Origin of the sequence: Nocardiopsis sp. NPDC006938, assembly GCF_042869555.1 — a bacterium.
Classification (GTDB): domain Bacteria; phylum Actinomycetota; class Actinomycetes; order Streptosporangiales; family Streptosporangiaceae; genus Nocardiopsis.
Genome location: NZ_JBIAGA010000003.1, coordinates 173,015 through 228,308, shown reverse-complemented (window position 1 = coordinate 228,308; position 55,294 = coordinate 173,015). Strand labels below are relative to the sequence as shown.

56 protein-coding genes (2 of these 56 cut by a window edge) are annotated in these 55,294 nt (G+C 72.2%); 23 read left to right on the top strand and 33 right to left on the bottom strand.

The genetic code is table 11. The features are described 5' to 3' along the window. Both ACFYL4_RS06460 and ACFYL4_RS06455 read right to left on the bottom strand, forming a co-directional pair. Window positions 1-496 carry the start of a MurT ligase domain-containing protein gene (locus ACFYL4_RS06460; RefSeq protein ID WP_387516918.1) on the bottom strand. Its footprint begins 761 nt before the window's first position, so 496 of the gene's 1,257 nt are visible here — the first part of the coding sequence; it begins with the start codon at window positions 494-496; its stop codon lies off the left edge, out of view. Between the two features lie 86 nt (window positions 497-582). Further along, a complete protein-coding gene (locus tag ACFYL4_RS06455; protein ID WP_387516916.1) occupies window positions 583-2,817 on the bottom strand; it encodes a hypothetical protein in 2,235 nt (744 codons plus the stop codon). 476 nt (window positions 2,818-3,293) lie between these two features. On the opposite strand from ACFYL4_RS06455, the gene ACFYL4_RS06450 reads away from it, so the two are divergent. Next, the gene (locus ACFYL4_RS06450; RefSeq protein ID WP_387516914.1) at window positions 3,294-3,797 is read left to right on the top strand and encodes a hypothetical protein; all 504 of its coding nucleotides are present in this window, start codon (window positions 3,294-3,296) and stop codon (window positions 3,795-3,797) included. Between the two features lie 79 nt (window positions 3,798-3,876). Here the strand turns inward: ACFYL4_RS06450 and ACFYL4_RS06445 are convergent, their stop codons facing one another. The 6 genes from ACFYL4_RS06445 to ACFYL4_RS06420 all read right to left on the bottom strand — a co-directional run bounded on the left by ACFYL4_RS06445 (window position 3,877) and on the right by ACFYL4_RS06420 (window position 8,176). Next, window positions 3,877-4,182: a DUF1416 domain-containing protein gene (locus tag ACFYL4_RS06445; protein ID WP_387516912.1), complete on the bottom strand. Its 306-nt coding sequence runs from the start codon at window positions 4,180-4,182 to the stop codon at window positions 3,877-3,879. Further along, entirely contained in the window at window positions 4,179-5,024 is an 846-nt protein-coding gene (locus ACFYL4_RS06440; protein WP_357756641.1) for a sulfurtransferase, read from the bottom strand. The genes ACFYL4_RS06445 and ACFYL4_RS06440 overlap by 4 nt, the downstream gene beginning before the upstream one ends. A gap of 372 nt (window positions 5,025-5,396) precedes the next feature. Next, window positions 5,397-5,483 carry a putative leader peptide gene (locus tag ACFYL4_RS06435; RefSeq protein WP_355267795.1) on the bottom strand — a complete coding sequence of 29 codons (87 nt, stop codon included), beginning with the start codon at window positions 5,481-5,483 and terminating at the stop codon, window positions 5,397-5,399. A gap of 272 nt (window positions 5,484-5,755) precedes the next feature. Next, a complete protein-coding gene (locus tag ACFYL4_RS06430) occupies window positions 5,756-6,079 on the bottom strand; it encodes a thioredoxin family protein (protein WP_357756639.1) in 324 nt (107 codons plus the stop codon). Beyond that, window positions 6,079-6,777 carry a DUF2993 domain-containing protein gene (locus tag ACFYL4_RS06425; protein ID WP_357756635.1) on the bottom strand — a complete coding sequence of 233 codons (699 nt, stop codon included), beginning with the start codon at window positions 6,775-6,777 and terminating at the stop codon, window positions 6,079-6,081. Before ACFYL4_RS06425 ends, ACFYL4_RS06430 begins: the two co-directional genes overlap by 1 nt. A gap of 241 nt (window positions 6,778-7,018) precedes the next feature. Next, window positions 7,019-8,176, bottom strand: coding sequence for a putative quinol monooxygenase (locus ACFYL4_RS06420; protein ID WP_387516909.1), 1,158 nt, complete (start codon window positions 8,174-8,176; stop codon window positions 7,019-7,021). A 241-nt stretch (window positions 8,177-8,417) separates the two neighbouring features. Between ACFYL4_RS06420 and ACFYL4_RS06415 the strand changes: the two genes are divergently transcribed. Next, a complete protein-coding gene (locus ACFYL4_RS06415) occupies window positions 8,418-9,224 on the top strand; it encodes an HAD-IB family hydrolase (protein WP_357756630.1) in 807 nt (268 codons plus the stop codon). A gap of 92 nt (window positions 9,225-9,316) precedes the next feature. On the opposite strand, the gene ACFYL4_RS06410 is transcribed toward ACFYL4_RS06415, so the two are convergent. Beyond that, complete coding sequence (locus tag ACFYL4_RS06410) at window positions 9,317-9,997, bottom strand: hypothetical protein (RefSeq protein WP_387516907.1); 681 nt, start codon at window positions 9,995-9,997, stop codon at window positions 9,317-9,319. Between the two features lie 102 nt (window positions 9,998-10,099). Between ACFYL4_RS06410 and ACFYL4_RS06405 the strand changes: the two genes are divergently transcribed. Further along, window positions 10,100-10,597, top strand: a complete 498-nt coding sequence (locus tag ACFYL4_RS06405) for a MarR family winged helix-turn-helix transcriptional regulator (protein WP_387516905.1) — start codon at window positions 10,100-10,102, stop codon at window positions 10,595-10,597. A 113-nt stretch (window positions 10,598-10,710) separates the two neighbouring features. Here ACFYL4_RS06405 and ACFYL4_RS06400 read toward each other — a convergent pair whose 3' ends face one another. The 7 genes from ACFYL4_RS06400 to ACFYL4_RS06370 all read right to left on the bottom strand — a co-directional run bounded on the left by ACFYL4_RS06400 (window position 10,711) and on the right by ACFYL4_RS06370 (window position 17,018). Then, a complete protein-coding gene (locus ACFYL4_RS06400; protein WP_357756622.1) occupies window positions 10,711-11,661 on the bottom strand; it encodes an NAD-dependent epimerase/dehydratase family protein in 951 nt (316 codons plus the stop codon). A 231-nt stretch (window positions 11,662-11,892) separates the two neighbouring features. Continuing rightward, window positions 11,893-11,991 (bottom strand): 30S ribosomal protein bS22, encoded by a 99-nt coding sequence (locus ACFYL4_RS06395; RefSeq protein ID WP_013155353.1) that lies wholly within the window; start codon window positions 11,989-11,991, stop codon window positions 11,893-11,895. A 220-nt stretch (window positions 11,992-12,211) separates the two neighbouring features. Continuing rightward, complete coding sequence (locus ACFYL4_RS06390) at window positions 12,212-12,847, bottom strand: histidine phosphatase family protein (RefSeq protein WP_357756620.1); 636 nt, start codon at window positions 12,845-12,847, stop codon at window positions 12,212-12,214. 34 nt (window positions 12,848-12,881) lie between these two features. Further along, window positions 12,882-14,183 (bottom strand): glutamate-1-semialdehyde 2,1-aminomutase, encoded by a 1,302-nt coding sequence (gene hemL / locus ACFYL4_RS06385; protein WP_387516901.1) that lies wholly within the window; start codon window positions 14,181-14,183, stop codon window positions 12,882-12,884. A gap of 117 nt (window positions 14,184-14,300) precedes the next feature. After that, window positions 14,301-14,867 carry an RloB family protein gene (locus ACFYL4_RS06380; protein WP_387516899.1) on the bottom strand — a complete coding sequence of 189 codons (567 nt, stop codon included), beginning with the start codon at window positions 14,865-14,867 and terminating at the stop codon, window positions 14,301-14,303. Beyond that, complete coding sequence (locus ACFYL4_RS06375; RefSeq protein ID WP_387516897.1) at window positions 14,864-16,195, bottom strand: ATP/GTP-binding protein; 1,332 nt, start codon at window positions 16,193-16,195, stop codon at window positions 14,864-14,866. The genes ACFYL4_RS06380 and ACFYL4_RS06375 overlap by 4 nt, the downstream gene beginning before the upstream one ends. A 160-nt stretch (window positions 16,196-16,355) precedes the next feature. Continuing rightward, window positions 16,356-17,018 carry a phosphatase PAP2 family protein gene (locus ACFYL4_RS06370; protein WP_357756608.1) on the bottom strand — a complete coding sequence of 221 codons (663 nt, stop codon included), beginning with the start codon at window positions 17,016-17,018 and terminating at the stop codon, window positions 16,356-16,358. Window positions 17,019-17,309: 291 nt separating this feature from the next. On the opposite strand from ACFYL4_RS06370, the gene rraA reads away from it, so the two are divergent. Then, window positions 17,310-17,792: a ribonuclease E activity regulator RraA gene (rraA, locus tag ACFYL4_RS06365; protein ID WP_357756605.1), complete on the top strand. Its 483-nt coding sequence runs from the start codon at window positions 17,310-17,312 to the stop codon at window positions 17,790-17,792. A 151-nt stretch (window positions 17,793-17,943) separates the two neighbouring features. Here rraA and ACFYL4_RS06360 read toward each other — a convergent pair whose 3' ends face one another. Continuing rightward, window positions 17,944-18,663 (bottom strand): hypothetical protein, encoded by a 720-nt coding sequence (locus ACFYL4_RS06360; RefSeq protein WP_387516894.1) that lies wholly within the window; start codon window positions 18,661-18,663, stop codon window positions 17,944-17,946. 204 nt (window positions 18,664-18,867) lie between these two features. Here ACFYL4_RS06360 and ACFYL4_RS06355 point away from each other — a divergent pair, with 204 nt between their 5' ends. Both ACFYL4_RS06355 and ACFYL4_RS06350 read left to right on the top strand, forming a co-directional pair. Further along, complete coding sequence (locus tag ACFYL4_RS06355) at window positions 18,868-20,139, top strand: sensor histidine kinase (RefSeq protein WP_387516892.1); 1,272 nt, start codon at window positions 18,868-18,870, stop codon at window positions 20,137-20,139. Beyond that, window positions 20,136-20,789, top strand: a complete 654-nt coding sequence (locus ACFYL4_RS06350; RefSeq protein ID WP_357756597.1) for a response regulator transcription factor — start codon at window positions 20,136-20,138, stop codon at window positions 20,787-20,789. Before ACFYL4_RS06355 ends, ACFYL4_RS06350 begins: the two co-directional genes overlap by 4 nt. 120 nt (window positions 20,790-20,909) lie before the next feature. Here ACFYL4_RS06350 and ACFYL4_RS06345 read toward each other — a convergent pair whose 3' ends face one another. The 8 genes from ACFYL4_RS06345 to ACFYL4_RS06310 form a co-directional block, all read right to left on the bottom strand. Continuing rightward, a complete protein-coding gene (locus tag ACFYL4_RS06345) occupies window positions 20,910-21,569 on the bottom strand; it encodes a bifunctional DNA primase/polymerase (RefSeq protein ID WP_357756595.1) in 660 nt (219 codons plus the stop codon). A 91-nt stretch (window positions 21,570-21,660) separates the two neighbouring features. Next, window positions 21,661-22,659 (bottom strand): porphobilinogen synthase, encoded by a 999-nt coding sequence (hemB, locus tag ACFYL4_RS06340; protein ID WP_387516889.1) that lies wholly within the window; start codon window positions 22,657-22,659, stop codon window positions 21,661-21,663. Between the two features lie 62 nt (window positions 22,660-22,721). Then, the gene (locus ACFYL4_RS06335) at window positions 22,722-24,413 is read right to left on the bottom strand and encodes a uroporphyrinogen-III synthase (protein ID WP_387516887.1); all 1,692 of its coding nucleotides are present in this window, start codon (window positions 24,411-24,413) and stop codon (window positions 22,722-22,724) included. 178 nt (window positions 24,414-24,591) lie between these two features. Beyond that, window positions 24,592-25,563: a hydroxymethylbilane synthase gene (gene hemC / locus ACFYL4_RS06330; RefSeq protein WP_357756586.1), complete on the bottom strand. Its 972-nt coding sequence runs from the start codon at window positions 25,561-25,563 to the stop codon at window positions 24,592-24,594. Further along, the gene (locus ACFYL4_RS06325) at window positions 25,560-27,071 is read right to left on the bottom strand and encodes a glutamyl-tRNA reductase (RefSeq protein ID WP_387516885.1); all 1,512 of its coding nucleotides are present in this window, start codon (window positions 27,069-27,071) and stop codon (window positions 25,560-25,562) included. The genes hemC and ACFYL4_RS06325 overlap by 4 nt, the downstream gene beginning before the upstream one ends. A gap of 145 nt (window positions 27,072-27,216) precedes the next feature. After that, on the bottom strand, window positions 27,217-27,909 hold the full coding sequence (locus ACFYL4_RS06320) for a redox-sensing transcriptional repressor Rex (RefSeq protein ID WP_387516882.1): 693 nt from the start codon (window positions 27,907-27,909) through the stop codon (window positions 27,217-27,219). Window positions 27,910-28,489: 580 nt separating this feature from the next. Then, the gene (locus ACFYL4_RS06315; protein WP_357756579.1) at window positions 28,490-28,756 is read right to left on the bottom strand and encodes a glutaredoxin family protein; all 267 of its coding nucleotides are present in this window, start codon (window positions 28,754-28,756) and stop codon (window positions 28,490-28,492) included. A 34-nt stretch (window positions 28,757-28,790) separates the two neighbouring features. Continuing rightward, window positions 28,791-29,048, bottom strand: coding sequence for a MoaD/ThiS family protein (locus ACFYL4_RS06310; RefSeq protein WP_357756577.1), 258 nt, complete (start codon window positions 29,046-29,048; stop codon window positions 28,791-28,793). A gap of 109 nt (window positions 29,049-29,157) precedes the next feature. Here ACFYL4_RS06310 and ACFYL4_RS06305 point away from each other — a divergent pair, with 109 nt between their 5' ends. From ACFYL4_RS06305 to ACFYL4_RS06275, 7 genes are all read left to right on the top strand, one after another. Beyond that, on the top strand, window positions 29,158-29,988 hold the full coding sequence (locus ACFYL4_RS06305; protein ID WP_357756575.1) for a response regulator transcription factor: 831 nt from the start codon (window positions 29,158-29,160) through the stop codon (window positions 29,986-29,988). Window positions 29,989-30,340: 352 nt separating this feature from the next. Further along, window positions 30,341-31,360 carry a hypothetical protein gene (locus tag ACFYL4_RS06300; protein WP_387516880.1) on the top strand — a complete coding sequence of 340 codons (1,020 nt, stop codon included), beginning with the start codon at window positions 30,341-30,343 and terminating at the stop codon, window positions 31,358-31,360. Between the two features lie 142 nt (window positions 31,361-31,502). After that, window positions 31,503-32,480, top strand: coding sequence for a mycothiol synthase (mshD, locus tag ACFYL4_RS06295; RefSeq protein ID WP_387516878.1), 978 nt, complete (start codon window positions 31,503-31,505; stop codon window positions 32,478-32,480). Between the two features lie 283 nt (window positions 32,481-32,763). Continuing rightward, window positions 32,764-33,729, top strand: a complete 966-nt coding sequence (gene pstC, locus ACFYL4_RS06290; protein ID WP_357756568.1) for a phosphate ABC transporter permease subunit PstC — start codon at window positions 32,764-32,766, stop codon at window positions 33,727-33,729. After that, on the top strand, window positions 33,726-34,802 hold the full coding sequence (pstA, locus tag ACFYL4_RS06285; protein WP_387516875.1) for a phosphate ABC transporter permease PstA: 1,077 nt from the start codon (window positions 33,726-33,728) through the stop codon (window positions 34,800-34,802). The genes pstC and pstA overlap by 4 nt, the downstream gene beginning before the upstream one ends. Before the next feature lie 14 nt (window positions 34,803-34,816). Further along, window positions 34,817-35,596: a phosphate ABC transporter ATP-binding protein PstB gene (pstB, locus tag ACFYL4_RS06280; RefSeq protein ID WP_357756562.1), complete on the top strand. Its 780-nt coding sequence runs from the start codon at window positions 34,817-34,819 to the stop codon at window positions 35,594-35,596. Beyond that, window positions 35,596-36,561 (top strand): nucleoside hydrolase, encoded by a 966-nt coding sequence (locus ACFYL4_RS06275; RefSeq protein WP_387516873.1) that lies wholly within the window; start codon window positions 35,596-35,598, stop codon window positions 36,559-36,561. Before pstB ends, ACFYL4_RS06275 begins: the two co-directional genes overlap by 1 nt. Here the strand turns inward: ACFYL4_RS06275 and ACFYL4_RS06270 are convergent. From ACFYL4_RS06270 to ACFYL4_RS06260, 3 genes are all read right to left on the bottom strand, one after another. Beyond that, window positions 36,548-36,967, bottom strand: coding sequence for a PaaI family thioesterase (locus ACFYL4_RS06270; RefSeq protein ID WP_357756556.1), 420 nt, complete (start codon window positions 36,965-36,967; stop codon window positions 36,548-36,550). The genes ACFYL4_RS06275 and ACFYL4_RS06270 overlap by 14 nt on opposite strands. 84 nt (window positions 36,968-37,051) lie before the next feature. Continuing rightward, a complete protein-coding gene (locus tag ACFYL4_RS06265) occupies window positions 37,052-37,510 on the bottom strand; it encodes a GreA/GreB family elongation factor (RefSeq protein ID WP_387516871.1) in 459 nt (152 codons plus the stop codon). A 78-nt stretch (window positions 37,511-37,588) separates the two neighbouring features. After that, a complete protein-coding gene (locus tag ACFYL4_RS06260; protein WP_387516869.1) occupies window positions 37,589-38,848 on the bottom strand; it encodes an NAD(P)/FAD-dependent oxidoreductase in 1,260 nt (419 codons plus the stop codon). Window positions 38,849-39,017: 169 nt separating this feature from the next. Between ACFYL4_RS06260 and ACFYL4_RS06255 the strand changes: the two genes are divergently transcribed. After that, the gene (locus ACFYL4_RS06255) at window positions 39,018-40,568 is read left to right on the top strand and encodes a PucR family transcriptional regulator (protein ID WP_387516867.1); all 1,551 of its coding nucleotides are present in this window, start codon (window positions 39,018-39,020) and stop codon (window positions 40,566-40,568) included. A 130-nt stretch (window positions 40,569-40,698) separates the two neighbouring features. On the opposite strand, the gene ACFYL4_RS06250 is transcribed toward ACFYL4_RS06255, so the two are convergent. After that, window positions 40,699-41,316: a DUF47 domain-containing protein gene (locus ACFYL4_RS06250; protein ID WP_357756546.1), complete on the bottom strand. Its 618-nt coding sequence runs from the start codon at window positions 41,314-41,316 to the stop codon at window positions 40,699-40,701. Between the two features lie 639 nt (window positions 41,317-41,955). Between ACFYL4_RS06250 and ACFYL4_RS06245 the strand changes: the two genes are divergently transcribed. The 3 genes from ACFYL4_RS06245 to purM all read left to right on the top strand — a co-directional run bounded on the left by ACFYL4_RS06245 (window position 41,956) and on the right by purM (window position 45,156). Next, on the top strand, window positions 41,956-42,429 hold the full coding sequence (locus ACFYL4_RS06245; RefSeq protein ID WP_387516865.1) for a sterol carrier family protein: 474 nt from the start codon (window positions 41,956-41,958) through the stop codon (window positions 42,427-42,429). 34 nt (window positions 42,430-42,463) lie between these two features. After that, window positions 42,464-43,960 carry an amidophosphoribosyltransferase gene (gene purF / locus ACFYL4_RS06240; protein ID WP_387516863.1) on the top strand — a complete coding sequence of 499 codons (1,497 nt, stop codon included), beginning with the start codon at window positions 42,464-42,466 and terminating at the stop codon, window positions 43,958-43,960. Between the two features lie 131 nt (window positions 43,961-44,091). Beyond that, the gene (gene purM / locus ACFYL4_RS06235; protein ID WP_387516861.1) at window positions 44,092-45,156 is read left to right on the top strand and encodes a phosphoribosylformylglycinamidine cyclo-ligase; all 1,065 of its coding nucleotides are present in this window, start codon (window positions 44,092-44,094) and stop codon (window positions 45,154-45,156) included. 169 nt (window positions 45,157-45,325) lie between these two features. On the opposite strand, the gene ACFYL4_RS06230 is transcribed toward purM, so the two are convergent. After that, window positions 45,326-45,553 (bottom strand): DUF3073 domain-containing protein, encoded by a 228-nt coding sequence (locus tag ACFYL4_RS06230; protein ID WP_357756536.1) that lies wholly within the window; start codon window positions 45,551-45,553, stop codon window positions 45,326-45,328. Window positions 45,554-45,806: 253 nt separating this feature from the next. On the opposite strand from ACFYL4_RS06230, the gene ACFYL4_RS06225 reads away from it, so the two are divergent. Further along, window positions 45,807-46,640: a hypothetical protein gene (locus tag ACFYL4_RS06225; RefSeq protein ID WP_387516859.1), complete on the top strand. Its 834-nt coding sequence runs from the start codon at window positions 45,807-45,809 to the stop codon at window positions 46,638-46,640. Window positions 46,641-47,353: 713 nt separating this feature from the next. Continuing rightward, a complete protein-coding gene (bldC, locus tag ACFYL4_RS06220; protein WP_013155387.1) occupies window positions 47,354-47,557 on the top strand; it encodes a developmental transcriptional regulator BldC in 204 nt (67 codons plus the stop codon). 254 nt (window positions 47,558-47,811) lie between these two features. On the opposite strand, the gene ACFYL4_RS06215 is transcribed toward bldC, so the two are convergent. After that, window positions 47,812-48,996 (bottom strand): hypothetical protein, encoded by a 1,185-nt coding sequence (locus ACFYL4_RS06215; RefSeq protein WP_387516856.1) that lies wholly within the window; start codon window positions 48,994-48,996, stop codon window positions 47,812-47,814. A gap of 485 nt (window positions 48,997-49,481) precedes the next feature. Here ACFYL4_RS06215 and ACFYL4_RS06210 point away from each other — a divergent pair, with 485 nt between their 5' ends. Beyond that, a complete protein-coding gene (locus ACFYL4_RS06210; protein ID WP_387516854.1) occupies window positions 49,482-50,357 on the top strand; it encodes an N-acetylmuramoyl-L-alanine amidase in 876 nt (291 codons plus the stop codon). Window positions 50,358-50,460: 103 nt separating this feature from the next. Here ACFYL4_RS06210 and ACFYL4_RS06205 read toward each other — a convergent pair whose 3' ends face one another. Further along, window positions 50,461-51,681 carry a hypothetical protein gene (locus tag ACFYL4_RS06205; RefSeq protein ID WP_387516852.1) on the bottom strand — a complete coding sequence of 407 codons (1,221 nt, stop codon included), beginning with the start codon at window positions 51,679-51,681 and terminating at the stop codon, window positions 50,461-50,463. 653 nt (window positions 51,682-52,334) lie between these two features. On the opposite strand from ACFYL4_RS06205, the gene ACFYL4_RS06200 reads away from it, so the two are divergent. The 3 genes from ACFYL4_RS06200 to ACFYL4_RS06190 all read left to right on the top strand — a co-directional run bounded on the left by ACFYL4_RS06200 (window position 52,335) and on the right by ACFYL4_RS06190 (window position 54,407). Next, on the top strand, window positions 52,335-53,024 hold the full coding sequence (locus ACFYL4_RS06200) for a DivIVA domain-containing protein (RefSeq protein ID WP_387516850.1): 690 nt from the start codon (window positions 52,335-52,337) through the stop codon (window positions 53,022-53,024). Between the two features lie 105 nt (window positions 53,025-53,129). Further along, the gene (locus ACFYL4_RS06195; RefSeq protein WP_387516848.1) at window positions 53,130-54,062 is read left to right on the top strand and encodes a M48 family metallopeptidase; all 933 of its coding nucleotides are present in this window, start codon (window positions 53,130-53,132) and stop codon (window positions 54,060-54,062) included. 78 nt (window positions 54,063-54,140) lie between these two features. Next, a complete protein-coding gene (locus ACFYL4_RS06190; RefSeq protein ID WP_387516846.1) occupies window positions 54,141-54,407 on the top strand; it encodes a DUF6504 family protein in 267 nt (88 codons plus the stop codon). Window positions 54,408-54,470: 63 nt separating this feature from the next. Here ACFYL4_RS06190 and thrS read toward each other — a convergent pair whose 3' ends face one another. Next, a protein-coding gene (gene thrS / locus ACFYL4_RS06185) for a threonine--tRNA ligase (protein WP_387516844.1) crosses the window boundary here: on the bottom strand, window positions 54,471-55,294 show its 3' portion. It continues 403 nt past the right edge of the window; only the last 824 of its 1,227 coding nucleotides appear in the window; its start codon lies off the right edge, out of view — the gene reads right to left on this strand; its stop codon occupies window positions 54,471-54,473.

The window sequence follows — 55,294 nt, the reverse complement described above, 5'->3', positions numbered from 1 at the left end:
CGTTGGCGATGACGTGGGTGTTGCTCTGCGACAGGGCGGTCCGCCACTTCTTCGCAAGCAGGTTGATCTCGGAGGCGCGGTCCATCTGGTCGCGGCTGAGGTTCATCAGGACCACGAAGGAGGGGTTGGTGGCCTTGAGCACCTGGGGGAGATACTTCTCGTCCACCTCCAGCACACCGTTGACGGCCGACTTGTTGTCGGACAGGGCGGTGATGTGCCCGGTGGGCATGTTCGCGCCGTGCTCGTTGGTCGCCACGTCCCCGAACTCGCGCAGGGCCTGCGCGATGAGCCGGGTGGTGGTCGTCTTGCCGTTGGTGGCGCTGATCAGGGCCAGGCGGCGGCCCTGGGCGAGTTTGGCGAGCAGGTCGGGTTCGACCTTGAGGGCGACGCGCCCACCGATGACGGAGCCGTCTCCGCGTCCGGTGGCCCTGGACAGGCTGGCTGCGCTCCTGCCCAGTACCGAGGCCAGTTGGGCGCGCAAGGGAAGCTCGCTCATCAATTCTCCACGATCGCTAGATCACCCGCACGAACGCGCTTCGGCGGCGGGCGATGTGTCGGGCCAAGCCTATTGTCCACCGAACCTCAGACCCGCCAGTCCAGACGCTCGGGTGGCGGCCCGAGGTTGGGCGGGACCGCGTGGGGCCCCGGGTGGTCGGCGGTGCCGAGCGCTCCGGCGGTGTCGGAGCCACCGTTCGCGCCGGTCGCCCCGGTGGTGACGTCCGGGCCGAGGCCGTCCGGTGTGTCGGTGGTGTTCGGAACGGCACCGTCGGGCGGCTCCGAACCGACCGGACGCTCTCTGCGGCGTCCGCGGAGCCCGGTGCTCCCTCCGGTTCTCCGGCCCGTGGCCGAGGCCCCGGTACCACCACCGTTCCCAACGTTCCCGCTGGTACCGGAGTTCCGAAGCTCGTCCACCGTGGCCAGGGTGGCCGTGGACAGGGTGAGGATACCCGGGTTGGTGTCGGTCAGCACCGGTCCGTCCGGTGTCAGGACCAGGGCCGCCGTCGACGGCAGCCCCCGCAGGGACGCCGCGTCCGGCCCGAGGACTCGCGCGCGCGGGCCCCCCTGCGCGGTGCCCGGCTCCGGCACGTCCATCTCGACGGCCTCGCCGGTGACCCTGCCCCACACGGTGGCCGATCTCACATGCCGGACCAGGTCGAGGGGGGCGATCGCGGCGGCGGCGTCGCGGATCAGCGCTCCGGACTCGGTGTGCGGCGAGGGGAACAGGAGGTCGTCGTCGGGCTCCTCCGTGTCGTCGGGGTCGAGCACCGTGCCGCCCACCGCCGTGCCGATCACCTCGGTGAGCGGGTGCGCCTCCAGGTCGCGCGGGTCGGACCGCGCGGCCCCGACCATCCCCGCGACCGCCTCGGCGACCTGGTCCGCGTCGGCGCCCTGACCCATGAGGACCGGCAGGCAGGTGGTGTCGGAGAGGAGTTCCAGGACGGCGGGGACGGCCGCGCGGAACAGCAGGACCACCTCCACCCCGCCCTCGGCGGCGGAGGCCAGGACCTGTTCCACCTCGTCGGGGGGCAGGATCTCCGCGCCGCAGACGACGACGCTGCGGGTGCGGTCGGGCCGGGCCGGGCGGCGCCCGCCGCCCGCCACGCAGTCGGGAGCCCGGGCCTCCAACAGCTCGCCGAGCGCGGCCACGGCGTACGTGCCGTAGACCCGGGCCGCGGCCTCCCCCGAGGCGCGGTCGGTGGAGATGATCTTCACCTGGGCGTACGCGGTGTCGTCGGCCCTGGTACCCACGGCCTCGAAGGGGCTGAGCCGGTTCTCCAGCGTCCAGGCGCGGGCGCGCACCCCGGGGTCGCCCGCGCAGCGCTCCCGTACCCGCGCGCGCTCGGCCGGGGAGAGCAGGGCCAGGGCGGTGTCGTCCTCGGCGGCGTCGCCCTCCGGGGTGACCAGGGCCCGTAGGCCACCGATGAGCCGGGCCACCCCCACGTCCGGGCCGAGCACCTCCAACAGGCGCAGCAGGAGGGTCTCGTCGGCGTCGGCGTCCTCCGCGCGCCCCGAGGCGGCGGCCACCGCCGAGAGGATGCGCGCCCGCTGCCCGGCGTCCAGGTTGGTGCCCAGGGTCATGCGCGGCAGGTCGGCGGGGAGCACCCACTGGCGGGGGCCCACCGCGCAGCGCCGGGCCAGGCGGACCAGTTCCCTGGCGACGGAGCGTCCGGTGAGGTCGACGACGGTGAGGTCGCCGCCCTCCCGCAGTCGCGAGACGCCGACGGTGGTGAGCAGAGCGGACCAGCCCGCGTCGGTTCCGCCCACCACGAGCACGGCCGAGGTCCGCGGCGGGACCGTCACCCCGTACCAGCGCGGTTGGGCCTCGTAGGCGCGCGCGGCGGCCTGCCACTCGGTGTACCGGCGGGCGTGTTCGCGCTGCTGGTCGTGGAGGGCCCGCTCCCGTGCGGCCCGTTCCTCCTCCAGCCGCGCCCGCGCGCGTTCGAGCCGGGAGGCCATCACCTGCCGGCTCTGGACCAGGGCGACGAGCACCGGGGCCGCGATGGCCGCGCAGGCGCACACCCCGCCCAGGGCCAGACTGCCCGGGAGGATGCGCAGGGTCCACAGCAGCGGGCAGAGCAGGGCGAACAGGCCGAGCCCGCCCAGGGCGAAGTAGAGCGGGCGGTTGGTGAGGGCCTCGCCCTCCATCTGCCCCGCGACCCACTCCCGGCTGAGGGTGCGGGCGTCCGCGGGAGCCGGGCGGCGCGGGGCCGGTCCGGGCGGAGGCAGCACCACCCTGTGCCGCCACCCGAGGTAGGTGCGTCCCGCCTCGCCTCGGGGCGTCGTGGCAGCGGTCGCAGACGACCGTGCTGTGGGCACCGTCCGAACACCTCCTGACCGGCGGAAGGGGCGCCGCCGCGGGTACGGTCACGCCGGTTCCGGCCTGGGGGGCGGAGGGCAGGGCGAAGGGCCGCGCCCGGCGTGCTGGCCACGGTCGGCGACCGACTGCGGCACCAACCGTGATCTTCAGTGAAGCAGGGCCGCCCACCGCTTTCCAGTCCCCGCTCCCCACCTGTGGACAACCGCCCCGGAGCGACCTCCTCGCGGGTGGCTCACGACCAGGTGGGGGCCGCGCGGGCCAGGGCTCCTCGCCCTCCGGTCCAGGTGGCGGGGTTCGTGGACGAACGAGCGCCGACGCCTTCCCCCCAGACACCCACGCGCACACACGAACTCGACATCATGGACACGGTGCCGCCGCGGCCGAACCGCACGGCACCGCCCGGGCCCACATCCCCCACCCCTGACGCGCCCCGCCCGGGTGAGACCCGGGCGCGGGCGGTCGGCGAGGAGCCCCCATGATCGTCCAGACGCACGCGCTCCCCCTGCTCGGGCTACTCCTCCAGAGCGCCGCGCTGGTCCTCTTGGTCCTGGGAGCGATCTGGAGCTTCCGACGCAAGCGGTTCACCTGGAGCGAACGGGCCCTGGCCCGCGAGGAACCCACCAGCGCGGAGCGGCGCCCGGTGCGCGCCCACCTGCGCGACGGCACGGTCGCCCCCGACCCCGCGCTGGCCCACCTCACGGTCAGGGCGGCCGAACACCGCGTGCGCAGGCTCGACAACCCGTGGCTCGTCAGCGGCGCGAGCGTCAACTGCATGGGGATCAGCCTGTTCTCGATCCACTACTCCTACCCGGGCCCGGTCCTGTGGATGGCGTTCGCCCTGTTCCCCGTCGCCCTCTGCGCCCCCTTCGTCCGACAGGTCGCACTCGACCGGGCGCGACGGGCCCTGGAGGCCAACCGGGAGCTGGCCGCGCTCCACGTGGTCGTCCCCGAGGAGCCCGCCGCGCCCCGGGAACGCTGAGGGCGCGCGAACGGCGCGGCGCCGGTGTCGGACCGAGTGACGCGTCCCGACACCGGCGCCGCGCGCGGTGGTACTACCGTCAGGCCTCGACCCGGACGTCGATGACCTTGCCGACCTCGGCCGTCACCCGGTACTCGCCGGTGAAGCCCTGGGAGGCCAGCACCCGCAGCTTCCACTCGCCGTCCGCCGCGAAGAAGCGGAAGGTGCCCTCGTCACCGGTGGCGACCTCGCCGACGAAGTCGTCGGAGGCGTTCAGCAGACGGGCGTAGGCGCCGCGCAGGGGCTGGCCGTCACGGGTCACCGTGCCCTGGATGACCGCCTGGTTGCCCGCGTCGACGTCGCCCAGGGCGACGCCGCCCTCGGGTGCTCCGCAGCTGTCACTCACTTGGCCTCAGCCTCTCCGAGCTCGACCGGGACGCCCACCAGCGAGCCGTACTCGGTCCACGAGCCGTCGTAGTTCTTGACGTTCTCCAGCCCGACGATCTCGTGCAGGGCGAACCACGTGTGCGAGGAGCGCTCGCCGATACGGCAGTAGGCGATGATGTCCTTGTCGAGGTCCACACCGGCGTCGGTGTAGAGCGCGCGCAGCTCCTCGGCGGTCTTGAAGGTGCCGTCCTCGTTGGCGGTCTTGGCCCACGGGATGTTGCGCGCGGTCGGGATGTGGCCCGGACGCTGCGAGGTCTCCTGCGGCAGGTGCGCGGGGGCCAGCAGCTTGCCGGTGAACTCGTCGGGGGAACGGACGTCGACCAGGTCCTTGGTGCCGATGGCGTCGACGACCTCGTCGCGGAAGGCCCGGATGGACGCGTCCTGCTCCTTGGCGCTGTACTCGGTGGCGGCCCGCTGCGGGACCTCCTCGACCAGTTCGCGGGAGTCGAGCTCCCACTTCTTGCGGCCGCCGTCGAGCAGCCGGACGTTGTCGTGGCCGTAGAGCTTGAAGTACCAGTAGGCGTAGGCCGCGAACCAGTTGTTGTTGCCGCCGTACAGGATGACCTGGTCGTCGTTTCCGATGCCCTTGGCGGAGAGCAGCTTCTCGAACCCGGCGCGGTCCACGAAGTCACGGCGGACCGGGTCCTGGAGGTCCGTCCTCCAGTCGATCTTCACGGCGCCGGGGATGTGGCCCTTGTCGTAGGCGGACGTGTCCTCGTCCACCTCGACCAGGACGACGTCGGCGTCGTCCAGGTGAGCCTCCACCCATGCGGCGTCCACGAGGACGTCTGAGCGGCTCATGGGGAACCTCCTGTGTTTCTGTGCGGTGTCGCGTGTGCGGTCGGTGCGTCGCGTTCCGGGGGCGCGGTGCCCGGAATCAGGGGTCTCAGGCGGCCTTCCCCTACCCCGGGGGAGCACCGGCTCAACACCGGGTTCGGGAAGGGATGGGGAAAGGCACTACGCGTGGTCAGGGGCGGGCGCGGCGAGGTCGAGCCGTTCCGGGCAGCGCGGAGGATGACTCCGGGGTCACCGACAGTGGCGGCGGAGCCGGGGCGTCCGTCGGGTCTGGTCGGTTTCCGGGAGGGACGACGGGTGTACGGCGTCGTCAACCACAGCGTGCGCGGAAGGGGCCGGTCGCACGGGGCGAGCGGGGGCTCGAAGGGCCCGTCCGCCCTAGGGACACGGACAGAGCGCGGCAGCGACGCGGCAGAAGTCCACCGCTCGTCGCTTCGTCAGATACGCGCTCGTCAAGGAAGTCACGCCCTAGACGCTACAGCCCGGCGCTCGCTCTTGTCACTGGTGTCCTGGATCACAGGACGATCGTTCCAGAATGTGGGACGAATCGGGCTTCCGGGGCCTGTGGAGCGCCCGGGAGGCGGGCCCATCGCGCCGAGGTCGGCCTCGTGCCGGGAAGCGGGGCGCGCGATCAGCGCGACCAAGGCGACCATGGCGACCGCGTCGGCTCGGCGGTCACGGGGCCGATCGGGACGCCCTCGGCTCCGGGGCGGGGTCGGCTCGCGTCGCGGAGGCCCTCACAGCACGGCTTCGCCGAGGGCGGCGATCACGTCCGCGCGGCGGGGCTGGCCCTCCGCCCGGCGCACCACCCGGCCCCCGGCGTCGAGAACGAACACCGCGGGGGTCGAACGGACCCCCAGTCGGCGCACGAGGTCCAGGCGCGACTCCGCGTCGACCTCCACGTGCGCCACCCCTTCCACCATGCCCGCCACGTCCTCCAGGACGCGACGGGTGGCGCGACAGGGCTGGCAGAAGGCGCTGGAGAACTGCACGAGCGTGGCCCGTGCGCCCAGCCCGGCGCCGAGCACGTCGGAGCCGAGCGTCTGGGCCGCCGGGTCCATCAGACGGCCTCGGAGCCCATCAGCGGGACGTCGGTGCCGGTGCCGGTGATCCGGAGGCCGTTGGACGTGGCCTCCATGTCCTTGGCGGTCAGGCCGAAGGGCAGCTCGGGCACCTGGGCGCTGAAGGTCAGCATGTTCGAGACGAGGTCGTCGATGTTGACCGGTACGTCCCCCACCTCGATGCCGACCGGGGTGACGTGCAGGGTGTCGCCGTCGACCGTGAACTCGCCACCGCTGGAGACCGAGACGCTGCGGCCCATCTCCGGGACGGCCAGCTCACCGTTGATGCGCGGCTCGCCGTTCTCCGTCGTGATGGTCATGCCCTCGGGCAGGTACGGGTTGAAGTAGGCGTAGGGGACCACGAAGGAACCGTCCACCTTGCCCGCGGTCACCGTGGGCTGGTCCATGAGGTCGCTCAACGGCGCCTCGACGTCGGAGGCGGTGGCCTCGATGTTCTCCACCGTCACCCCGCCCATCGTGGCGCTGGCGGCCTCGATGTTGACCTCGGTGTAGGTACCGCTGACCACCTGCGGCAGGAAGGCCCAGCCCTCGATGGACACGTCCGGGTCCTCGGACATCTCCATCTGGTCGGCCAGACGGCCGGCCAGGGTGTTCTGCGCGAACGAACGCGCTCCCACGTCCGCCACGACGACGAGGGCGGCGAGCAGGATCAGGAAGACGACAAGAAACTTGCGCATCGGGCTCCCAGCAACTTTCTTTGGCTCCGGCGCGGCTCTCGGCTGGGTCATCCGGCCGGTCTCGGTCACACGCCATCGGCACCCGACGGGTGCCGGTCATGAAAAACCTGTAGGGAAGGGTACTTCACCCGGGATGGGACGCCGCAGGCCCGTACATGGTTGCGTGGGAGGGCGGTGTCACGGGTGGCACGCGGTCCCGCCGGCCGTGCCGGAGGGACGAGCGGAGGCGTATAACGCCTGGTCAGCGGGGCATCAGCATGGCGGCGAGGCCGTCTGTCGCGGCGGCACCGGAGAGGGAGAGCTCGATCACGTTGGTGGCCACCACGTGCGCGGAGAGGCGCCGTGTGAACTCCATGACGTGCGGCTGCTGCTCGTGCTCCTCCTGGGCCAGCTCGTCCCGGTAGATCGCGTAGACGATGCGCTGGAGGGGGGCGCTGGGCACGGTGTGCGCGGCGAACAGCAGGGTGTCCGGCTCGCGCTTGGAGACCTCGGCCACCACCGCGTTGGCGAGCTGGTCGAACCCGGCGCCCTGGCCGTCGGCGAGCGTGTAGATGGTGATGACGCCCCGGAGCTTGCTCGGCGGGGCGGGCGGGGCCTCGGCGTAGAGGTCGTCGTAGTTCTCGGCGTTACGGCGCTTGCGGCGCACGGGCTGCTCCTGGGGCTCGTCGTCGAGTTCGTCGTCTTCGTCGTCGTACTCGTCGTCGTAGTAGTCGTCGTACTCGTCGTCATAGGCGTCCCGGCGCGGCTTGGCGGCCAGCGCTCCGGCGCCCCACAGGGACGAGACCGCACCGAGGAGCAGGAGCGGGCCGAGGACGCCCAGCCCCGCGCGTCCGACCACGACGGACAGGAGCACGGCGAGCGCGACCAGGCCCAGCACGGCCAGATCGGTTCGACCGGAGCCGCGCAGACCGCGCCGCACGAGGGCGACGATCGCGAGGACGAGGAGGACGACGACGAAGCCCTGCACGCCGTTGACCAGCGTGCGGGGAATGAGGTCGTAGTGGTCTCCCAGGGGAGGGAATGCGGCGTCGAAGCGGCCGCTGATGCGGTCGACGCCGAGCACCACCAGGGGGACGATGGTCAGGGCGGTGACGAAGAGCCGCGTCGTGAAGCGACCGTTGGGCGAACGGACGGCGAACTCCACCGCGCCCCAGGCCGCGAAGAGCGGACCGAGGAGGCTGACACCGATATGCAGGAGTCGGAAGGTGACCTGACCGAAGTCGAAGAGCACCCCGATCACCGCCGCGCTGAGGCCGACCGTCATCGCCAGGGACGCGATCAGCCAGGCGACCGCGGCGACGCCGGGACGGCGTTGGGCATACGCGGTCAGCGCGGCGGTGGCGCTCCAGCCCACCAACGCGCTGATGAATGTCAGTCCTACCGTGACCATCCCGACCATGATGCTGCACGGTCAAGGGTGGATGTGCACCGCGTGCACTTTTTCGGGTACGACGACCATGGAGATCCCGCAGAGTGGAGCCCGAAACCAGGCTCTACACTGTGATCTTCATCACCAGCTTTCACGCCGTCGCCCTGTCGCCGCGCAGCGCCCACGGGGGGCCATAGGCTCGCAGTACGCGGGGAAGCGCCACCCCGGACATCCGGAGGGCTGCCTCCCCCACCACAGCCAGGAGAGAACCGTGTCACACGACGCCGTTTCCCCGAAACCGGTCGGCCCCGGAGCCGCTTTCTTCGACGTGGACAACACACTCATGCGGGGCGCGTCGATCTACCACTTCGCCCGCGGCCTCGCCTCCCGCGACCTGTTCACCACCCGCGACCTCATGCGGTTCGCGTGGGGACAGACGGTGTTCCGGGTGACCGGCAGCGAGCAGCCCGAGCACATCAACGCGGCCCGCGAGGCCGCCCTCGCCTTCGTCGCCGGACACGACGTCGAGGACCTGGTCACCCTGTGCGAGGAGATCTACGACGACACGATGGCCGACCGGATCTGGGAGGGCACCCGCGCCCTCGTACAGGAGCACCTGGACGCGGGCCGCCCGGTGTGGCTCGTCACCGCGACACCGGTGGAACTGGCCCAGATCATCCGCCGCCGCCTCGGACTGACCGGTGCGCTCGGCACCGAGGCCGAGTGCGTGGACGGCGTGTACACCGGGCGGCTCAACGGCGACCTCATGCACGGTCCGGCCAAGGCCGTCGCGGTGCGCGCGCTGGCTCGCCGGGAGGGGTGGGACCTGTCCGCCTGCTCCGCCTACAGCGACTCCTCGAACGACCTGCCCCTGCTGTCGCTGGTCGGGGACCCGCACGCCGTCAACCCGGACGGGGACCTGCGCCGGTACGCCCGTACCCACGAGTGGCCGGTGCACGACTTCCGCAAGCACCGGGCCGCGCTGAAGGTGGCCCTGCCCGCCGCCGTCGCGGGCGCGGTGGCCGGAGCCGTGGCGGTGCGCGCTGTCAGACACCGCAGAGCGCTCGCGCCGCGCTGAGCACGACCGAACCACCCGGAGGCCGCCGCACGGCCGCCCAGGGCCCCGTACGGCCCGCGCACCCGGCCTGGGGCCGTCGTCCGGCACCGGCCTCACCGGCGCCGGTAGAAGACGGGACGGGCCCGCATGCCCTCGGCCCGTAGCGCCGAGCGCACCCGCCGGAAGAAGTCGGGCCTCGTGATCTGGGCGAGCAGGAAGCGCACCGGCCCGCCCGGCAGGCGCACGTGGTTCACGAGCGTCCAGGACGCGTCGTCCAGCGGCTGGAGCAGGGTGGAGTTGTCCACCCCCAACCGGTCGACGTACCAGCGGGCCAGCTCCTCCCAGACGGCCACCGCCCGTTCGGGGTCGGGAGCGGTGAAGTGGTTGAGGAGGAACACCGCCGAGGGGTCGTCGCCGGTCTCCCCGATCCGCCGTGTGTTGCGGGCGGTCATCACGAGTTCGCCGTCCAGCTGGCGGTAGGGGGCGCTGGTCAGCACCCGGGCCACGTCGGCGGGGGTGGCCACGGTGACGAGCAGGACGGCGTCGAAGCGCGGCGCCCCCTCCAACGGGGGCATGAACACGGCCTCGTACACGGTGGTGGACACCACCGACGGCAGATCCTCCAGCTCCTCGGAGAGCACCCGGAACCGGGCCAGGACGCGTTCGCGCTCCCGGTCGCGCCGGACGAAGGGGCCCCGGGAGGGAGGCGCCACACGGGCTCCGACGTACACGTAGCCGTACGGAAGCGGGTCGAGGAAACCGCTCCCGGCGGGCTCCCCGGGGTTCCTGGGCATGGCGGGCCTCTCCTCCGGCAGCCCGGGCGCGGAGGTCCCGGCCCGTGCCCGTACCCTAACCCGAAGCTTCGGATTCACCAACAGTTGGAGAACACACACCACATGATCGACGACACGACCGGAGACGGGACACCGGACACGCCCGACGAACGGGACCGCCAGCTCGTGGCGGAGCTGGGCGTCGTACCGCGGTTGGAGGTCTACTTTCGGCGGGTACGCGCGGAGATGCCCCCCGACGTCGCGGAGGTGTTCTCACGGCACGGACTCACCGCGCGCCACGGCGGAGCGCTCGCGCAGCTGGCCGTGGTCGCGTCGGTCGGCGTGTCCGAACTGGCCCGGCGCATGTCGGTGTCACTGCCCACCGCCAGCGAACTGGCCGGGGACCTCAGACGGGCGGGGCTGGTGGTCGCCCAGGAGGACCCGGACAACCGCAGACGCACCCTGCTGAGCCTGGCCGACAACCACCGGCGCTCCGTGGAGTCGCTGGTGGCGGCACGGGCCGCGCCGCTGCGACGGGCGATGGAGCGGCTGTCCGCACGCGACCGGGAGGGGTTCGCCGCCGGACTGCGCGCCTGGGCGGACGAGTTGGACGAGCGCTGAGGGGGTCGACGCCGCCCCCGGGGCGGCCGACTCGCGCCGCCCCGCCCCCGGCGTGCCGCGCCCGGGCCGTCCGTGGCAGGGAGCTCCGGCCACCTTGGGCCGCGCTCCGGCCGCTAGCGGCCCAGGGTGGCCCGGGCCAGGGCGATGACGTGGATCGGGCGGAGCCCCGCCCCACGGGACCGACCGCCCCGGGGCGCGCCGCGACGCCCGTGCGCGTACGACTCGAAGGCCTCGATGGAGCTGTAGGCCGGGGACCACTCCAGGGCCCGGCTCAGCGGCGCCGGGTCCAGACGGGACGCCTCCAGCCCCGCTCGCACCGCCCGGGCGGCGCTGGAGCTGGCGTAGTCGATCCGGCCGTGCCGGGCCACCCCGCGCAGGACGCGCAGGCCTCGGGCGGGGACCGGCAGACGCTGGCCGCCCACGCGGCGCAGGCAGTGGGAGAGCGGGACCGCGTCGGCCCCGGAGACGTCGAAGAAACCGGTCCGGTCGCTGAGCGCCATGCGCACCAGCGCCTCGGCCCCGTCGTCCTCGTGCAGGAACTGCACGCGCGGATCGCGGCCCATCACGGTGGGCACGACACGGGAGTCCAGATAACGGGTGAGCGGGGTGTCCACCGAAGGGCCGATGAGGTTCGCGAACCTCAGGACGGCCACGGACAGGTCCGGGCGGCGGCGCTGGAGACCGCGCGTGTGCCGCTCGACCTCCGCCGCGTCGTCGGCGTCCAGGGTGGCGCTGGAACGCACCACCAGGCGGCGGACGGTGGATGAGCGCTGGGCGGCGCCCAGGACCCGCATGGTGCCCAGGAGGTTCTCCTCCCGGTTGGGGTCGTCGCCGGCGTCCAGACCGAGGTGCAGGACCAGGTCGGCGCCGGACTCGGCCACGATGCGGTCCAGGCTGCCGTCGTGCAGGTCGACGTGCTGGTACTCGACGCCCGGGGCGCCGTGCGGCACGGGGGCGGAGTCCACGCCGATCACCCGGTCGACACCGGGACCCCGGCTCAGGGTCCGGGCGACCCCGGCCGCGAGGGGGCTGGAGACCCCGGTGACGAGTACGACACGAGCCATGGAGACACGTTCCTTGGAAGGAGACGGTGGTGATCCGGATGGGCCACGGACCGCTCACCTCCCCGAGGAGGCGACCCGGTGACGGTGACCTGTGTTCCACAACAGTCGTGCACCCGGAAAATTCCGCCGCTCCGGCCGGGGCCGGGCAGGGAAAGTGAAGTGTCTCCGCGTCCGGGGCGTGCCAACGGCCCGCCCGCGCCCGCGGAGAGACGACCTACGTCGCGAACGCTCCTACTTCTTGTTGCGACGCGCCACACGCGTGCGCTTGAGCAGCTTGCGGTGCTTCTTCTTCGCCATCCGCTTGCGGCGCTTCTTGATGACGGAACCCATGGGATCACCTTCTCGCTGACGAGTGAGTACGGACATGCCGAACCACTGGTGACGAACACCTGCTGGCTCGGATGCGGTTGCTGGGCTCGCCCGGGCACACGCGCACGGGGCGCGGGTGGCCGGTGCGACCGGGGCGGGCCCCGGGGAGGACGACGGTCACTGGTACACACGTCTACCGCACCCGTGGGCCCAGCTTACCGCTACGGGCAACCCGGCCGGATCACGCCCCGGGAAGAGACGGACCGTCGCCGTAGAGGACGGCGGCCGGTTCGGCGTAGCTGACACTGGCCAGCCGCTGATCCGCGAAGGTCAGCGACGTGACACTGGCGAGGTTACATTCCCGCAGGTCGGGTCGGTGCCACAGCCGCCTGCCCTCGGCGGCGCGACGAGCCATCCAGATCGGCAGCTGGTGGCTGACACACACGGCCTCTCGGCCCCAGGCGGCCCGGCGCACGACCTTGATGACCTCGACCATGCGGTCGACGATGTCCTGGTAGGGCTCGCCCCACGAGGGCCGGAAGGGGTTGTACAGGCGCTTGAGCACCTGGGGGTCCCGCGCCGACTTGGAGGACAGCGACATCCCCTCGAACTTGTTGGCCGCCTCGATCAGGCGGTCGTCGAGGCTGACCGGGAGGTCGAAGGCCTTCTGGAGCGGTACGGCCGTCTCCTGCGTACGGTCCAGCGGTGACGAGTACAGGGCCGCGATGTCGTGGCCCTCGAACCACTCGGCGGCCATCTCGGCCATCCGCTGCCCCCGGTCGCTCAGGTGATAGTCGGGGAGTCTGCCGTACAGGACCTTGTCGGGGTTGAACACCTCTCCGTGCCGGAGCAGGTGGACGACGGTGGTCGTGGTCATCGTGGAGGTACTTCCTTCCGGGGTGCGGGTCGGTTCAGCCCTGGGACTGGGCCCGTGCCGCCGCCCGGGCGGCCGCGGGCAGGGCCCCGACCACCCTGTCCACGGCGGCCTCGTCGTGTGCGGAGGAGAAGAACCACGCTTCGAACGCGGCGGGCGGAAGGTAGACGCCCTGTTCGAGCATGGCGTGGAAGAACGCGGCGAACACCCGGGTGTCCGTGGTGCGGGCGCTGTCGAAGTCGGTGACCTCGGCGTCGGTGAAGAACACCGTGAAGAGGTTGCCGCCGCCCTGGACGCGGTGGGTCACGCCCTCGGCGGCGAGCGCCTTGGAGACCTCCGCCTCGACGCGGGCGGAGACCCGGTCGATGTGCGCGTACACCTCGGGGGTCGCGCCGCGCAGGGTGGCCAGCCCGGCCGCGGTGGCCAGCGGGTTACCGGAGAGGGTGCCCGCCTGGTAGACGGGTCCGTTCGGGGCGAGCCGGTCCATGATCTCGGCGCGGCCGCCGAACGCCGCCGCGGGCAGGCCGCCGCCCATGACCTTGCCGAAGGTCACGAGGTCGGGGGCCACGCCCTCCAGGCCGAACCAGCCGGAGGCGCTGACCCGGAACCCGGTGAGGACCTCGTCCAGGATCAGCAGCGCACCGTGGGCGTGCGCGATCTCCTTGAGGCGGGCGTTGAACCCGGCCCGGGGCGGGACGACACCCATGTTGGCGGGGCAGGCCTCGGCGATCACGCAGGCGATCTCGTCGCCGTGCTCGGCGAAGGCGCGCTCCACGGCCTCGACGTCGTTGTAGGGCAGCACCAGGGTGTCGGCGGCGCTGGCACCGGTGACGCCCGGGGAGTCGGGGAGGGCGAAGGTGGCCAGCCCCGATCCGGCGGCGGCCAGGAGGGCGTCCACGTGGCCGTGGTAGTTACCCGCGAACTTGACGATCTTGCTGCGCCCGGTGAACCCGCGCGCGAGGCGGATCGCGGACATGGTGGCCTCGGTACCGGAGTTGACCAGGCGCACCTTCTCGACGGGGGTGCGCTCGACGATCAGCTCGGCCAGCTCCACCTCGCCGGGGGTCGGGGCACCGTAGGAGGTCCCGGCGTCGACGGCCGCGTGCAGGGCCTCCACCACGCTCGGGGCGGCGTGCCCCAGGACGAGCGGCCCCCACGAGCAGACGAGGTCGACGTACTGGCGCCCGTCGGAGTCCGTGAGGTAGGGGCCTTCGCCCTTGACGAAGAACGGCGGGGTGCCGCCGACCGCCCCGAAGGCGCGGACGGGCGAGTTCACGCCGCCGGGGACGACGTTGGCCGCCCGCTGGAAGAGCTCTGCTGAAGTCTGTTGAGTACCCACCTCACCAGTGTGTCAGCTGTGTCCCGCCCGGCGACCGTGACCCGCCCCGCAACGCACGCGCGCCCCGCGGGGGGCGGGGCCGCGCGTGGCGGGGGCGCGCGTGGCGGGGCGCGCGGTTCACTCCCGCAGGATCACGCGGATGAGGCGGTGCACCCCGGTGCTGGGGTCCCCTCCGGGCGGGAGGAGTTCGGCACGCTCGACGGCGTCCTGGAGGCCGTGCGCGAAGTCCTCGAACCGGGTGCGGCCCTTGCTCCAGGAGGGAAGGAGGGCTTGGAGGGCTTTCTCGGCCTTGGCTCCGGAGCCGAGCGCCGCCCGGTGGTCACCGAGGTGGAGGAGCAGCCAGGTTTCGAAGGTGGGTGTGGAGCAGGCCGTCTCGACACCCTTGCGTGCGGCCTCGCGGCAGAGTTCGGTGACGTCGTCCCCGTCCGTGTCGAAGACCGCCCAGACCCCGGTGTAGTCGCTCCGTTCCGCCTCTACGGCCGTGCGGACCACACGCTCCCTCTGCGGGTGCTTCGCCCGACGAACGTGCACAGCGTGGATCTGGACTCCACGGTGCCCGCGCAACGAGTCGAAGTACCGCTTCTCCGTCTCACCCTCGCAGACGATCAGGAAGATTCTGCGGTTGCGCTTCGCGGCGACCCGACGCCTATCCAGCTCGCTGCGCCGTTTGGCCCGTTTGCTCACCGATGCGCGCCTTCCGGATCAGGGCCCCTCGCCTCGAGGTCCCTCTCGACGAGAGCGTCTCGAAGACTGGACTCATCGAGGTCCGGAACCCCTCCGTAGAGCCCCACCAGATAGCGTCGGGCCCGGTTCTCCTCACCTCTGGGTCTCAAGTCGCTGAGTGGATGGAGAGTGGTTCTTCCACACGCGTCCTTCTCCACGAACCAGACATGATCGCGCAAGAGGACGTGTTCCCCCCGGATCTGCCCCAAGAGCGCGGCATCATGGCTGGTGAAGACGAGCTGCGCGCCGTGAGGGTTCCTGACCGGGTCCTGGAAGAGCGAGATCACCTGTGCCGAGAGATGCGGGTGCAGGCTGGCGTCGAGTTCGTCGACGACCAACACTCCCCCGCCAGCGAGAACGCCCTGGACCTCGTAGCCCAGCGCGGCGAGTGACCTGGTGCCCTGGGACTCTTCATCCCATGTGAAGGGACGGGCGGAGGAGTCACCGTGGTGAAAGAGGAGTTCGGACGAGGGACCGCGCTCGCCACGCTCGACCCTTCCCGTTTCCTCCCTGAGCGATTCCCGACGCTCCTCGGACGCAACCACACGTCCTTCGGCCGTGTGCACGAGCCCTCCGACGTTCTCCGACCACGTCCTGAGTGCGACGGAGTGGACGCCGGTGTCAGCGGAGCGCAGGAGGTCTCCGAGACGCGCCAACTCCTCCAGCGTCACCTGTCGCTCCGTCAACCAGGTGGGACGCCGTGAGCTCCGCTCCGACGCGAAGGTGAGGTCGTCGGAGAACCACCGGTAGATCGGCTCGACGTCCTCGTTCGAGGCACGTGCGGCGACGGTCAGGAAGAGGATGTTGGGGCCGGTGATGTCCTTCACCTGCCGGAGCTTGGCGGGAGCGCTGTCGCCGAACGTGAACTCCGCACCGTCGCGCTCGAAGAGGACGCGCCTGCGGCGCTTGGGATAGGTGTACAGCCACTCCTCGGTCACACGCTCGTCGTCGACGGCGAAGCCGTAGGTGTGGCGCACACCGGAGATCATCAGATCGACGACGAAGACGGAGGGGTCCGTGGCTGCTTCGGTGTCCAACGCGAAGGGCTGCCTGCGGATTGCGCCGCCGGGTTCCGCGTTGTTCATGGACCAGCGAACGGTGTCCCGCATGAAGACCAGCGCGTCGAGCAGGTTGGACTTCCCGGAGGCGTTGGCTCCGAAGATTCCCGCGACGGTGACGGCCTCCCAATCGGCGGATTCGGGGCGGGCGTCGTCATAAACGGGGGTGAGCAGGAGTTGCTGTTCCTCACGGATGGACTTGTGGTTCTCCACGCGGAAACTCAGCAGCATCGGACATCACTCCCCTGTTTCTGGGTGGCCCCACCGCTGGTTCTGCGTGAAAACCACACAGAGGAAGCATGCCACGCCCCCGGGGGTCAGCCAACCCTCGGTCCCGCGAAGCACGCGCGCCCCGCCGGGGGGACGGGGCGCACGTGGCGGGGCAGACGGGTCAGGCGTCGCTGTGGGCGTTCTCACGGACGCGTCCGGCCTCGGGGCCGCGCGCGGGGGCCTCGGCGAGGAGGAGGGGGCGCAGGCGGTCGTTCTCCGCCAGCTTGTCGACGAGCGCGGTCATCGGGCGGGCGGCCAGGAGGGAGACCAGGGTGGCGACGAGGGCGCCGACGACCAGGCCCACGGTGACGTCGTGCGGGTAGTGGGCGCCGACGAGGACCCGGGAGAAGGCCTCCAGGAGGGCGAAGATGACGGCGGCGACGGCGAAGCGGCGCCAGGCGATGATCACGGCGGCGGCCGCGGCACCGGCGATGGCGGCGTGGTTGCTCGGGAAGGACCAGTCGCCGATCGGGTCACAGGTGGCGATCGTGCTCAGGTCCGTCATGGCCTGGCAGGGCCGCAGCTGCTCGAAGAACGACTTGATGGTCAGGCTGACCGTGTAGGCGATGACGGTGGCCACCGGCGCGAAGAGGGCGAGGCCGACCAGGCGGGAGTTGGCGGACCGGGCTCGCCACCAGGCCAGGAGGAACAGGATCGCGAACACGCCGAGGAACAGGTCGGTGCCCCATTCGGCGGCCGTCTGCATCCAGGGGTCGAGTCCTTCGGCGAACTCGATGATGGCGCGCGACCAGGCGGCGCTGACGGCGAAGATCTCGGAGACCATCTCTCTCCAGGGGTCGTACGGGGAGGAGAGCCGCCCTGACGGCAGGGGGAAGTCGGGGCGACGTCCCGGTGACGGAACTCCCACGAGCGGATGACGGGAAGGTCCTTATCCTGTCATCCGTCGGACCCCCCTGGCGCCGTCGAAGGCCCGAAACCGACGAAAGAGACACGGCTGGTCGACCAAAGAGACACGCCGGGCGTTCCGGAGAACACGCCTCCCGGTCAGGGCACCGCCCTGTACCGACGAGTAGCTTGGGGCCGACCACTCGCTCACTCACGGACCGGAGCTGTCATGGCCACGGACTTCACCACGGCGGACCTGATCGACGACCACGGCGACACGCTGAGGAGCTGCTCCACGCAGTTCCGGCAGTTCGGAGGGCACGCGGTGTTCTCGGGACCGATCCGGACCGTCCGCTGCCACGAGGACAACGGTCTGGTCAAACAGGTCCTGAACACCCCCGGTGAGGGCGCCGTCCTGGTGGTGGACGGCAACGGGTCGCCGCGCAGCGCGCTGATGGGCGACATGATCGCCGAGGCCGCCGTACGCAACGGCTGGGCCGGGGTCGTCATCAACGGTGTGGTCCGCGACACGGTCGCCCTGGGCCGGTTGGAACTGGGCGTGAAGGCGCTGGGCTCCAACCCCCGCAAGTCCCTCAAGGACGCCGCCGGGCGCCTGGACGTACCAGTCACCTTCGGCGACGTGACGTTCGTGCCCGGCGAGTGGCTCTACAGCGACCACGACGGCGTCGTCGTCAACGCCACGGAACTCTAGGAGCGCCGCCCCCGCACCCGTGTGGGACCCGCACCCGTGTGGGACCCGCGCCCGCACCCGTGCGGGGACCCCGGCGCCCTCCGTCTCCCCTCGCGGGCACCCGGCGGCGCGGGGCCCCACACGGTCCCCGCGCCCTCCACGGGCCCGCACGTCACACGGGCTCCTCGGGCCCCCTCCAGGACTGGTCGCCCAGGAAGGGCACCGCGCAGCCCAGCAGGATCACCGGCAGCAACAGCATCGGCGCCACGGCAGCCCACTGCGCCCCCGGCGCCAACAGGCCCACGGCCCCCGTGAGCGCGCCGACCGCGGCGACCCCGCCGCCCACCGGCCAGCGCGCCCGCCGCCACCAGCGGGTCGCGGGGGTGTCGCGCCCCTCCCGAGTCCGCACCACCGGCACCAGCAGGCCCAGGCCCACCAGGAACGCCGCCATGATCAGCGCCACCAGGCGGTCGGGGCCCAACGGCAGGTCGCGGCCGGACTCCGAATACAGGATGACCACGTGAACGGCGAGCAGGAACCCGGACAGGAGTGCCAGGTGCAGGTCCAGCAGCCAGCCCGCCGAGCGCCGCGACCAGAACACCGGCAGCCGGAGGGCCCGCTGGAACCCCGACCCGACGCGCGCCCCGACCGTGACCACCGCGACCAGCAACAGGACCACCCCCGGCACCGCCGAGGCGAACAGCCAGCGCGGCGTCATGGTCGGTTCGCCGTCCAACCCGACCTTCCCGCTGGGCACCGTCTGCGGGATCTCACCCCACAACGCCACCGTCACCCCGAGCCCCACCAGGGCTGTCAGGGTGGCGAACGCCGCCCCGACCCAGGGGACGGGCACCGCGCCCCTCGCCTCCGCCGTTCCCGTGTTCGCCGCCATCGCGTTCCCACCCTCCGGTCGCACTCCGCATCGTTCTGGTGGCGACGATAGGAAGACGGGACCGGCGGGCGCATCGACCCCGGGGCACGCGGCGGTCACGGCCCGGGAGGGCCACCGGACGTGCCGGAGGTCATGCCCCGAACGTGCCCGCGACCATGACCCGGGGCCCATGGCGCCGCGCCGCCTCCCCGTTACCCTCGAAGAATGCGGAGCACCGATTCCCTGCCGGACCTCTCCTCGTGGGTCGCCCCCCGCGCGTTTGGACCTCCCCGGGTCCTCAACCTGCTGTTCTGGGCGGCGATCGTCTCCACCGCGCTGACGTACGGTTTCGTGTTCCTCGCGGGCCTGGAGTCCTTCCCCTCCGGCGACCCCCGGATCGACGCCGTGATCACGGTGAGTGTCGGGTGCCTGGCGGCCTCCTGCGCCCTGTGGCCGCTCCTGGCCTGGTCGCCCTCCGCCCCGTGGGGGCGCCGCCTCGGCAGCGTCCTCTTCCTCGCCGTGTCCGTGTTCTCGCTGGCCTCCAACAACTACACCGTGCTCATCCTGGTGTGCCTGGCCACGATGAACGCCATCGCGGTGTTCGGGCTGGCCGGCGCCTGCGGCTACGCCGCCTTCCTCGGCGGCGTGAACCTCGTGATGGTCCTGCTGATCCCCGGCGACCCGCTCCTCATCGGCCTGGTGACGACCGGCAGCGCCCTCTTCCTCGTCCTGGCCTCGGGCCTGGTGTACGTCGCCCTGCTCGTGGCCTCCCAACGGGCCGAGCGCACCCGTGAACTGCTGGCCGAGCTGGAGGCGGCGCACGTCGAACTGCGCCGCCACGCGGACCGGGTGCGGGAGCTGACCGTCTCCGAGGAGCGGGCGCGGATGTCCCGCGAGATGCACGACAGCACCGGCCACTACCTCACCGCGCTGACCATGACGCTCGCCAACGCCGTACGCTTTCGCACCGCGCGCCCCGAGGCGGCCTGGGAAGAGGTGGAACAGGCCCGCGAACTGGCCCGGGACGCCCTCACCGACACCCGCCGATGGGTGCGCGCCCTGCGCCCGCTCCAGTTGGAGGGACGAGCGGGGAGCGCGGCCATGCGGGCGCTGGTGGAGTCCTTCGACGGCGGCGGGGCGCGTGTCGTCTACGCCGATCCCGGGGGCTGGCCGTCCCTGTCGCAGGAGGCCGAACTGGTCTGTTACCGGGCGGTCCAGGAGGGGCTGACCAACGCGATGCGGCACTCGGGCGGCGACCGGGTCGACGTGGAGGTGGGCGCCACCGCCGAGGGAGCCTTCGTGGCGGTGTCCGACAACGGGACCGGAGCCGAGGAGGGGGCCGCGCGGAGCGGGTTCGGCCTGCGCGGCCTGCGCGAGCGGGTGGCGTCGGTGGGGGGCGCGGTCAGCGCGGAGAACCTCCCCGGCGGAGGGTTCCGGCTGAGCGTGACGGTCCCCGCCGACCGCACCGCACCGACCGTGGTCGGGGGCGCCGCGTGAGACCGGTCTCCGTGCTGATCGTGGACGACCAGATCCTCCTCAGGAGCGGGCTGCGCAAGCTCCTGGAGATCGAGGAGGGCGTCGAGGTCGTCGGGGACGCCGCCGACGGAGTCGAGGCCCTGGAGTTCCTCGCCTCGCACCCGCCGCCCGACGTGGCCCTGGTGGACGCCCGTATGCCGCGCATGGACGGGATCGAACTCGTCACCCGTATGCGCGACGAGCACCCCGGTGTACCCGCGGTCATCCTCACGACGTTCGACGACGACGCCCTGGTCTTCGCGGGGCTGCGCGCGGGCGCCCGCGGCCACCTGCTCAAGGACGTCCCGCCCGACGAGCTGGTGCTGGCCCTTCGGCGGGCGGCGCGCGGTGAGACCGTGTTGGGCGGCTCCGCCGCGGACCACCTGGTCGCCGCCCTCGACGCACCCCGGGCCGCGCCCCCGGGCGCCGCGCCGGTACGGCCCTCCCCGCTGTCCGAACGCGAGTGGGAGGTGGCCCGACTGGTGGGCACGGGCGCCACCAACCGGGAGATCTCCCGGGCCCTGTTCGTCACCGAGGGGACGGCGAAGAACCACGTGACGAGCATCCTGCGCAAGCTGGACCTGCGCGACCGCACGGCGCTGGCGTTGTGGGTCGGCGGCCACCGCGACTGAGCCGCCCCGGTCGCACCGTCAGTGCGCGCAGAGTTCCGCCAGCGGTTCCCGGGTGCTCTCGACCGAGGCCAGGGCCCGGGCCAGACCGGGCTCGTCCCCCTCGTCGAGTTCGCGGCGCGGTCAGGCGCCGGGAGCCGCGAACTCCTCGCTGGCGTCGTTGAGGATGTCCAGGACCGCGATCGGGTCCGGCAGGACCACCGCGCCCTCAAGGTCGCGGGGGGCGCGAATCCAGGTGACGCGGCCGCCCGAGGTGAGCGCGGAGGGGGCACCCATGACGAAACTGTCCCGGCAGTGCCAGCGCAGGCCCGGCATGGCCTCGACCGCCTCGGGGACGCAGTCCAGGTGGCACGACCACCACTCGTCCTCGTCCATCGGGGACCGGGTGGCCACGAAGAACAGGTAGCGGGCGTCCTGCGCGGCGACCGGGCCCGCCGGTACGCCCGCGCGGCCCATGCGGGCCAGGGCCATCACCCCGGCCTCACGGGGAACGTCCAGCACGTCGAAGACCCGGCCGGTCGGAAGCACGATGTTCGCCCGGGGGCTGGCCGTCCACCACCGGCGCAGGGTCTCGGGGTCGGTGCTCGCCTCCACGCCCCAGGCCGCGCTGACCGGGTGCGCCGCCGGGTCCGGGCAGCCCATCCGGTCGCACGTACACGCGCGGTCCTCGCCCGGAGAGGTGCCCCGCGCCACCGGCCAGCCCAGCTCGGCGAAGCGCAGGGCCGACTCCACCATGCTGTCGGTGGCGTGGCGTCGTTTACGTCGGTACAACACGTCGGCCATGCGGTACTCCCCGGTCGTGGTCAGTGCGGGCGCGGCCGGGAGGAGGGTGGCCGAACCCCGTCGGCCGCGACCGGGGCGTGGGCCTGGACGCTCAGCGCAGCAGGCGGGCCGCCTCGGTGGCCCAGTACGTGAGGATCTGCTCGGCCCCCGCGCGCCGGTAGGAGGTCAGGGTCTCCAGGATCGCCCGCTCCCGGTCCAGCCAGCCGCGCTCGGCCGCCGCCTCGATCATCGCGTACTCACCACTGACCTGGTAGGCCGACACGGGAACCGGAGAGGACTCCGCGACCTTGGCCACCACGTCGAGGTAGGCCAGGCCCGGTTTGACCATGACCATGTCGGCGCCCTCGGCGACGTCCAGGGCCACCTCGCGCAGGGACTCGCGGACGTTGGCCGGGTCCTGCTGGTAGCCGGAGCGGTCACCGAACCGGGGCGCGCCCTCGGCCGCCTCGCGGAAGGGGCCGTAGAACACGGACGCGTACTTGGCGGCGTAGGCGAGGATCGGCACGTGCGCGAACCCGGCCCGGTCCAGCCCGGCGCGGATCGCCCCGACCTGGCCGTCCATCATGCCGCTGGGCGCGACCACCGCCGCCCCGGCCTCGGCCTGCGCGGCGGCGATGGACGCGTACCGCTCCAGGGTGAGGTCGTTGTTGACGTGCCCGTCCTGCTCCAGGGGGCCGCAGTGGCCGTGGTCGGTGTACTCGCACAGGCAGAGGTCGGCCATCACCACGATGTCGTCGCCGACCTCGGCGGCCAGGTCGCGCAGGGCGACCTGGACCACGCCGTCGGGGTCGTCGGCCTGCGACCCCACGGCGTCCTTGTGCTCGGGGATGCCGAAGAGCATCAGACCGCCCACCCCGGCCTCGACCGCCTCACGAGCCGCCTTGCGCAGGCTGTCCCGGGTGTGCTGCACCTGGCCGGGCATCGAGGAGATCGCCACCGGTTCGGAGAGCCCCTCCTTGACGAACATCGGCAGGACGAGGTTCTCCGGGAGCACCCGGGTCTCCGCCACCAGCCGACGCAGCGCCGGCCCCCGGCGCAGTCGGCGCGGCCGGGCTACGGGGAACTCTGCGTCTTCGCTGGCGGCGGTCATGGGCACTCCCGGGTGGGCTCGTGGGTGGTCGGGAACCGAGGGCACGGTTCGGGGTTGGCTTCTCAGAGCTTGCGGCGGCGTCCGCGGCGCTTCTGGCTCGGCTTGAGGACCGGCTTGCCCGCGTCGATCGCCTCCTGGCGCTTGGCCGCACCGTACTCCGAAAGCGCCTCCGCGAGGGAGGAAACCGAGGCTTTGGGTGCCACCACGTCCACGCGCAGGCCGAACTCGACGGCGGTCTTCTCGGTCTCGGGGCCGATCACGGCGATCGCCGTGGTGTTGTGCGGCTTGCCCGCGATCCCCACGAGGTTGCGCACCGTGGACGAGGACGTGAAGAGCACGGCGTCGAAGCCGCCGCCCTTGATCGCCTCGCGCACGGGCTGGGGCGGGGGCGCGGCGCGCACGGTGCGGTAGGCGGTGACGTCGTCGATCTCCCAGCCGAGGTCGGTGAGCCCGGCGGCGAGGGTCTCGGTGGCGATGTCCGCGCGCGGCAGCAGGACCCGCTCGATGGGGTCGATCTCCGCGTCGTAGGGCGGCCAGACCCCGACCAGCCCCTTGCTGGACTGGGCGTCCGCGGGCGGTTCGAGGTCGGGCTGGATACCGAAGTCGCGGACGGCCTGGGCGGTGCTCTCGCCGACCACGGCGACCTTGACCCCGGCGAAGGCACGGGCGTCCAGACCGTACGACTCCAGGCGTTCCCGGATCGCCCGGACCGCGTTGACGGAGGTGAAGGCGACCCACTGGTAGCGGCCGGTCACCAGGCCGCGTACGGCGCGCTCCATCTGCTGCGGGGTGCGGGGGGGCTCCACCGAGATGGTGGGCACCTCCTCGGGCACCGCGCCGTAGCCGCGCAGCTGGTCGGAGAGGGCCACGGCCTGCTCCTTGGTGCGGGGCACCAGGACGCGCCACCCGAACAGCGGCCGGGTCTCGTACCAGGACTGCTCGGCCTGGCGGGCGACCGGTGCGCCGACGATCATCAGCGCGGGCGCCGTGACGTGGTGGTTCTTGGCGTCCGTGGACTTGAGTTCGGCGACCAGGCGGGCCAGCGTCGAGGTGACGGTGGTCTGCCGCGTGGTACCGCCGGCGCGCACGACGGCGACCGGGGTGGTCGCGGGACGCCCGCCCGCGACGAGCGCCTTGCACACGACGTCGAAGCCGGGGCCGCGGTGTTCGGGCGGCTCCTCCGGCGGGGCGTCGGCACCCAGGATGACCAGGGGCGCGTCGCTGGCGGCGGCCTCCTGCCAGTCGACCCGGCGCTCACCGTGCGGGCGGGCGTGCAGGACGCGCAGCTCGGGTTCGTCGTCGTCGAGCAGGGAGATCCCGCCGAAGGTCGGGACGGAGGTGATCGAGGAGACCCCGGGGGCCACCTCGACCTCGACGCCCGCTTCGAGGCAGGCGGCGACCAGGGCGGCGCCCCGGCAGCCGAAGAAGGGGTCGCCCGAGTACAGGCGCACGACCCTGAGGCCCTCCCGGGCGCGGGTGACGGCGAGCGTGTTGACGTCGCCGCCGCACTCCGCGGCCTCCACCACCGTGACGTCCTCGGAGCAGTGCGCGAGAAGCTCCTGGCGGAAACCGGCGAGCTCCTCGGCGGCGGGCTCGCGGAGGGTGACGACCACGTCGGCCCGGCTCAGCAGGTCGGCGCCGCGCAGGGTCAGCAGGTCGGCCCCTCCCGGTCCGGCACCGACCAGGGCGACGTGACCGGTCGCGCGTTCGCGGGGACGCGGTTCCTCCGGCTGGGGGCTGGCGTTGGCGTTCACGTACTGGCTCCTCGTGTGTGGGTCGCCCGCGCCCCGGGGTGCGGAGTCCGGGGCGGTGACGGGGAGGTGGCGGTGCGGTGGCCCCACCCCCTCCCCTGGGCGACGGGCGGAGTCGGCCCGGGTTCGGCCGTCCGTGGGTCCGTGTGGTGCGGCGCGGACGCGGACCGGAAGGGACCGGTTAGGTGGCGTCCCGCTCGGCGAAGGCCTCGGCGACGATGCGGTCGGCACCCTCGGCGATCATCTGACGGGCCAGGTCTCGGCCGAGCCCGACCGCCGCGTCGAGGTCATCGGGAGAGGCGAGGTCGATCGTGCGCTCACGGCGCACGGCGGTGGCGCCGTCGGTGGAGACCACGGCGGCGCGCAGGCGCAGGCGATCCCCGCCGTACTCGGCGAAGGCGCCCACCGGGGCGGCGCACCCGGCCTCCAGTTCGGAGAGGACGGTGCGTTCGGCGACGACCTCGGCGCGAGTGGCCGGGTGGTCGACGGCGCCCAGGTAGGCGAGGTCGGCTCCGGCGCGTTCGGCGCGGCACTCCACCGCCAGGGCGCCCTGGCCGGGTGCGGGCAGCATCTGCTCGGGCTCGAAGACGTCGGTCACGTCGTCGCGTCGGCCCACCCGGCCCAGACCGGCGTAGGCCAGGACGACGGCGTCGAGCTCACCCGAGGAGACCTTGCCCAGGCGGGTCTCGGCGTTGCCCCGGATGGGGACGTACACGAGGTCGGGGCGGAGCGCGCTGAGCTGGGCGACGCGGCGCGGGGAGCCCGTGCCGACCTTCGCCCCGGCGGGGAGGTCGGCGAACTTGAGGCCGTCGCGGGCGCACAGGGCGTCCCGGGGGTCGTCGCGTTCGGGGATGGCGGCCAGCACCAGGCCCTCGGAGGGCGCGGTGGGCAGGTCCTTGAGCGAGTGCACCGCGAAGTCGATGGACCCGGCGACCAGCTCGTCGCGCAGGGCGTTGACGAACACCCCGGTACCGCCGAGCTGGGTCAGGTGGGCCTTGGTGACGTCGCCGAAGCTCGTGATGAGCTCCAGCTCGATCGCCTGCCCGGTCCGCTCGGTGATGGTGTCGGCGACCCCCTGGGACTGGGTGGTGGCCATGGTGCTGCGGCGGGTGCCGAGCCTCGCGGGTACGGCGGTGGTGCCTTCTGCGGTCATGCCTTCTCCTGTGCGGGCCGCGCGGCGGTGCTGCGGCTTCCGGGACAGGTCTCCCCGTCCGGGTTCTTCGGGATCTGGAGGTCGAGGTCGAACAGCTGGCGCAGAGCGGCCTCGTAGGACTCGCCGTCCGGGGCCGCGGCCAGTTCCTTCACACGCACGGTCGGTCTGTGCAGCAGCTTGTCGGCGACGCGGCGCATGGCCCGGCGGATCTCCTCGCGGGTGCGCTCGTCGAGGTCGTCGGGGAGTCGGCCGTGGAGGCGGGCGAGCTCGGACTCCACCACCTCGCGGGCCTGGGCGCGCAGGGCGACGACGGTGGGGGCCACCTCGTTGGCGCGGCGGATCGCGCGGAACTCGCCGACCTCCTCCTCGACGATCCCGCGTACGAGCGGCAGCACGCTGGAGTGGCCGGAGCCGTGGTCGCCCCCGGAGGCGACCGCCTGGCGGAGGTCCTCGATGTCCACGAGGCGCACCGAGGGCAGGTCGCGCACCCCCGGGTCGATGTCGCGGGGCAGGGCCAGGTCGAGGAAGACCAGGGGGCGGGTGCGTCCCTGGGAGGCCGCGGCCACGGCGTCGGCGGTGAGCACGAGGCCCTGGGCTCCCGTGCAGGAGATGACGAGGTCGACCCCGGCGAGCGCGGAGGCCGCCTCCGCGAAGGGGACGGAGCTGGCGCGCACGGTGTCGTAGGCCTCGTTGAGGCACTCGGCCAGCCGGGCGGCCCGCTCGGGGGTGCGGTTGGCGACGATGACCGTCCCGGCGCCCTGGCGGGCGACGGTGTTGGCGGACAGGGCGCTCATGGAGCCCGCTCCGAGCACCAGGACCCTGGCTCCGGTGAGCGGGCCCGAGGGCAGCGCGGCGTCGAGGGCGCGGGGCGCGGGGCTCTCGTCGGTGTCGGCGGGGCGGGCGCCCCGACCGGACATGGGGCACCCCGCGGGCGGGGTGACCTCGGCGGCGGGCAGCGACGGGTCCGGGGTGACGGCGAGGTCGCGGGTGGCGACGGTGAGACCGAAGCTGACCATGTCGGCCCCGGCGTGGTCCAGGTGGGTCTCGGTGTGGGCGCGCTTGCCGACGCGCAGGGCGCGCTGTCCGAGGTCGTTGAGGACCCGGCCGACCGAACCGGTCTCCTGGCCCTCCTTGAGGGAGTCGCGGACCTGGCCGAGGATCTGCCCCTCGCCGACGACCATGGAGTCGAGTCCGCAGGTGACGGAGAACAGGTGCTGGACGGCGTTGTCCTCGTAGTGGGCGTAGAGGTGCTCGTTGAGTTCGCCGAGGGTCACGCCGGTGTGCCAGGAGAGGAGTTCGGTGATGGCCGCCACCCCGCCCCGGAAGTCCTCGACGTCGGCGTAGACCTCGGTGCGGTTGCAGGTGGAGACCACCATGACCTCGTTGACGGCGTCGGAGCCGACCATCTCACCGACCGCCCTGGTACGCGTCTCGCCGTTCAACGCGACACGTTCGAGCAGCGCCACCGGCGAACTCCGGTGGCTCAACCCCACGGCCAGGACACTCATCCGCACTCCTATGCAGGCACTAGGTCTCTCCATGTTCGGGCACGGGCGCGCGCTCCCGCCGTCAGCCCCCCGAAACGCGGCGCGCGCTCGCTCCTCGCCGCCGCCCGCCCGGTTCTGGAGCCCCTGCCCCAGGACCCGGCCCGTCTCACGTCACTTCCAGCCCCGACCTGTTCACCTGACCGTCTCCGTCGGCCCGGCGCTGCGCGTGGAAGGCGAGGATCTGGAGTTCGATGGACAGGTCGACCTTACGCACATCGACCCCGTCGGGCACATCCAGCACGACGGGGGCGAAGTTGAGGATGCTGGTCACGCCCGCCTCGACGAAGCGGCTGGCGACACCCTGCGCGGAACCGGCCGGTGTGGCGATCACGCCGATCGACACGCCCTTCGTACGCACAACCTCCTCCAGGCTGTCAATATGCCTCACGTCCAGGGACGCGACGGACCGGCCGACCACCTCCGGGTCGGCGTCGAGCAGGGCCGCTATCCGGAACCCGCGGGTGCCGAACCCCCCGTAGTTGGCCAGTGCGCGCCCCAGGTTGCCGATGCCGACGATGGCCACGGACCAGTCCTGGGTGAGACCAAGCTCACGCGAGATCTGGTAGATGAGGTACTCGACCTCGTAGCCCACGCCTCTCGTCCCGTAGGAGCCCAGATGGGAGAGGTCCTTGCGGAGCTTCGCCGAGTTCACCCCGGCGGCCCCGGCCAGCCCCTCGGAGGAGACGGTGGCGGTGCCCCGTTCCTGGAGGGCCTGGAGGGCGCGCAGGTAGACCGGCAACCGGGCGACGGTGGCCTCCGGGATTCCCCTCTCCCGGGGCCGAGGCGGACGAGTTGTCACAGGGTGGCGCTCCTGGGGGCGGTGGATGCGGGCGGGTCGCGGGGTCGTGGCACGGGGCCGGGCGCCGACCGCCGCGCACACGCGCCTTCCCCGCCCTACGGGTCGTGGGAACCCCAGATTACGTGCTTGTGAAAGCACGCACAAAGTGGGGTCGGATGTGACACCCCCCGAACGGGTTCCCATGAATGCACCGCCCGAGGGGCGATCCCGAACACGAGATCACATCAGCCCCATTTCGGGCGCGGGGGCTCCGGGCGCGAGGAGGCGGAGAAGTCGCCGACGCTTCCGGAACACTCCCGAAAAAGGGACGGGAACGCGACGGTCCGGGGCCCGCCGAACCCGAGCGGAAGGGATACGGAAAGCGCGGGAAAGCGACACGGAGGGCGCGGCGAGGCCACGCGCGAACGGTGCGAAAGGGCACCGCCGACCCGCGCCGGGCCCGCCGCGCATCCGCCAGGGTCGCCCCGAGGGGGAGTGGGGAGAGGACCCCGAGAACAAGCCCGGCGCGCATCCGCGCGGGTCGCCCCGCTCCCGCACGCCCCGCCTCCCCGGCCTCCGGACCGGGCCCCGGGAGGCACGCTCAGGAGGAGAGCGCGGACCGCAGCCGCTCCTCGGACACCCGCCAGAAGTCGTGGCGCCGACCGTCGACGAACGTCACCGGGATCTTGTCCCAGTACTCCTCGCGGTCGGCCTCCGAGACCCCGGCCAGATCCTGCTCGGCCCGCTCCACCCCGAGGTCGTCCGTCACCCGGCCGATGACCGACCACGCCTCCTCGCACAGGTGGCACCCGGGCTTGCCGAGCATGACCACGCGGGCCGCCCCCCGCCACTGCTGGGTTTCCGTCATGTTTCGCTCCGATTCCGCCTCGGCACCCACCACCTCACCCGCCCGCGAACGGCGGTAGGACCTCGATCACAGTCCCATCCGTGACCGCTACCTCACCGTGCGGCCTCCGTCCCACGGGAGCCTCGTCCACCAGGAGCGACGAAGCCCCGAGCACGCGCCGGAAACGGTCGTCGGGGTGCAGGAGACACGCCGCCTCGAGAGCGGCGGCGAGGGTGTCGGCATCCACCGTCTCCTCCGCCGTTCCAGCCGCTTCCTTCGCGGAGGCCCAGTACCGGATAGTGCACTTCGCCATCAGTTGATTATCCTTGGTGTTGCTCGGAGGCGACTTATTCGACAGATCTTCACCGGGGGCAATGGCGCCTTCGATCGCCCGACACAAGCGGGCCGACGAGAAGAGACGCATGAGCCATCTGCTGTTACTCACGAACTCGAACGAACCGTCCGACCACGTTCTTCCCGCCCTTGGACTCCTCCTGCACTCGGTGCGGGTGGCCCCCGCCGAAGCCGGAGCCCTACTGGCCTCCGGAGTCGGCGGGAACCCGGGCGCCCCGGTTGACGCCATTCTGGTCGATGCGCGAACCGACCTGGCGGCCGCCCGTAACTTCTGCCGTCTGCTGGACACCACCGGGCTCGACTGTCCGCTGCTGGTCCTGCTCACCGAGGGCGGTGTCGCGGCCCTGACCCCGGACTGGCAGGCCGACGACTTCATCCTGGTCACCGCGGGCCCCGCAGAGGTCGAGGCCCGCCTGCGGCTGGCGGTCGGAGCGGCCGAGGCCGGGTCCGACGACCCGGACGAGATCCGCCGGGGCGACCTCGTGATCGACGAGGCCACCTACATCGCCCGTCTGCGCGGACGCATCCTCGACCTCACCTTCAAGGAGTTCGAGCTCCTCAAGTTCCTGGCACAGCACCCCGGCCGGGTCTTCACCCGGGCGCAGCTGCTCCAGGAGGTCTGGGGCTACGACTACTACGGCGGCACCAGGACGATCGACGTCCACGTGCGGCGCCTGCGCGCCAAGCTGGGCTCGGAGTACGAGTCCCTCATCGGCACCGTCCGCAACGTGGGCTACCGCTTCGTGCCGGACCCCGTCACCAAGAGCGGGGCGACCGGCAAGGGCGGCACCGCACAGCGGTCCGCGCCAGCGGCCGAGGGGACGGCGGAGGCGAAGACGGGAACGGAGGCGGAGACGGCGGAGGCCGTACCCGCCAGCCGCACCGCCGGGTCCTCCTAGCCGATGACCCGGCCCCGGGCCCGCCAGCGCCCGGCGCCGCACCACGGCCTCCCCGGGGCGCCCGCACGGCGGGCGCCCCGGAGCCGTGTCCGGACCCGCCGCGCCCCTCCCCCACGTGCGGGCCCATGCGCCCCGTTCCGCCCTCACGCCCCGTCCCCGGTTCCGAGCGGTCCGGCGCCCGCCGCACCCGCGCACCTGATTGACCCGGCGCGCACCCTCGTGCTCGACGGCCCCACGCCCTAAGATCGGTGGGGCATCCGACGGACGGGCGTCGGCAGGCGTGGCGGAGGCCCGTCGCCGGGTGCGGCCCGAGCCGCTGACGGCGCGCCACCGGAGGAGTGAGATCGCACCGATGCCGACCCCCGCTACCCACGCCCCCCACAGACCCCGCCTGAGCAGTGTCCTCGGTGCGGCCTTCGTCGGTTCCGCGCTGGTCGCCGTGATGTCCCCGGCCCACGCCGACCCGGCCCCGTCCGCCGTCGTCTCCTTCGCCAGCGAGGCCGACACCGTCGAACTGGGCACCGAGGCCCCGCCCAACACGCTCTCGGTGACCAACACCGGCCCCCTCCCCATCTGCCTCATCGACCTGGGCACCGACGCCCCCGAGTTCAGCACGGGCGCTCCGGACGCCACCCTGATCTCCCCGAACGTGACGACCCGCGCCACCGTCACCGGCGCCCCCCGGCAGGACGCCACCGTGACCGCCCTGCTCAGGTACGCGGCCGCCCCCGAGGACGGACGCTGCCAGGACGTCGACGAGGGCGGGGTCCAGGAGGCCGCGTCGAACGCGTGGACGGTCACCGTCACCGAGCCCGTACCCTCGCCCACCCCCACTCCGACGCCGACCGATAGCCCGACCGCGAGCCCGACGCCCACGGAGGAGCCGTCCGAACGGCCGACCCGGACCCCGAGCCCCTCCCCCACGGAGTCGGCCTCCTCCACACCGTCCCCGAGCCCCACTCCGAGCCGGACGCCCACGCCGTCCCCGACCGCCAGCGAGAGCAGCTCACGCGGCGGATCGGGCCACGACCGCGCCCCGGCCCGGACCCCGAACCGGCCGCCGAGTTCCACCGTGGAGACCGCGCCCACCAGCGGCGCCGACATCCCCACGCTCCCCCGCGACGAGGCCGACCTGCCCGACCTCGCCCCGGGCGCGTCCCAGGACCTGGCCGAACTCCCGCTGGTCACGCCCACCGCGAACGAGGACAACGAGACCGAGATCGCGGCCGACCACTCCGACATGGGCCCCTCGATCGCACCGGCGGTCCTACTCGCGGCGTTCCTGCTGGCCCTGCTGCTCGCCACCCCGCTGGCCCCCGCCCGCCGGGTCCGGCTCGGCGGCGGATACCAGGGCAGACGACGCAGGACGTGACACCCCTCCGGCGGTTCCGGGAGCGGGGCGAGGGCCCCGGTCCCGGACCGGCCGGGCTCCCCCGCGCCGCGCCGGGCGTCCCGCTTCCCCTTGGGGGAGTCGGCATGTGGAATTCGGCCGACAGGATCTAGGATTCTGGCTCATGAGTACCCCGCTAGTCACTGACAACCTCGCGCCGGAGCTGGTCGGACCCGTCCTGGCCCTGGCCGACGCGGCCCGCACCGAGGACGGGGCCGTGCCGCTGTCCGAGCACACCGTGCTCCGGATCAGACACGGAGCCCCCGCCGGCAGCAGCCGCTTCCACGTCGTCCAGAGGGACGGCTCCGTCGTGGGGTTCGCGTTCGTGGAACGGGGCGAGGACGAACCCGACTCGGGCGAGGTCGTCGTGCACCCCGCGCACCGGCGCGACGGACACGGCTCCGCGCTCCTGCGCTCGATCCGCGACGACGCGGGCCCCCACGGCGTGCGGGTGTGGGCGCACGGGCGCACCCCCGGTGCGGTCTCGGTGGCGGAGTCCGAGGGCTGGGCGCCGGTCCGGGAACTCCACAAGATGCGCATGCCCCTGCGCGACCTGGGACCCGAGGTTCCCGGCGGCCCCTGGACCGCCCCCGAGATCCCCGAACCCGCCCTGCGGCCCGAGGTCGCCGAGCGGGTGCGCATCCGGCCCTTCGTGGTGGGACAGGACGAGCAGGCGTGGCTGCGGGCCAACGCCCTCGCCTTCGCCGACCACCCCGAACAGGGATCACTCACCCTCGACGACCTCCTCCAGCGCGAGGTGGAGGACTGGTTCGACCCCCGGGGCTTCTTCGTGGCGGCCACCCGCAACGGGACCATCGCCGCCTACCACTGGACCAAGACGCACGCGGACGGCGCCGGGCTCAGCGACGACGAGGCCGTCGGCGAGGTCTACGTGGTGGGCGTCGACCCCGCCTGGCAGGGCACCGGTCTGGGCCGCGCCCTCACCCTGGCCGGACTCGCCCACCTGCGCGACGCCGGGCTGCCCTGGGTGCACCTGTACGTGGACGGTGACAACGAGGCCGCGGTACGCCTCTACGAGTCCCTCGGGTTCTCCATGTGGGACACGGACGTGATGTACGCGCCCGCCGACACCCGCGCCTGACCCACCCCGCGCGGGCCGCCCCCGGGGCCCGGTGACGTGCGGCTTGTCACATTCACCGGCCCAACCCCCACCCGCCACAAGAGTGCGACGCCGCGTTCACCTTCCGTTCATCTTCTCTGGGACAACTGGTCACTTCCTGCGCCTACCTTCGCATTCGGCACGGATCGGCCGTTGCCCGCGCGTCGGCCGTGAGACCACGGCCGGGCCCCGCGCGGTGCGCGTCCGTCCCGCCGGGACGCGGACAGGCGACCAGCCCCGCCCACCTTTCCGAACCGGAGAACCCATGACGACCACGGACGCGCCCAAGGCGGCACCGCCGCCCGCGGGCAAGCGCCGGATCGGCGATGTCGTTTTCGCCGGGCTCGCCCGAGGATCAGGACTGCTGATCCTGCTGATCCTCGCGGGTGTGGCCGCCTTCCTCCTGGTCCAGGCCTGGCCGTCACTGCTGGCCAACACCTCGAACTTCCTGACCGACCAGTCATGGGACGCCAACGTCCGCGAGAACCCGTCGTTCGGTGTGGCCGCGCTGGCCTTCGGCACCGTCATGGCGGCGGCGATCGCGCTCCTGCTGGCCACCCCGGTCGCCATCGGCATCGCGCTGTTCATCGTCTACTACGCGCCCCGACGCCTGGCCACCACGCTCGGCTACCTGGTCGACCTGCTCGCCGCCATCCCCAGCGTGGTCTACGGACTGTGGGGGATGATGGTCCTGGCCCCCAAGCTGGTGCCGGTCTACGAGGGCATGACGACCTACCTCGGCTGGATTCCGCTCTTCGCGGGCCCCGCCTCCACCTCGGCCCGCACGCTGCTCACCGCGGGCATCGTCCTGGCCGTGATGATCCTGCCGATCATCACCGCGATGTCCCGCGACGTGTTCCACCAGGTCCCGCAGGGCCACCGCGAGGCCGCGCTCGCCATGGGCGCCACCCGCTGGGAGATGATCCGCCTCGCCGTCCTGCCCTTCGGCAAGTCCGGGATCGTCGGCGGCGCCATGCTCGGCATGGGACGCGCGCTGGGCGAGACCATGGCGGTCGCCATGATCCTCTCCCCGTCCCTGGCGATCTCCTTCAACCTGCTCCAGAGCGGCAACCAGACCATCGCCGCGCACATCGCCCTCCAGTACCCGGAGGCCACCGGCTACGGCGTGTCCGCGCTGATCGCCGCCGGTCTGGTGCTGTTCGCGATCACCCTGGCCGTCAACATGGGCGCCCGCTACGTCGTGGCCCGGGGCAACAAGGAGTCCGCATGAGCACGACGACGCAGCCCCCCGCCCCCGAGGCGGGCCCGGCCGAGAACGACCTCCGCTCCGGCGCCCTGCCCACCCGCTTCCCGCAGGTCCTGCTGGCCGCCTGCGCGCTGGTGGTCGCGGGCGTCCTGGCGGCCTTCTCCTCCTTCGGCGTGGTCCTGTGGGCGCTGCTCACCGCCGTCTCCTACGTGGTCATCGTCGTGACCGCCTCGGCGCGGATCGAGGGCGGCCGCAAGGCCAAGGACCGCCTGGTCACCTCGCTCGTCTACTCGGCGTTCCTGCTCGCGATGGCGCCGCTGGTGTCGCTGCTGTACACGGTGATCGGCTACGGCCTCGACCGCTTCGACGGCTACTTCCTCACCGTGTCGATGAACGGCGTCCTGCCGAGCATGGACGCGGGCGGCGTCTACCACGCGATCGTCGGCACCCTGGCGATCACCGGTATGGCCACCCTCATCTCGGTGCCGATCGGTGTCCTCACCGCCGTCTACCTGGTCGAGTACGCCCAGGGCCGCCTGAAGAAGGTCATCACGTTCTTCGTGGACGTCATGACCGGTATCCCGTCCATCGTCGCGGGCCTCTTCGTGGTGGCGCTGTGGATGATGCTCTTCGGGCCGGGCAAGACCAACGGCGCGGCGGGCGCGATCTCCCTCGCCGTGCTGATGATCCCGGTCGTGGTCCGTTCCAGCGAGGAGATGCTCCGGCTGGTCCCCCGCGACCTGCGCGAGGCCTCCTACGCCCTGGGCGTGCCCAAGTGGCGCACGATCACCAAGGTGGTGCTCCCCACCTCGGCGGCCGGTCTGACCACCGGAATCATGCTCGCCATCGCGCGTGTTATCGGAGAGACGGCACCGCTGGTCCTCACCGCGGGGTCGTCGGCCGTGTCCATCAACTGGAACCTGTTCGACGGGCAGATGATGAGCCTGCCGGTGTTCATCTACTCGCAGTTCCGCATGGGTGGGGCCGTCAACTACGAGAGGGCCTGGGCCGCCGCGCTGACGCTGGTCCTGACGGTCATGCTGCTGTTCGTCCTGGCCCGCGTGATCGGCCGCCTCTTCGCACCCAAGACCCGCTAAATCGAGGAACACCTGTGGCGAAACGAATCGACGTCTCCGGACTGCACGTCTACTACGGCGACTTCCTCGCGGTCGAGGACGTGTCCATGACCATCGAGCCCCGCTCCGTGACGGCGTTCATCGGCTCCTCCGGCTGCGGCAAGTCGACCTTCCTGCGCACCCTGAACCGGATGCACGAGGTCACCCCGGGCGCCCGCGCCGAGGGCAAGGTCCTCCTGGACGACCTCGACATCTACGGCCGCGAGGTCGACCCGGTGATGGTCCGCAGCGAGATCGGCATGGTCTTCCAGAAGGCCAACCCGTTCCCCACGATGTCGATCTACGACAACGTGATCGCGGGCGCCCGGCTCAACAACAAGCGGATGAGCAAGGCCGAGGCCGACGAGCTGGTCGAGGAGTCGCTGCGCGGCGCCAACCTCTGGGAAGAGGTCAAGGACCGGCTGGCCAAGCCCGGATCGGGCCTGTCCGGCGGCCAGCAGCAGCGCCTGTGCATCGCCCGCGCCACCGCGGTGAAGCCGTCCGTCCTGCTCATGGACGAGCCCTGCTCGGCCCTGGACCCCATCTCGACCCTGGCGATCGAGGACCTCATTCACAAGCTGAAGGAGGACTACACGATCGTCATCGTCACCCACAACATGCAGCAGGCCGCCCGTGTCTCGGACCGGACCGCCTTCTTCAACCTGTCGGCCCCCGGCAAGCCCGGCAAGCTGATCGAGATGGGCGAGACCAACCAGATCTTCACCCGCCCGGAGAAGAAGGAGACCGAGAACTACATCACCGGCCGGTTCGGGTGATGCCCGTGCCCCTGGTGATCGACACCGACACCGCGCAGGACGACTGCGTGGCGCTGCTGGTCGGGCTGCTGGACCCGGCGGCCGACCTGCGGGCGGTGACGATGGTGGCCGGGAACGTGGGGTTCGACCAGCAGGTCCGCAACGCCTTCATGACGCTGAACGCCGCGGGCGGGCGGTTCGACGTGCCCGTGTACCTGGGGTGTCGACGGCCGCTGGTCCGCGAGTGGGTGAGCGCCGAGAACGTGCACGGGGACGGCTCCGGGGGCCTGTCCATGGACCAGGAGGGTCTGGAGCCCCGCGGCGAGCACGCCGTGGACGCGCTGGTCCGGTTGGCCGCCGAGAACCCCGGCGAGCTGTCGGTCGTGGCGATCGGCCCGCTCACCAACATCGCGGCCGCCGTGGTCAAGGACCCCGACTTCGCGCGGAACGTGGGATCGCTGTACGTCATGGGGGGCTCCAACAACGGCCGGGGCAACATCACGGCCGCCGCCGAGTTCAACTTCTACGTGGACCCCGAGGCCGCCAAGGCGGTGTTCGCCGCCGGGTTCGACGTCACCGTGGTCCCGTGGGACCCGCTCACGCTCCGGCAGGCCGTGTTCGGCCAGGACCGGCTCGACCGGATCGCGGCGCTGGACACGCCCCTGTCCCGGTTCTTCACACGGATCTGCGCGGCCACCCTGGAGTTCGACCGCAGGGTGGGCATCGACGGCACCACCCACCCGGACTCGCTGACCGCGGCCCTGCTCCTCCACCCCGAGCTGGTGCGCGCGTCCTCGCGGTACCACGTGGACGTGGAGACCGCCGGTGAGCTCACCCGGGGCTACTCTGCGATGTCCTGGGGGGTGCACGGGCTGGAGCCCAACGCCCGGGTGGTCGAGGAGATCGACGCGGACGGCTTCTTCGAGTACGTGCTGTCGCTGCTGGCCCGCGAGACGGCACCGCCGAGGGAGATCACCGCTCGGTGAGGGTGATGGTGCCCTGCGCGGCCGCCACGACCCGTTCGGCGCCCTCCCCGTCGACCATCACGAGGTCGCAGCGGCACACGGCCCGGCGCCGGGTGGACTCCAGGACGTGCGCGCGGGCGCTGAGCGTCGTGCCCCGGGCCGGGCGCAGGTACTCGATGGCGAAGCCGCTGGTGAGCACGGAGGCCCCCAGGACCGTGCCGCCCGCGAAGGTGAGCGCGTTGTCGGCCGCGTAGGCGAGCACCCCGCCGTGGAGGAAGCCGTTCTGCTGGAGGAGCTCGTCCCGCACGTCGACCTCCAGCACGGCCCTGCCCGGTTCGAAGGCCGTGACCCTGGCCCGGACCAGCCCGCTGAAGGGCTGGGCCGCCAGGACGCGCTGGGCGAGCTCCGGGGTGATCTCCTCGGCCATGGTCTTCCCTCCGACGTCGGTACGACCACCCTAGGCGCTCGCCCGGGGCGGGGCCGGTCCCGATGTGAGCGGCCCCGCCCCGCCTCAGGAAACCTCGGCGGTCTCCGAGCCGTAGGGAACGGCGCGCACCAGGCTCACCCTGAGTGTCCGCCCGTTGGGGGCCGTGTAGGTGCGCTCCTCCCCCTGCTCGGCGCCGAGGATGGCCCGTCCCAGGGGTGACTCCGGCGAGCAGACCGGAACCCCGTCGGAGTCCGCGCGGTCGCGTACTCCCAGGAGGAAGGTCTCGGTGTCGGGGTCGTCGCCGTAGCGGACGGTCACGACCATGCCGGGCTCGGCGATGCCGTCGTCCGGTGGGGCCTCGCCGATGACCGCGTCGCGGAGGATCTCCTGGATGCGGTTGACGCGGACCTCGCGGGCGTCCTTGTCCTCGATCCGGGTGAACCCGTGGGCCTCCTGGGTGGCGGCGTCGGCGGTGCCGGTGAGGACGGCGAGTTCGGCGGTGAGGCGTTGGTGGGTTCCCGGGGTCAGCCAGGTGTTCGTCATGGGTCTCCTTGTACGAAGGCGCCCCGCCGGGGTTCGGCGGGGCGCTGACGGGACCTGCTGGGTGTCGTCGGTCGAACCTCAGCGGGTGGGGTCGAAGGGGAGCAGCGCCGGGGCGGTCGTGCCGGTGGCGACCGTCCTCGCGAGGAGGCGCCCGGTGATCGGCCCGTGGGTGAGTCCCCACATGCCGTGGCCGCCCGCCACGAAGAGCCCGGGGACGTCGGTCTCCCCGATGAGGGGGAGGCCGTCCGAGGTGACGGGTCTGGAGCCGACCCACTCGTCGGTGCGTTTGCCCAGGTTCACGCCGTCCAGGTACGGGGCGGCGGACTCGGTGATCGCCCGGACCCTCTCGTCGCGGAACGGGGCGTCGATGGCCCGGAACTCCATGGTTCCGGCGACGCGCAGACCCTCCCCGTGCGGCGTGCAGGCCACCCGGACCTCGGGCAGGTACACGGGGCCGGGGACGGGCTGGTCCGTGGGGACCATGAAGCTGTAGCCGCGTCCGGCGCGCAACGGCACGTTGACGCCCCAGGGGCGTGCCTGGCGGCCGAGCCAGGCACCGGTGGCGACCACGACGGCGTCGCCGGTCTCGGTCTCGCCGTGCGCGGAGTGCAGCCGGAAGCCGCCGTCGCGGACGGCCTCGACCTTGGTGACCCGGAACTTCTCGACCACGCTTGCGCCGCGTTCGCGCACGGCGTCCGCGAGCGCGTGCGTGTACAGGCCGGGGTTGACGTAACGCTGTCCGTCGATGCGCACGCCCGCGTTCACCTCGCGGGAGGCGAGCGGCAGGCCCGCGCGGGCCGCCTCGCCCTCCAGGGCGGCGTAGGTCAGCGGCAGGCCGGCCTCGCTGGCGGTGTCCAGCTCCATGAGGAGCCGGGCGGCGTTCTTCTTGGAGGTGAACAGCGCGGTGATCGGGGACGACTCGACCTTGGCGGTCACGCCGCCCTCGGTGAGCTCCTCGAAGGCGTCCAGGCAGGCCGAGCTGAGCGGCACGTTGGCGCGCAGGGCCCGTTCCCAGGTGGACTGCCTGCTGTTCAGGGCGAACGACGCCAGGAAGTGCAGGAGGCCGGTGTCGGTGGTGGGCGGGATGGACAACGGAGCCCGGGGGTCGAACAGGGCCTTGACGCCGTTGCCGAGCACGCCCGGCTCGTTCAGCGGGATGGCCAGACCCGGGGAGATCCAGCCCGCGTTGCCCCAGGACGATCCCGAGGCCACCGAGTCGCGGTCGACCACGGTGACTCCGACCCCGTACTTCTGGAGGAACCAGGCGGTCGAGAGACCGACGATCCCGGCCCCGACGACGATGACGGTACGCGGTGCGCCCGCGCCCTTCCCGGACATGGCGTGTTCTCCTGTGCGTGCTGGACGGTGGGTACGGTGCCGCACCCGTCCAGAGTCTCTCCCGTAACCCGGCGGCGCCCATTGTCCTGGTCGAACAATCTCGACGTACGCTCGTGTGGAGTCCGCACAACGCGCGCGGTCCGGGCGGTCCGCCAAGGGAGTGGTTTCGATGGTGTTGCTGGACCGGCTGGTCACCATCCTCGGCACGTACGACACCCGTCTGGTCGGTCCGCGCCCGGCCGCGGACACCATGCTGCGCGGGGTCGCGGTGCACGACCCGGCCGACCCTGGGCCGGAGGAGGCGGACGTCCTGCTGGCCGTGGGGGTCCAGGACCCGCTGCGCGCCGTGGAGCTCGCCGAGCGCTCCCGCGCCCTGGCGGTGGTGGTGCGGGTGGCGAGGGAGGACGGGGTGGACCCGCGCGGTGAGGCCGCCGCCCGCGCCCGTGGTCGCGGTATCGCCCTGCTCTCGGTGGACCCCTCGGTGTCCTGGGGGCAGGTCGCCGGGGTGGTGTTCGGGTTGGTCCTGGAGGGCGGGGAGACCGAGGCGGGGCGCGGTCCCGCCGACCTGCCCGCGCTCGCGGACACGATCGCCGCGCGCGTCGGCGGCCCGGTCACCATCGAGGACCCCCGCCTGCGGGTCCTGGCGTACTCGAACCGGCAGTCCGAGGCCGACCAGGCCCGTTGGGACACGATCCTGGGGCGCGGGGTTCCCGAGGCGCTCCAGCACCATCTGGAGGCCACCGGGGTCATCGCACACCTGGGAGCGTCGGTCGACCCGGTCTACCTCCCGCCCGCGCCGGAGCTCGGTCTGGGCGGCCGTACGGCGGTGGCGGTCCGGGTGGGCCGGGAGTTCCTGGGGTCGCTGTGGGCGGCCTGTGAGGAACCGTTGGACGCCGAGCGCTCGGCGCTGCTGGCGGAGGGCGCACGCACGGTGGCGCTGCACCTGCTGCGGACCCGGGTCAGCGCCGACCTGGAGCGCCAGGTGGAGTCGGACCTGGTCAGCCGTCTCCTGGAGGGGGCGATGGACCCGACCGAGGCGGCCGGGCGCCTCGGGCTGGCCGCCACTCCGCACCGGGTGGTCGCCCTCCAGGCGCACACCCCGGACGAACGCCACTCCGCCACCCTGATGACGTTCGAGCGGGCCACCACGGGGTTCGGCTGGTCGCGCCAGGGGCGGAGCACCGTGTTCGGCAGCACGGTCTACACGGTCCTGCCCTGTGGGGCCGACCCGGCTCCGGCCCGGGCCTGGGTGGCGGAGACCACCCGGGGGCTGCCCCGCCACGTGGTGGTCAACGCGGGGATCGGCGCCCCCGCCGACCTGGCCGGGCTGGCCGCCAGCCGCCGTGAGGCGGACGAGAGCCTCACCCTGCACGCGGCGCACCCCGAAGGGCCGGCTGTGGCCTATGACGAGTCCTGGGGCGACGTGCTCATCCACCGCCTGCGGATGGCGTCGGCGTCCGGCCGCCGTCCCGCCGACGGCCCGGTGGCGGTGCTGACCCGGCACGACGCCGAGCACGGCACGGACCACGCGCGGACCCTGCGCGCCTGGCTCCGCGCACAGGGCGACCCCGTCGCGGCGGCGGAGGAGCTGGGAGTGCACCCCAACACCGTCCGGCACCGGATGCGCAGGATGGCGGAGGTGACCCCGCTCGGCCTGGACCAGCCCGGCATGAGGCTGGCCCTGGCCATCGCGTTGGAGGCCTACGCGCCTCGGTCGTGAGTCGGGGCGGGGGCGGGGCGTCCGAGGGTGCCACGGCCGACCGGGGGTCCACCGGCGCGGGGGCGGGGGCGGGACTGCGACGGGGGTGGGGCGGAGGCTGGCTGGGACGAGGGGTTCGGCCGGGCCCGCGTCAGCCGTTCTTCACCACGATGGTCTCCACGGTGTTGGCCACGTGCTCGAAGGCGTCGGCGGCGGTCTCCAGCTCCTCGATGACGTCCTTTAGCTTGAGCACGGTCAGCGCGTCGTACTCGCCGCTGAAGAGCTTCGCCAGGAGTTTGCGGTAGATGCGGTCGGCCTGGTTCTCGAGCTGGTTGATCTCGATCCAGTAGCGGGTGAGGTCCTTCATGCTCCGCAGCCGGGGCATCGCCTCGGCGGTGAGCTCGGCCGCCCTCTCCAACACCTCGATCTGGTCGATGATGCCCTTGGGCAGCTGCTCCAACCCGTACAGGTTGATGAGGTCGACGGCGGCCTCCATGGAGTCGATGACGTCGTCGAGGTTGGAGGCCAGACGGTAGATGTCCTCCCGGTGGAGGGGAGGCGCCGAGCTCTTGTTGAGCCGACGCATGATCGCGTGGGTGGCGTCGTCGCCGGCGTGCTCGCAGGCACGCATCTTCTCGGTGATGGCCTCACGGTCGGCCCCGTCGCTCATCAGCTCCACCAGCAGGCGGGCTCCGATGACCAGGTTGTTCGCCGAGTCGGTGAACATCTCGTAGTAACTGTCATCACGCGGGCGCAAGCGCAGGCGCACGTCGTTCTCCCGATGGTGCGGTGGTCTTCCTTGGTGGATGTTAAGGGCGCTGACCAGCTGCTTCAGCGCGACAGTGCGGTGTGCGCACGCTCGGACCCCGATCGGGGGAGGCGGGTCCGGGTATGGTCACCCCTCGTTCATCTGTCTGTGTCGACGCGTGGAACGCCACGTGCGCGGGTCCCCTCGCAATCCTCCCAATCTCGGACGACACCGGGACGGTTCGGGACGCTACCGTGTCCCGCTCCCCCTGGCCAGCGGGGCGTTGAGACACGAATCACTCGATCGGCCGGAGACCGACGGACAGTTCCCCCCGAAGCCCCCGATATCAACCTTGGGTCCCTTCGCCCGCAATGACAAGCACCCCGGGCGTTAACCCTTCCTGACGCCTCGGCCGTCAGGTCCGTGACCTCCGCGAACCCGCTCCCGTCAGCGGCTCGCCCTAGGGCGTGTTCCGCGGATCATTCCGGGCTCGCGACCACCAGGCTGCCTCTCGCTGCGCCGACTTCGCTCGGACAGCCAAACCCGGGCTGACCTTCGCTCCTCGTCTTGCGAGAGATTGCCTGGAGGCCGCTCGCGTCGATCGGCGCGAGCGCCGAACCAACCGAAAGCATCCACGGAACACGCCCTAGGATCTCGACCATGCCTACCGCCCTGACCCCGGGTGCCGTGCGCCGACTGCGCTCCACCCTGGACGAACAGCTCTCCGCCCTGGGCGAACCCGCCTTCGAGGGCACCGACGAGGAGGCCGTCGCCGGGGCCGCGCTGGCGGTCCTGCGCGCGCGGGAACCGCTCCGCCCCGCCCTCAAGGCCGCCGTCAGGTGCAGCCTGGCGGTGCTCGCCGACCGGGTGCCGGGACGCAGCCTGGAGGTGCGCGTCCCGCCGTACGGGGCCGTCCAGGTCATCGAGGGGCCCGCGCACACACGGGGCACCCCGCCCGGCGTGGTCGAGACCGACCCCCTCACGTGGCTGCGCCTGGCCGTGGGCGAGGCCGACTGGGACGGCGCGGTGGGCGACCACGGGGTCCGGGCCAGCGGCGTGCGCTCCGACCTGTCCGCACACCTGCCGCTGTGGCCCGGTCACGGGCGTACCGGTGGTCACTCCGGCCCCGAGTGACCACCCGCCGTCGGCCAGCGGCTAAGCTGTGCGTGTGTCGTACTCCGACGGCCGGCTCTCCATGGACCTCGATCCGCTCGAACGCGGCCCGCAGGACGCCTGCGGCGTTTTCGGGGTCTGGGCACCCGGCGAAGAAGTCAGCAAGCTCACCTACTTCGGCCTCTACGCGCTCCAGCACCGCGGGCAGGAATCCGCGGGCATCGCCACGAGCGATGGGGAGCGGATCGTCGTCTACAAGGACATGGGACTCGTCTCCCAGGTCTTCAACGAGGCGACGCTCGACTCCCTGAAGGGCCACCTCGCGATCGGCCACTGCCGTTACTCCACCACCGGTTCACCGGTGTGGGAGAACGCCCAGCCGACCTTCTACACCGCGCGTGAGGGGGGTCTGGCGCTCGGCCACAACGGCAACCTCATCAACACCCCCGAACTGGCCGCGATGCTGCCCGACCAGCGCCGGGGCGCCACCACCGACACCGAGGTGCTCACCAACCTCCTCGCGGCACGGGCCAGGGAGGGCCACTCCCTGGAGGAGGCGGCCCAGGAACTGCTGCCGCTGGTGCGGGGCGCCTTCTCCCTGGTCTTCATGGACGAGGACACCCTCTACGCCGCGCGCGACCCCCAGGGCATCCGCCCGTTCGTGCTCGGCCGCCTCGGCGCGAACTCCGGTTCCGGCGGATGGGTGGTGGCCAGCGAGACGGCCGCCCTCGACATCGTGGGCGCCACCGTGGTCCGCGAGATCGAACCGGGCGAACTCCTCGTGATCAACGGCGACGGGGTCCGTTCCAGCCGCTTCGCCCCGGCCGCCCGCAAGGGCTGCCTGTTCGAGTACGTCTACCTCGCCCGCCCCGACACCACCATCAACGGGCGCAACGTGAACTCCACCCGCGTGGAGGTGGGTCGCCGCCTGGCCCGGGAGCACCCGGTCGAGGCCGACCTCGTGATCCCGGTTCCCGAGTCCGGCACCCCCGCCGCCGTGGGGTACGCGGAGGCGAGCGGCATCCCCTTCGCCCAGGGCCTGGTGAAGAACTCCTACGTGGGCCGCACCTTCATCCAGCCCAGCCAGACCCTGCGCCAGCTCGGTATCCGGCTCAAGCTGAACCCCCTGCGCGAGGTCATCGAGGGCCGCCGACTGGTGGTCGTGGACGACTCGATCGTGCGCGGCAACACCCAACGGGCCCTGGTCCGGATGCTGCGCGACGCGGGCGCCGCCGAGGTGCACGTGCGCATCTCCAGCCCGCCCGTGCTGTGGCCCTGCTACTACGGCATCGACTTCGCCACCCGCGCCGAGCTCATCGCCGCGAACCTGTCAGTGGAGGAGATCGCCGAGTCGGTCAACGCCGACTCACTGGCCTACGTGGACCTGGAGGAGCTCATCGCCGCCTCCGAGCAGCCCAAGGACCAGCTCTGCCGGGCCTGCTTCGACGGGGTGTACCCGTTGGAGGTCGACTCCGACGCGCAGGGCAAGTACCTGCTGGAGAAGGCCTGCGGCACCCCCGAGGGCTCCACCCTGGCCACCAGCCACAAGTGACGCGCGGCGGGCACCGGCCCGCCGCGCCCCGGCGGGGCCTCCCTTCCGGACCCTCCGGCGTGCCCTGGAACGGGCCCCGGGGACCGCGCAGCAGCGCACACCGCACACCACCGAACACGAGGAGAACTCGCGTGGCAGCCGACAGCACAGGGGCGACGGGCGCGTACGCGGCCGCGGGCGTCGACATCGCCGCCGGTGAGCGCGCCGTCGACCTGATGAAGCGTCACGTCGCGCGCACCCGCCGACCCGAGCAGGTCACCGACGCCAGCGGTTTCGCGGGCCTGTTCCGGCTCGACACGGCGAAGTACCGGGACCCGGTCCTGGCCACCTCCACCGACGGCGTGGGCACGAAGGTCATGCTCGCCCAGCAGATGGACCGGCACGACACCATCGGCATCGACCTGGTCGGGATGGTCGTCGACGACCTGGTCGTCAGCGGCGCCGAACCCCTCTTCATGACCGACTACGTCGCGACGGGCGCCGTGGTGCCCGAACGGATCGCGGAGATCGTCGGCGGCATCGCCGAGGGCTGCCACCAGGCCGGGTGCGCGCTCATCGGCGGCGAGACGGCCGAACACCCGGGTGCGATGGCCCCGGAGGAGTACGACCTGGCCGGCGCCGGCACGGGGGTGGTCGAGGGCGACGCGATCCTGGGCCCGGACCGGGTGCGCGAGGGGGACGCCGTCATCGCGATGGCCTCCTCCGGCCCGCACTCCAACGGTTACTCGCTGATCCGCCACATCGTGGACCGGGCCGACCTGGACCTGTTCTCCGAGGTGCCCGAGCTCGGCGGCGTTCTGGGCGAGGTGCTGCTCACGCCGACCCGCGTCTACGCGAAGGACTGCGTGGCGCTGACCGCCGAGGTGGAGGTGCACGCCTACTCGCACATCACCGGCGGAGGGCTGGCGGCCAACCTGTCCCGGTCGCTGCCGGACGACCTGGACGCCGAGCTGGACCGCTCCACCTGGGCCCCGGCCCCGGTGTTCGGCTACCTGGCCGAGAAGGGCGGGGTCGGCCGCGAGGACATGGAGGCCACGTTCAACATGGGCGTGGGCATGGTGGCGGTCGTCGCGGAGGGCGACGCCGACCGTGCGCTGGCCGTTCTCGCCGGGCGCGGCGTGGAGGCCTGGCGCCTGGGCGTGGTGAAGGGCGGCTCCGGGCGGGCCGTACTGAACGGTGAGTACCGGAACGGCTAGACCGCACCGGTCCGTGTCCGAAGGACGCGAATATAGCCGGTGCGAACCACCGAGGTGGTTCGCACCGGCTATATGCACCTGTCCGCGACGGCTCCCAGGGGGAGCCGTGACCGCCACAGGTCAGCGGTTGTTGTCCGAGCGACCCGAAAGACTCGTCCGGCCCCGACGTCTACTTGTCGGAGTCCGAGTACTTGTCGGCAAGATCCGCGTAGCGGTCGATCAGGTCGTCCTGAGGTTCCGTGTAGGAATCGTCCGGACCCGACGGCCCGGAGGGAGACCCCTCGTCCTCAGCGACACCCAGCTCCGACCGCAGCCGCTCAAGGTCGGTCCCACCGGAGCTGTACTTGAGCTTCCGGGCGACCTTCTGCTGCTTGGCCTTGGCTCGGCCGCGCCCCATTGGCTCGACCCCCTCAACGATTGGGTTCCGACGAACCCCAGATCACTTACTAACCCGCACTACCGGGCTGACGGCCGTCAAACGCGACTGACGGCTGGCGCCAGCTTACGTACACATACAACCGTACCTGGTCGGACCCCACCGTGCCTACGCCACCCGGGTGTGACGGGTGTGGTGTGCGCACGCAACACCATCCTGCCTGCCCGTTCTCACGGTGAGTGCCAGACGCAACGATCTGTGCCACGATGCGATCGTGCTGCCCTACACCGCCTATCTGCGCGTCTACCAGCCGATCACGGCCTTCTCCCCTCGTGACCGGCGGCACTGGGAGGGATACGCGGAGTCCGCGGACCGGCCCAAACGCGTGAACGCCCTGGCCGCCGAGCACGCGGAGAGCCTGGGGAGGACCATCGCCACGCCGCCCGTCGTGGCGCCCTCGGAGGAGAGCGGTGACGCGTATCTGCGCCGGGTGAACGAGCGGCTGTACGTCTGCCCGTGGCAGACCCGTCTGCGGTGCTGGCGGGCGTTCGAGGAGTTCGCCGGGTCCATGCCGCGCCCCCAGTTGGAGGCGTTCGTCCCCGCCCGGGAGGCGGACCGGGCCGAGACCGGCTACCGGCAGTGGCGGGCCTCCGGCGCGGAGGCCCGGCCCGGCATCCTGTCGAGCACCTGGACGATCCCGATTCCGTGGTTCGTCGCGTTCGAGCCCCAGGAGCGGTGCCTGGTGCTGTCCGCGGGCCGGACCAGGACCCTGTTGTACCTGACCAGGACCGCGCAGGCCAGGCGTCGCCTGGACCACACGGCGGCGGTCCTGCGGGAGCGCGTCGGGGAGCACGCGGTGTCGGCCGCGGCGGAGCGGCTCACGGAGTGGCTGGCCACGACAGCGCACCCGGAGTCGCTCCTCGAACTGGACTACGGGGGGCTGCCGCACCTGCTGAGCGACGACCACCTGAGCGAGGACCACTCGGTGGGCGAGGTGGCCGAGGCGGTGGAGGCGCTCGCCAAGGGCGACGCGGCCCGGGTGAAGGAGTTGCGGGAGAGGCTGACGAGGCGCTGGAGGTCGGTGCGCGCCCTGGAGCACGCCAACTGACGGTCATGGCACGGTCGAGCTTTCGTGGACACCCTGGGGCCCCTGTCGTCATCCCTAACGGGGCCGGGTCCGGAGCGGGGCGGCGCCACGCCGCACCGCAACCTGGTACACCAGGTTTCTCCGGCACACGAATCCGTCTTTTCGCACGTGACGGAGGCGCGGGAAGCCACTCGAAGGAGACCCGCCACCAAGCACCGTGAAACTGGGCATAACGCCCGATACGGATCGGCGTAGACTGTAGCGAGCCGACCACAGAGAGCACACAGAGTAACCAGGAAGCCCTGCTGCGCCGAGGATGCGCGCAGCCCGACCCCGAAGCCCCGCCGGAGCGGCACCCGGCACGCCACCCCACTCGGCCCCGCCCCGATCCGCGACCGACCAGGGCCTGCACCCTCCTCCCCCAGACCCGTCCTCCGGGTTTCGGTCGGCCCGCCCTAGCACTTCGGGTGCTCCGGATCGAGAAAAACGAGGCCCGAGAACGAAGTTTTGACCGAATACGCCACATGCCACTAAACGTGTCGCTAGAATCACTTAGCGTGACGCGGCCACGGGCGGCTTTCAATGGCCTCCCACGTGCAAAGTTGCTTGGAGTGGTCGCGCAAACACCTCGGGTGATATCAATAGGACCAAGTGGGACTATTGGACATCCGGGCCAAGTGCCAGGAATCAGGCTCAAGGATCGGCACACAGATCCAGGAGGAGAGGCCGTACACATGTCGACTCGCACGCCCGAGGCGGAGCCCCTGTTGACCCCCGCCGAGGTTGCCACCATGTTCCGCGTTGACCCCAAGACCGTGACGCGCTGGGCCAAGGCGGGCAAGCTGACCTCGATCCGCACCTTGGGTGGCCACCGCCGCTACCGCGAGACTGAGGTCCGTGCCCTGCTGGCCGGAATCCCCAGCCAGCGCACGGAGTGATCTCCCCGGTCTGTGCCGATTCCGGGGGGAACGGCCGGACACGCTCCGGCTGACAGGATTTTCCAGGGCGGGCCACCCCGACACGGTGGCCCGCCCTCCCTCACGCCGTGCCCTCACCGCGACGCCGCACCGCGCGGATTCCTCCTCCGCGCCGCCGCACGCCCGCCCCTGGGCGGACCGGTGGCGCGGAGGCGCTCCGACACGGACCGCGCCGCACCCAGCCCGTGACCGGGCCGCCCGCCGGGGCGCCCGGGTCAGTCCTCGATCTGGTCGTCCATGGCCGTGGTGCGCTTGCGCGCCAGGAAGGTGGCCGTGGCCCCGCCGCCGACCGCCACCACCGCCGCGGTGACCAGGGCGGCCAGGGAACTCCCGGTGGTGGCCAGCCGCTGGCTCGCCACCGACGTCTCCCGTTCCCCCTCGCCGCGCTCGCCCTCGCCGGGCGCCTCCGGTGCGATGTGGGTGGAGCCGATCGCCCAGGAGTCGGCCAAGTCCGCGGTGAACCCTTGCCCCAGCTCGGGGTCGCCCACCACGACCGACACCGTGAGGGCCGAACGCACGCCCTCGCCCTCCCAGTCCTCGTCCTCGTCGTCGAAGGCCTCGGAGACCGCGACGAAGCGGATGCTGACCGGCACCTCCGCGCGGGTGTCGCCCCGTTCGTCGAGGACCTCCAGGGTCTCCTCCACACGGTGGTCGCCGTCGAAGTCGGCGACCGGCACACCGAAGGCGCTCAGCTCCCCGTACTCGAAGGTCGTCTCGGTCGACCCGTCGTAGGCCGCTGCCGCACTGGTCCGCACGTCCGTGAGGGAGAACTCGATCGCGTTGGCGTCCGCCGAGACGGTCTCGGACGCTCCCTCGCCGAGGGCCACCGTGTCGTCCTCGGAGGGCGAGGCGCCCGGCTCCTCCGAAGGGTCGTGGAAGGGCGCGTCCGGCGTGGGCCGCTCCGCCTGGCGGGGGCCCTGACCGGTGTCCTCCCGCTCGTGCGCGCCGTCGTCGTTCACGCCCGGAGGCGCGGAATCGGGCTCCGGCTCCGGAGAGGGGGTCTGCCCCGGCACCTCGACCCGGCCCTGCCCGGGGTCGACCAGGCCGAGCCCGACCAGGTCGTCGACACCGATCCGCACCGTCGCCCGCTCGACCACCGTCTGGGACAGCGCACCCCGGTCGTTGACCAGGGTGCGGCCCTCCCCCGTGATCCGGGTGAAGGCGGACAGCGGGCCCTGGGCGGGTTCGGCGGGGGCCGCGTCCTCGGTCTCGACCCCGAATCCCAGGGCCTCGGAGTGGCCCGAGACGAGATCGCCGTCGGCCACCCGCGCCTGAGCGTTGGCCCAGACCAGCTGGTCGGCCGAGGCGGGGAGGGCGGCCACGACCCCCAACGCGCCGAGGGCGACGAAGAGGGTGCCGCCCACCAGGGCGCGGCGGACGGACGGTTTGGCGGGAGTCACCACAACACTCCTGTTGTATCTGGGGGATGCCCGGCTCTCGGGCCGGGGCCGGTCCGGCGACGTCGCGTCGGAGCGGGGTGGTCCGGCCGACCTGGCGAGCCGGGTGCGGTGTTCCGGAGACGGGGGTGTGCGCCCCGCCGCCGATCGGGGTTCGGGTCGGGTGTGGAGTTCCGTGTGCGGGACGTTCCACACGGTGAGCCTAGTCGCTAGATCACAAAACGGAAACCGTTCGCCCGGCCCTGTGGACGACGGCCCCAACCCCTGGTTCGGCTGTGGGGGCCGCCGCGCCGGTCGGCGGAACACGCCACCGGCCGGGCTCCGACCCGAGGCGACGCGCTCCCGGAAGCCGCCCCGGAAGCGGCACGAGGTACGCGGGCGAACCCGACTCCCGTGACGACCGGGACGAGAACGGGCGTGGAACGGGCACCGTTCGTCCGGCTCTGTACGGGTACGGCGGGGTCACGGACAGCGGCTAGGTTTGACGCATGCTCGTCTGCGCACCTTCAGGGCGCCGGAGCCGCGCCACCCGCGCCCTGGCCCTGCTCTCGCTCGCCGTCGTCTGGACCACGGGCTGCACTCCCCCGGCCGGAGGTGCGGCCGGGTCCGACCCGACCGCGGCACCACCGCTGCCCGGCCCGGAGGACGGGGCCGGAAACGGCGCCGTGGCCGACGACGAGACCGCGCCGCCCGGTGTCGGCCCCCTCGGCGACCGCGTCGTGGTCATCGATCCCGGCCACAACGGGGGCAACGCCGCGGCGCCGGGTGAGATCAACGCCCTGGTCCCCGCCGGCCCCGGTGAGAAGGCCTGCGACACGGTGGGGGCCGAGAGCGTCAACGGCTACCCCGAACACGAGTTCACCTGGGAACTGTCCCTGCTCGTCCAGGAACGTCTGGAGGCGGACGGCGCCACGGTCATCCTCACCCGGGAGGACAACGAGGGCGTGGGCCCGTGCGTCAACGAACGCGCCGAGATCGGCAACGACAACGACGCGGACGTCGCCCTGTCCATCCACGCCGACGGCGGACCGGGGTCGGGGCGCGGGTTCCACGTCATCGCCCCGGGTGAGGTGAGCGGGTTCACCGAGGACATCGTCGAGCCCTCGGCGCTGCTCGCCGAGGACCTGCGCCGCGAGTACCTCGAGGGCAGCGACATCCCCTACGCCGACTACCTGGCCGAGGACGGCCTGGACGAGCGCACCGACCTGGGCGGCCTGAACATGTCCACGGTACCGAAGGTGTTCCTGGAGGCCGGGAACATGCGCAACACCCAGGACGCCGAACTCCTGGAGGACCCCGAGTGGCGCGAACGCGCCGCCGACTCCATCGCCCGGGGCCTGGCCGCCTACCTGCTGCGCGGCTGATCCCGCACACGGAAACGGGTCCCGGGGATCTCTCCCCGGGACCCGCCCCGTCGTCACACCGGCCCGGCCGCGCCACTCGCCCCGCACGACCCGGCCCCGGTGGCTAGCTCTCGTTGGTGTCGGGGGTGTCCTCGCCGGACTTCTTCTTGCGGCGCGCCAGGTAGGCGGCGGCGCCACCACCGGCGGCGATCGCGGCACCGGCCGCGATCAGACCGGCGATCGGCGAACCGGTCGCCGCCAGCGGCTTGGCGTCCTTGGCGTCGGTCTTGGGAACCGACTTCTCGTCGCGCTCCTTCTTCTCCGGGTTCTTGGTGTCGCCACCACCGGAGCCGTCGCCCTCGCCACCGCCGACGGTGCCGGTGGTGATACCGGCGGCGCTCTCGGCGATCAGGAAGCCGGAGACGATCTCGTCGTTGACGCTGAAGGTGATGTACATGTCGGTGACGGCGTCGTTCCAGACGAAGCCGGCGTCCTGGGTCTCGTAGACCCCGGTGACGGGCTCCAGCGCGACGACCAGCTCGTAGGTCTGGCCCTCGACCTCGGCCTGGAACGTGTACTCGCCATCGCCGTTGAAGTTGTGGCTGACCTCGCCGCCCCAGCTCTGGCTGGTGGAGACGCTGGCACCGTTGATGGTGGTATCGAGCAGAACCTCGCCGCCGCCGTCGACCAGCTCGGAGTTCTCCTCGTCGAGCTCGATGACCTCGGCGGAGGTGGTGGCCGCCTCGGTGGTGTCGGTCTCGTCGGAGGAGTCGCCCGGCTCCTGCGAGGGCTGGGCGTCCGGCTCGTCGGTCGGCTGCTCGGAGGGCTGCTCGGGAGTGGTGTCGTCCCCGCCGTCACCGGGGGTCTCGGTGTCGGTGTCGTCGCCGGAGCCCTCGGAGCCCTCGGAGTCGTCGGAGTCGTCCTCGCCCTCGGCGTCGTCGCCCTCGGCGTCGTCGTCCTCCGGGGTCTCCTCGTCGTCCTCGTCCTCGTCCTCGTCGTCGTCCTCCGGGTCGAGGATGCCGGGGAGGTCGTCCTCGGTGATGACGATGCGAGCGGTCTCCACGACGGCGGTACCGGTGGCGCCGGAGGCGTTCACGGTGGCGGTGGTGGTGCCCTCGACGGTCAGCCAGTTGTCGATGGCGCCGCTGAAGGAGTCGGAGACCGTCTGGTCCTTGGTGATGTAGGTCTGGGTGGCCTCGGAGGCACCCAGGGCCGAGGCGTAGCCCCACCCGTAGGTGTCGGCGTGGGCGGGCGAGGCCGCGCCCAGGGTCATGGCACCCAGCGCGGCGAAGGCGAAGCCGCCCTGGAACACGCGACGCGCGGAGATTCGAGAAGCGTTCTTCAAGATCAGTCCTCGTGTGGATCGTCCGGGCCCACATGGTTCGGGGCCAGGCCTGGTCTGAGCTTCCACCGCCGGAACACAAAGGCGGGAAGTCTCGGAACGCGGAATCACGGACCAGGGTCGAATGGGGGACGGCCAGGGCACACAGAAGCCCATGACCTGCGAAAATAGAGAGCGTGCACGGTTTCGGCCCGCAGAGGGCAAGGGCCGGAAGAACCGGCTGAGTTACTTTCCATTCCCTACGAAAAGAGTACAGTCCACCCAAAGATCAAATGCATGATCACTGATCTCAAAACCATCACGATAGAACTCATGGAAACACTGAGTAACCGCCCTAATAAATTCCCGTCATTCTTTTGGGAACGGGTAAACCTCCACCCTGACGGCGCGTCTTACGAAGAAGGCCCCGCCCAGAGGGCCGCCCCCCAGGGGGCGGCCGCGTCCGCGCCCGGCCAGAACTACCGGTCGGTATGACATGGGCCACCCTCTCTCGGCATAATGCCAACCATGAGTTCCCCCAGCCCTCACGCGCCCCGCCCCGCACGCGTTCGGGCACGGCACAGGAGGCGGCCACACGGCACCTCCGATCGGGCCGACCCCGCCGAACGCACACGCGGACGCGTGATTCCACACCTACGAACCTCGTGAACTGCACAATGGGGACCATGCCTCTGACACCGGCGGACATCCGCGACAAGAAGTTCCACACGGTGCGACTGCGCCCGGGCTACAACGAGGAGGACGTGGACGCCCTCCTCGACCGGATCGAGGCGACCCTGGTGGCCCTGGAGGGCGGGCCGCGCACGGGTCCGCTACTCACCGCCGAGGAGATCCGCAACTCCCGGTTCCGCACCACCCGGATGAGCCCCGGCTACCGCGAGGACGAGGTGGACGACTTCCTCGACCTCGTCGTGGCCGACCTCGCCGGTCGCGGCCTGGGCCAGTCCGCCCCGCCGCCGCTGCCCCCGCACCCCGACCGGGGCGGACCCCGCCAGCCCCACCCCGGGACCGGCTACCCGGGACCGCCCCACCCCGGCCCGCAGCCCACCCCACCGGCCGCGCACGGACCACGGATGGCGCCCCGGGACATCAGGGAGAAGCGTTTCGCCACCACCCGACTGACCACCGGCTACAACGAGCAGGAGGTGGACGACTTCCTGGACCGCGCCGAGTACACACTGGAGGTCCTGCTCCAGGGCAGGCCGGACCGGGCCACCCTCACCGCCGCCGAGGTGGAGCGGGTCCAGTTCGCCACCACCCGCGCGCGCCCGGGGTACGACCCGGCCCAGGTCGACCAGTTCCTGGACGAGCTCGCCGAGGAGTTCCGCCGCCACGAACGCCCCTGACCCCGGACACGCCGCCAGCTCCGCACCCCACCAGGGACAGCGGAAAGTAATATTTAGGCACAGGGAGTAGTCATTCCTGGTCAAGGGCGGCCCGAGGGGAGCAGTATGCGTCATCATGCCACGCCGTCTGGAGGGGTGTTCGCGACCGGCGCGGTCCACGGAGTCCCCGGTTGCACCACGGCGCCCGGCGCATGGCCACCGCGCCGGACCGCGCCCCACGGTCGGGCGCTCGACCCGCACCCGACCGACCCCGACGAGGAGGTCGTCCCGGCCGCCGCGCATCCCTGGGAGAGACCCCTGCTCGCGCTCGGCGTGACGGTGACGCTCACCCTGGCCGCGGTGCTGCTGCGGCTGGTGTGGACCGTGACGGGCTCTCCGCTCGGGACGGCCCTGGCCCTGGTCGCGGTCCCCCTGGCCTGCTGGTCCGTGCGCGGACTGCGCTACGCCCGCGAACGCGCGGAGTCCGTCCGGATCTCGCCCACCCAGTTCCCCGAGGCGTACCGGGTGGTGGTCGAACTGGCCCGGGAGATGGGGCTGAACCGCACCCCGGAGGCCTACGTCCGCACCCGCCCGTGCTCGGCCCGCGCCGACGCCGCCGCGCACGGTCTCCGGCGCTACCTGGTGCTGCCCGACACGTTGTTCGACCGCGGAGAGCTGCGCGACCGCGACGCCCTCGCCTTCCTCGTGGCCCACCAGGTGGGCCACGTCGCCGCCGGGCACACGGGGTACTGGCGGCGACTGGCGACCCTGGGCGCCGACCTCGTCCCCGGCCTGGGCGCGGCACTCTCCCGAGCCGCCGAGTACACGGCCGACGACCACGCCCACGCCCATGTGCCCGAGGGCACCCACGCGGTGCGGCTCCTCGCGGGCGGACCCGCCCTGTACCCGCGCGTGAACCTGGGCGAGATGGCCGCCCGCGCGCACACCGACCGAGGCTGCTCCCTGCTGCTCTACCACCTGCTCTCGCACCGCCCCAGCAACACGCGCAGGATGGCCGCCCTGCGCGACCGCGCCCGCCGGGGCCGGGTGTTCCTGTAGCGACCCCACAGTAAAGCGACCTACGTCATCGCAGGAAGACTTGACCTTTTCGAACATGCGTTCGATAAGGTGGGCGGCGTGAGTCTCCAGAACGACCAGATCCACGTCCGCTCCACCGACCGTGGCCACCCCGCCCAGTTCACCTGGCGCGGCCACACCTTCCGCGTCCGCCGGATCATCGGCGACTGGCCCGCCCGGCCCGGGGGCCCGGGCGTACCGGCCACGCAGATCCACCTGCTCCGCGTCTCCGCCGAGTCCGAGACGGGGCAGCCCAGCATCATCGACATCTCCCGGGACACCGCCTCCGAACACTGGACCATGCGGCGCCAGTGGAGTGACCGGTAGGGCGGGTCCGGGTGCCCCCGCCGGGCTCCCGGACCCGCTCCCGCCTCGGAGGGCGGGCCCGCGTCAGCGCCAGAGCCGGACCGAGTACGCCCCCACCAGGCCGCGCACGAGTTCGACGAACTCGCCCTCCGGCATCGGGTCCGGGCGACGTCCGTCCCTCAACCGCACGGAGACGCTGCCCGCCAGGACCTCCCTCGCCCCCAGCACCACCTGGTAGGGCACCAGTCGAGCCGCCCGGATTCGTCCGCCCAGGCCGCCGTGCTCGGGCCCCGCGACCTCCGCGCGCAGCCCCAGGTCGACGCACCGCGCCACGATCCGGGCGGCGTCGGCGACCTGGTCGCCGGAGACCGGCAGCACCACGACCTGGACGGGCGCCAACCAGGCGGGGAACGCCCCACCGTGGACCTCCACCAGGTGCGCCACCGCCCGTTCCACGCTCCCGATCACGCTCCGGTGCACCATGACGGGCCGGTGCCGGGCGCCGTCCGCTCCGACGTAGGTCAGGTCGAACCGCTCCGGCTGGTGGAAGTCCACCTGAACGGTCGAGAGGGTGAACTCCCTACCTCCCGCGTCGGTGAACTGCACGTCGATCTTGGGTCCGTAGAAGGCCGCCTCGTCCTCCGCCCGTTCGTAGGGCACGCCGGAACGGTCGAGGGCCTCGGACAACAGTTCGGTGGAGCGGCTCCACAGGTCCGGAGCGTCGACGTACTTTCCTCCCGGGCCGGGCAGCGACAGTCGGTAGCGGGTGGCGGCGACTCCCATCGCGGCGTGCGCACCCCGCACCAGCTCCAGTGCGGCACCCACCTCGTCCACGACCTGCTCCAGCGCGCAGAAGACGTGCGCGTCGTTGAGCTGGATCGCGCGCACCCGACTCAGACCGCCCAGGA

Excerpts from the sequence above, each read along its gene's own strand:
- ACFYL4_RS06345 (WP_357756595.1), bottom strand. The coding sequence starts at position 21,569 with ATGGCCGACGTGTTGTACCGACGTAAACGACGCCACGCCACCGACAGC.
- ACFYL4_RS06440 (WP_357756641.1), bottom strand. The coding sequence starts at position 5,024 with ATGAGCCGCTCAGACGTCCTCGTGGACGCCGCATGGGTGGAGGCTCAC.
- ACFYL4_RS06375 (WP_387516897.1), bottom strand. The coding sequence starts at position 16,195 with ATGCTGCTGAGTTTCCGCGTGGAGAACCACAAGTCCATCCGTGAGGAA.
- bldC (WP_013155387.1), top strand. The coding sequence starts at position 47,354 with ATGTCGACTCGCACGCCCGAGGCGGAGCCCCTGTTGACCCCCGCCGAG.
- ACFYL4_RS06325 (WP_387516885.1), bottom strand. The coding sequence starts at position 27,071 with ATGAGTGTCCTGGCCGTGGGGTTGAGCCACCGGAGTTCGCCGGTGGCG.
- ACFYL4_RS06255 (WP_387516867.1), top strand. The coding sequence starts at position 39,018 with ATGGTGTTGCTGGACCGGCTGGTCACCATCCTCGGCACGTACGACACC.
- ACFYL4_RS06420 (WP_387516909.1), bottom strand. The coding sequence starts at position 8,176 with ATGGTCGGGATGGTCACGGTAGGACTGACATTCATCAGCGCGTTGGTG.
- ACFYL4_RS06265 (WP_387516871.1), bottom strand. The coding sequence starts at position 37,510 with ATGACGAACACCTGGCTGACCCCGGGAACCCACCAACGCCTCACCGCC.
- ACFYL4_RS06390 (WP_357756620.1), bottom strand. The coding sequence starts at position 12,847 with ATGACCACGACCACCGTCGTCCACCTGCTCCGGCACGGAGAGGTGTTC.
- ACFYL4_RS06370 (WP_357756608.1), bottom strand. The coding sequence starts at position 17,018 with ATGGTCTCCGAGATCTTCGCCGTCAGCGCCGCCTGGTCGCGCGCCATC.
- ACFYL4_RS06450 (WP_387516914.1), top strand. The coding sequence starts at position 3,294 with ATGATCGTCCAGACGCACGCGCTCCCCCTGCTCGGGCTACTCCTCCAG.
- ACFYL4_RS06275 (WP_387516873.1), top strand. The coding sequence starts at position 35,596 with ATGCCCGTGCCCCTGGTGATCGACACCGACACCGCGCAGGACGACTGC.
- ACFYL4_RS06315 (WP_357756579.1), bottom strand. The coding sequence starts at position 28,756 with ATGACGGAAACCCAGCAGTGGCGGGGGGCGGCCCGCGTGGTCATGCTC.
- ACFYL4_RS06360 (WP_387516894.1), bottom strand. The coding sequence starts at position 18,663 with ATGGCGGCGAACACGGGAACGGCGGAGGCGAGGGGCGCGGTGCCCGTC.
- hemB (WP_387516889.1), bottom strand. The coding sequence starts at position 22,659 with ATGACCGCCGCCAGCGAAGACGCAGAGTTCCCCGTAGCCCGGCCGCGC.
- ACFYL4_RS06355 (WP_387516892.1), top strand. The coding sequence starts at position 18,868 with ATGCGGAGCACCGATTCCCTGCCGGACCTCTCCTCGTGGGTCGCCCCC.
- ACFYL4_RS06400 (WP_357756622.1), bottom strand. The coding sequence starts at position 11,661 with ATGGCTCGTGTCGTACTCGTCACCGGGGTCTCCAGCCCCCTCGCGGCC.
- ACFYL4_RS06430 (WP_357756639.1), bottom strand. The coding sequence starts at position 6,079 with ATGGACCCGGCGGCCCAGACGCTCGGCTCCGACGTGCTCGGCGCCGGG.
- ACFYL4_RS06230 (WP_357756536.1), bottom strand. The coding sequence starts at position 45,553 with ATGGGGCGCGGCCGAGCCAAGGCCAAGCAGCAGAAGGTCGCCCGGAAG.
- ACFYL4_RS06200 (WP_387516850.1), top strand. The coding sequence starts at position 52,335 with ATGGGGACCATGCCTCTGACACCGGCGGACATCCGCGACAAGAAGTTC.
- ACFYL4_RS06395 (WP_013155353.1), bottom strand. The coding sequence starts at position 11,991 with ATGGGTTCCGTCATCAAGAAGCGCCGCAAGCGGATGGCGAAGAAGAAG.
- ACFYL4_RS06305 (WP_357756575.1), top strand. The coding sequence starts at position 29,158 with ATGAGCCATCTGCTGTTACTCACGAACTCGAACGAACCGTCCGACCAC.
- pstA (WP_387516875.1), top strand. The coding sequence starts at position 33,726 with ATGAGCACGACGACGCAGCCCCCCGCCCCCGAGGCGGGCCCGGCCGAG.
- ACFYL4_RS06310 (WP_357756577.1), bottom strand. The coding sequence starts at position 29,048 with ATGGCGAAGTGCACTATCCGGTACTGGGCCTCCGCGAAGGAAGCGGCT.
- ACFYL4_RS06210 (WP_387516854.1), top strand. The coding sequence starts at position 49,482 with ATGCTCGTCTGCGCACCTTCAGGGCGCCGGAGCCGCGCCACCCGCGCC.
- ACFYL4_RS06410 (WP_387516907.1), bottom strand. The coding sequence starts at position 9,997 with ATGCCCAGGAACCCCGGGGAGCCCGCCGGGAGCGGTTTCCTCGACCCG.
- ACFYL4_RS06300 (WP_387516880.1), top strand. The coding sequence starts at position 30,341 with ATGCCGACCCCCGCTACCCACGCCCCCCACAGACCCCGCCTGAGCAGT.
- ACFYL4_RS06405 (WP_387516905.1), top strand. The coding sequence starts at position 10,100 with ATGATCGACGACACGACCGGAGACGGGACACCGGACACGCCCGACGAA.
- ACFYL4_RS06195 (WP_387516848.1), top strand. The coding sequence starts at position 53,130 with ATGCGTCATCATGCCACGCCGTCTGGAGGGGTGTTCGCGACCGGCGCG.
- ACFYL4_RS06270 (WP_357756556.1), bottom strand. The coding sequence starts at position 36,967 with ATGGCCGAGGAGATCACCCCGGAGCTCGCCCAGCGCGTCCTGGCGGCC.
- pstC (WP_357756568.1), top strand. The coding sequence starts at position 32,764 with ATGACGACCACGGACGCGCCCAAGGCGGCACCGCCGCCCGCGGGCAAG.
- hemC (WP_357756586.1), bottom strand. The coding sequence starts at position 25,563 with ATGACCGCAGAAGGCACCACCGCCGTACCCGCGAGGCTCGGCACCCGC.
- mshD (WP_387516878.1), top strand. The coding sequence starts at position 31,503 with ATGAGTACCCCGCTAGTCACTGACAACCTCGCGCCGGAGCTGGTCGGA.
- ACFYL4_RS06245 (WP_387516865.1), top strand. The coding sequence starts at position 41,956 with ATGCCTACCGCCCTGACCCCGGGTGCCGTGCGCCGACTGCGCTCCACC.
- ACFYL4_RS06425 (WP_357756635.1), bottom strand. The coding sequence starts at position 6,777 with ATGCGCAAGTTTCTTGTCGTCTTCCTGATCCTGCTCGCCGCCCTCGTC.
- ACFYL4_RS06260 (WP_387516869.1), bottom strand. The coding sequence starts at position 38,848 with ATGTCCGGGAAGGGCGCGGGCGCACCGCGTACCGTCATCGTCGTCGGG.
- rraA (WP_357756605.1), top strand. The coding sequence starts at position 17,310 with ATGGCCACGGACTTCACCACGGCGGACCTGATCGACGACCACGGCGAC.